Origin of the sequence: Pseudomonas sp. Eqa60, from assembly GCF_018326405.1 — a bacterium.
Classification (GTDB): Bacteria; Pseudomonadota; Gammaproteobacteria; order Pseudomonadales; family Pseudomonadaceae; genus Aquipseudomonas; species Aquipseudomonas protegens.
Genome location: NZ_AP024342.1, coordinates 6,371,703 through 6,426,275, shown reverse-complemented (window position 1 = coordinate 6,426,275; position 54,573 = coordinate 6,371,703). Strand labels below are relative to the sequence as shown.

General features: G+C 64.5%; 54 protein-coding genes and 3 pseudogenes (2 of these 57 running past the window's edge). 32 read left to right on the top strand and 25 right to left on the bottom strand.

Annotated features, from left to right (window positions below):
- The 5 genes from KI242_RS29185 to KI242_RS29165 form a co-directional block, all read right to left on the bottom strand.
- Nucleotides 1–116, bottom strand: partial view of a gamma-butyrobetaine dioxygenase gene (locus KI242_RS29185; protein WP_065365102.1) — the beginning only. Its footprint begins 1,045 nt before the window's first position; 116 of the gene's 1,161 nt are visible here — the first part of the coding sequence; the start codon lies at nt 114–116; its stop codon lies beyond the left edge, outside the window.
- A 24-nt stretch (nt 117–140) separates the two neighbouring features.
- Nucleotides 141–617: a thioesterase family protein gene (locus tag KI242_RS29180; protein ID WP_041120182.1), complete on the bottom strand. Its 477-nt coding sequence runs from the start codon at nt 615–617 to the stop codon at nt 141–143.
- A gap of 108 nt (nt 618–725) precedes the next feature.
- Nucleotides 726–1,691: an L-carnitine dehydrogenase gene (locus KI242_RS29175; RefSeq protein ID WP_019095258.1), complete on the bottom strand. Its 966-nt coding sequence runs from the start codon at nt 1,689–1,691 to the stop codon at nt 726–728.
- Between the two features lie 159 nt (nt 1,692–1,850).
- Complete coding sequence (locus KI242_RS29170; RefSeq protein WP_019095257.1) at nt 1,851–2,738, bottom strand: 3-keto-5-aminohexanoate cleavage protein; 888 nt, start codon at nt 2,736–2,738, stop codon at nt 1,851–1,853.
- An 88-nt stretch (nt 2,739–2,826) separates the two neighbouring features.
- A complete protein-coding gene (locus tag KI242_RS29165; RefSeq protein WP_011063927.1) occupies nt 2,827–3,771 on the bottom strand; it encodes a choline ABC transporter substrate-binding protein in 945 nt (314 codons plus the stop codon).
- Between the two features lie 194 nt (nt 3,772–3,965).
- Here KI242_RS29165 and KI242_RS29160 point away from each other — a divergent pair, with 194 nt between their 5' ends.
- Nucleotides 3,966–4,925, top strand: a complete 960-nt coding sequence (locus KI242_RS29160) for a GlxA family transcriptional regulator (protein ID WP_125062325.1) — start codon at nt 3,966–3,968, stop codon at nt 4,923–4,925.
- 37 nt (nt 4,926–4,962) lie between these two features.
- Here the strand turns inward: KI242_RS29160 and KI242_RS29155 are convergent, their stop codons facing one another.
- The 4 genes from KI242_RS29155 to KI242_RS29140 form a co-directional block, all read right to left on the bottom strand.
- Nucleotides 4,963–5,379: a DUF3010 family protein gene (locus tag KI242_RS29155; RefSeq protein WP_011063925.1), complete on the bottom strand. Its 417-nt coding sequence runs from the start codon at nt 5,377–5,379 to the stop codon at nt 4,963–4,965.
- Nucleotides 5,380–5,413: 34 nt separating this feature from the next.
- Nucleotides 5,414–5,737, bottom strand: a complete 324-nt coding sequence (locus KI242_RS29150; RefSeq protein ID WP_015637312.1) for a helix-turn-helix transcriptional regulator — start codon at nt 5,735–5,737, stop codon at nt 5,414–5,416.
- Entirely contained in the window at nt 5,721–5,975 is a 255-nt protein-coding gene (locus KI242_RS29145; protein ID WP_011063923.1) for a type II toxin-antitoxin system RelE/ParE family toxin, read from the bottom strand. The genes KI242_RS29150 and KI242_RS29145 overlap by 17 nt, the downstream gene beginning before the upstream one ends.
- A gap of 99 nt (nt 5,976–6,074) precedes the next feature.
- The gene (locus KI242_RS29140; protein ID WP_011063922.1) at nt 6,075–6,989 is read right to left on the bottom strand and encodes a LysR family transcriptional regulator; all 915 of its coding nucleotides are present in this window, start codon (nt 6,987–6,989) and stop codon (nt 6,075–6,077) included.
- A 181-nt stretch (nt 6,990–7,170) separates the two neighbouring features.
- On the opposite strand from KI242_RS29140, the gene KI242_RS29135 reads away from it, so the two are divergent.
- Nucleotides 7,171–8,508 carry a nucleobase:cation symporter-2 family protein gene (locus KI242_RS29135; RefSeq protein WP_011063921.1) on the top strand — a complete coding sequence of 446 codons (1,338 nt, stop codon included), beginning with the start codon at nt 7,171–7,173 and terminating at the stop codon, nt 8,506–8,508.
- On the opposite strand, the gene KI242_RS31935 is transcribed toward KI242_RS29135, so the two are convergent.
- Nucleotides 8,498–8,671, bottom strand: a complete 174-nt coding sequence (locus KI242_RS31935; RefSeq protein ID WP_244868225.1) for a hypothetical protein — start codon at nt 8,669–8,671, stop codon at nt 8,498–8,500. The two genes, KI242_RS29135 and KI242_RS31935, sit on opposite strands and share 11 nt — an antisense overlap.
- Here KI242_RS31935 and KI242_RS29130 point away from each other — a divergent pair.
- A pseudogene (locus KI242_RS29130) lies at nt 8,606–9,072 on the top strand (nucleoside deaminase). The gene KI242_RS31935 and the pseudogene KI242_RS29130 overlap by 66 nt on opposite strands.
- A complete protein-coding gene (locus KI242_RS29125; protein WP_019095254.1) occupies nt 9,069–9,419 on the top strand; it encodes a hydroxyisourate hydrolase in 351 nt (116 codons plus the stop codon). Before KI242_RS29130 ends, KI242_RS29125 begins: the two are co-directional and overlap by 4 nt.
- A 108-nt stretch (nt 9,420–9,527) precedes the next feature.
- Here the strand turns inward: KI242_RS29125 and KI242_RS29120 are convergent, their stop codons facing one another.
- Complete coding sequence (locus tag KI242_RS29120) at nt 9,528–9,929, bottom strand: lysozyme inhibitor LprI family protein (protein WP_015637309.1); 402 nt, start codon at nt 9,927–9,929, stop codon at nt 9,528–9,530.
- A gap of 235 nt (nt 9,930–10,164) precedes the next feature.
- Here KI242_RS29120 and KI242_RS29115 point away from each other — a divergent pair, with 235 nt between their 5' ends.
- The 7 genes and pseudogenes from KI242_RS29115 to KI242_RS29085 all read left to right on the top strand — a co-directional run.
- Nucleotides 10,165–11,142, top strand: a complete 978-nt coding sequence (locus KI242_RS29115) for a dipeptidase (protein WP_053160273.1) — start codon at nt 10,165–10,167, stop codon at nt 11,140–11,142.
- Nucleotides 11,143–11,303: 161 nt separating this feature from the next.
- Nucleotides 11,304–11,834, top strand: a complete 531-nt coding sequence (locus KI242_RS29110) for a 4-vinyl reductase (RefSeq protein WP_011063916.1) — start codon at nt 11,304–11,306, stop codon at nt 11,832–11,834.
- Between the two features lie 15 nt (nt 11,835–11,849).
- Nucleotides 11,850–13,910, top strand: a complete 2,061-nt coding sequence (dgcA, locus tag KI242_RS29105) for a dimethylglycine demethylation protein DgcA (RefSeq protein WP_212805758.1) — start codon at nt 11,850–11,852, stop codon at nt 13,908–13,910.
- 114 nt (nt 13,911–14,024) lie between these two features.
- Complete coding sequence (gene dgcB / locus KI242_RS29100; RefSeq protein ID WP_212805757.1) at nt 14,025–15,974, top strand: dimethylglycine demethylation protein DgcB; 1,950 nt, start codon at nt 14,025–14,027, stop codon at nt 15,972–15,974.
- Nucleotides 15,974–17,194, top strand: a complete 1,221-nt coding sequence (locus KI242_RS29095; RefSeq protein WP_015637306.1) for an electron transfer flavoprotein subunit alpha/FixB family protein — start codon at nt 15,974–15,976, stop codon at nt 17,192–17,194. The genes dgcB and KI242_RS29095 overlap by 1 nt, the downstream gene beginning before the upstream one ends.
- 9 nt (nt 17,195–17,203) lie before the next feature.
- Nucleotides 17,204–17,974 carry an electron transfer flavoprotein subunit beta gene (locus tag KI242_RS29090; RefSeq protein ID WP_011063912.1) on the top strand — a complete coding sequence of 257 codons (771 nt, stop codon included), beginning with the start codon at nt 17,204–17,206 and terminating at the stop codon, nt 17,972–17,974.
- Between the two features lie 1,060 nt (nt 17,975–19,034).
- A pseudogene (locus KI242_RS29085) lies at nt 19,035–19,339 on the top strand (hypothetical protein); the annotation flags it as partial.
- A 396-nt stretch (nt 19,340–19,735) separates the two neighbouring features.
- Here KI242_RS29085 and gbcA read toward each other — a convergent pair.
- Nucleotides 19,736–21,031, bottom strand: coding sequence for a glycine-betaine demethylase subunit GbcA (gbcA, locus tag KI242_RS29075; protein ID WP_011063910.1), 1,296 nt, complete (start codon nt 21,029–21,031; stop codon nt 19,736–19,738).
- A 291-nt stretch (nt 21,032–21,322) separates the two neighbouring features.
- Here gbcA and gbcB point away from each other — a divergent pair, with 291 nt between their 5' ends.
- The gene (gene gbcB / locus KI242_RS29070) at nt 21,323–22,423 is read left to right on the top strand and encodes a glycine-betaine demethylase subunit GbcB (RefSeq protein ID WP_011063909.1); all 1,101 of its coding nucleotides are present in this window, start codon (nt 21,323–21,325) and stop codon (nt 22,421–22,423) included.
- A 78-nt stretch (nt 22,424–22,501) separates the two neighbouring features.
- Here gbcB and KI242_RS29065 read toward each other — a convergent pair whose 3' ends face one another.
- From KI242_RS29065 to KI242_RS29055, 3 genes are all read right to left on the bottom strand, one after another.
- Nucleotides 22,502–23,329, bottom strand: coding sequence for a nitrilase-related carbon-nitrogen hydrolase (locus KI242_RS29065; protein ID WP_212805756.1), 828 nt, complete (start codon nt 23,327–23,329; stop codon nt 22,502–22,504).
- Nucleotides 23,326–24,771, bottom strand: a complete 1,446-nt coding sequence (locus tag KI242_RS29060; protein WP_077934895.1) for a cytosine permease — start codon at nt 24,769–24,771, stop codon at nt 23,326–23,328. Before KI242_RS29060 ends, KI242_RS29065 begins: the two co-directional genes overlap by 4 nt.
- Nucleotides 24,772–25,152: 381 nt before the next feature.
- Nucleotides 25,153–26,193, bottom strand: coding sequence for a low specificity L-threonine aldolase (locus tag KI242_RS29055; RefSeq protein ID WP_011063906.1), 1,041 nt, complete (start codon nt 26,191–26,193; stop codon nt 25,153–25,155).
- A gap of 100 nt (nt 26,194–26,293) precedes the next feature.
- On the opposite strand from KI242_RS29055, the gene KI242_RS29050 reads away from it, so the two are divergent.
- The 8 genes from KI242_RS29050 (at nt 26,294) to fdhA (ending at nt 36,355) form a co-directional block, all read left to right on the top strand.
- Entirely contained in the window at nt 26,294–27,034 is a 741-nt protein-coding gene (locus KI242_RS29050; RefSeq protein ID WP_053154277.1) for a TraX family protein, read from the top strand.
- A 312-nt stretch (nt 27,035–27,346) separates the two neighbouring features.
- A complete protein-coding gene (locus KI242_RS29045) occupies nt 27,347–28,600 on the top strand; it encodes a serine hydroxymethyltransferase (protein ID WP_011063904.1) in 1,254 nt (417 codons plus the stop codon).
- 23 nt (nt 28,601–28,623) lie between these two features.
- Entirely contained in the window at nt 28,624–29,874 is a 1,251-nt protein-coding gene (locus KI242_RS29040; protein ID WP_011063903.1) for a sarcosine oxidase subunit beta family protein, read from the top strand.
- A 14-nt stretch (nt 29,875–29,888) separates the two neighbouring features.
- On the top strand, nt 29,889–30,191 hold the full coding sequence (locus KI242_RS29035) for a sarcosine oxidase subunit delta (protein ID WP_011063902.1): 303 nt from the start codon (nt 29,889–29,891) through the stop codon (nt 30,189–30,191).
- Nucleotides 30,188–33,205: a sarcosine oxidase subunit alpha gene (locus tag KI242_RS29030; protein WP_015637299.1), complete on the top strand. Its 3,018-nt coding sequence runs from the start codon at nt 30,188–30,190 to the stop codon at nt 33,203–33,205. Before KI242_RS29035 ends, KI242_RS29030 begins: the two co-directional genes overlap by 4 nt.
- A gap of 133 nt (nt 33,206–33,338) precedes the next feature.
- Nucleotides 33,339–33,971: a sarcosine oxidase subunit gamma family protein gene (soxG, locus tag KI242_RS29025; protein ID WP_212805755.1), complete on the top strand. Its 633-nt coding sequence runs from the start codon at nt 33,339–33,341 to the stop codon at nt 33,969–33,971.
- A 156-nt stretch (nt 33,972–34,127) separates the two neighbouring features.
- A complete protein-coding gene (gene purU, locus KI242_RS29020) occupies nt 34,128–34,985 on the top strand; it encodes a formyltetrahydrofolate deformylase (RefSeq protein ID WP_011063899.1) in 858 nt (285 codons plus the stop codon).
- 170 nt (nt 34,986–35,155) lie between these two features.
- The gene (gene fdhA, locus KI242_RS29015) at nt 35,156–36,355 is read left to right on the top strand and encodes a formaldehyde dehydrogenase, glutathione-independent (protein ID WP_015637296.1); all 1,200 of its coding nucleotides are present in this window, start codon (nt 35,156–35,158) and stop codon (nt 36,353–36,355) included.
- Nucleotides 36,356–36,541: 186 nt separating this feature from the next.
- Here the strand turns inward: fdhA and KI242_RS29010 are convergent, their stop codons facing one another.
- A complete protein-coding gene (locus tag KI242_RS29010) occupies nt 36,542–36,814 on the bottom strand; it encodes a hypothetical protein (protein ID WP_047306413.1) in 273 nt (90 codons plus the stop codon).
- Between the two features lie 452 nt (nt 36,815–37,266).
- On the opposite strand from KI242_RS29010, the gene KI242_RS29005 reads away from it, so the two are divergent.
- Together KI242_RS29005 and KI242_RS29000 are read left to right on the top strand one after the other, a co-directional pair.
- Complete coding sequence (locus tag KI242_RS29005) at nt 37,267–37,557, top strand: type II toxin-antitoxin system RelB/DinJ family antitoxin (RefSeq protein WP_092309097.1); 291 nt, start codon at nt 37,267–37,269, stop codon at nt 37,555–37,557.
- Nucleotides 37,517–37,837 (top strand): type II toxin-antitoxin system YafQ family toxin, encoded by a 321-nt coding sequence (locus KI242_RS29000; RefSeq protein WP_306766516.1) that lies wholly within the window; start codon nt 37,517–37,519, stop codon nt 37,835–37,837. Before KI242_RS29005 ends, KI242_RS29000 begins: the two co-directional genes overlap by 41 nt.
- A 63-nt stretch (nt 37,838–37,900) precedes the next feature.
- Here KI242_RS29000 and KI242_RS28995 read toward each other — a convergent pair whose 3' ends face one another.
- The 3 genes from KI242_RS28995 to KI242_RS28985 form a co-directional block, all read right to left on the bottom strand.
- On the bottom strand, nt 37,901–38,464 hold the full coding sequence (locus tag KI242_RS28995; protein WP_015637292.1) for a hypothetical protein: 564 nt from the start codon (nt 38,462–38,464) through the stop codon (nt 37,901–37,903).
- A gap of 150 nt (nt 38,465–38,614) precedes the next feature.
- Entirely contained in the window at nt 38,615–39,289 is a 675-nt protein-coding gene (locus KI242_RS28990; RefSeq protein WP_015637291.1) for an anti-sigma factor, read from the bottom strand.
- Nucleotides 39,286–39,888 carry a sigma-70 family RNA polymerase sigma factor gene (locus KI242_RS28985; RefSeq protein ID WP_232643854.1) on the bottom strand — a complete coding sequence of 201 codons (603 nt, stop codon included), beginning with the start codon at nt 39,886–39,888 and terminating at the stop codon, nt 39,286–39,288. The genes KI242_RS28990 and KI242_RS28985 overlap by 4 nt, the downstream gene beginning before the upstream one ends.
- Before the next feature lie 265 nt (nt 39,889–40,153).
- On the opposite strand from KI242_RS28985, the gene KI242_RS28980 reads away from it, so the two are divergent.
- The 4 genes from KI242_RS28980 (at nt 40,154) to KI242_RS28965 (ending at nt 43,141) form a co-directional block, all read left to right on the top strand.
- A complete protein-coding gene (locus tag KI242_RS28980) occupies nt 40,154–40,720 on the top strand; it encodes a DUF2780 domain-containing protein (protein WP_011063894.1) in 567 nt (188 codons plus the stop codon).
- 138 nt (nt 40,721–40,858) lie between these two features.
- The gene (locus KI242_RS28975; RefSeq protein WP_212805754.1) at nt 40,859–41,287 is read left to right on the top strand and encodes a DUF350 domain-containing protein; all 429 of its coding nucleotides are present in this window, start codon (nt 40,859–40,861) and stop codon (nt 41,285–41,287) included.
- A 10-nt stretch (nt 41,288–41,297) separates the two neighbouring features.
- Complete coding sequence (locus tag KI242_RS28970) at nt 41,298–41,987, top strand: DUF1190 domain-containing protein (protein WP_212805753.1); 690 nt, start codon at nt 41,298–41,300, stop codon at nt 41,985–41,987.
- On the top strand, nt 41,984–43,141 hold the full coding sequence (locus KI242_RS28965) for a glutathionylspermidine synthase family protein (RefSeq protein ID WP_212805752.1): 1,158 nt from the start codon (nt 41,984–41,986) through the stop codon (nt 43,139–43,141). The genes KI242_RS28970 and KI242_RS28965 overlap by 4 nt, the downstream gene beginning before the upstream one ends.
- Here the strand turns inward: KI242_RS28965 and KI242_RS28960 are convergent, their stop codons facing one another.
- Nucleotides 43,142–44,029: an acyltransferase gene (locus KI242_RS28960; protein WP_011063890.1), complete on the bottom strand. Its 888-nt coding sequence runs from the start codon at nt 44,027–44,029 to the stop codon at nt 43,142–43,144.
- A 237-nt stretch (nt 44,030–44,266) separates the two neighbouring features.
- Between KI242_RS28960 and KI242_RS28955 the strand changes: the two genes are divergently transcribed.
- The 5 genes from KI242_RS28955 (at nt 44,267) to KI242_RS28935 (ending at nt 48,556) form a co-directional block, all read left to right on the top strand.
- Nucleotides 44,267–44,767, top strand: coding sequence for an ATP-dependent zinc protease (locus tag KI242_RS28955; protein WP_041752647.1), 501 nt, complete (start codon nt 44,267–44,269; stop codon nt 44,765–44,767).
- 59 nt (nt 44,768–44,826) lie between these two features.
- On the top strand, nt 44,827–45,507 hold the full coding sequence (gene creB, locus KI242_RS28950; RefSeq protein ID WP_123431170.1) for a two-component system response regulator CreB: 681 nt from the start codon (nt 44,827–44,829) through the stop codon (nt 45,505–45,507).
- Nucleotides 45,507–46,925 carry a two-component system sensor histidine kinase CreC gene (creC, locus tag KI242_RS28945; protein ID WP_019094051.1) on the top strand — a complete coding sequence of 473 codons (1,419 nt, stop codon included), beginning with the start codon at nt 45,507–45,509 and terminating at the stop codon, nt 46,923–46,925. Before creB ends, creC begins: the two co-directional genes overlap by 1 nt.
- Nucleotides 46,926–47,016: 91 nt before the next feature.
- Nucleotides 47,017–48,393 (top strand): cell envelope integrity protein CreD, encoded by a 1,377-nt coding sequence (gene creD / locus KI242_RS28940; RefSeq protein ID WP_041120144.1) that lies wholly within the window; start codon nt 47,017–47,019, stop codon nt 48,391–48,393.
- Complete coding sequence (locus tag KI242_RS28935; protein WP_158267418.1) at nt 48,386–48,556, top strand: hypothetical protein; 171 nt, start codon at nt 48,386–48,388, stop codon at nt 48,554–48,556. The genes creD and KI242_RS28935 overlap by 8 nt, the downstream gene beginning before the upstream one ends.
- On the opposite strand, the pseudogene KI242_RS28930 reads toward KI242_RS28935, so the two are convergent.
- A pseudogene (locus tag KI242_RS28930) lies at nt 48,553–49,181 on the bottom strand (glutathione S-transferase). The gene KI242_RS28935 and the pseudogene KI242_RS28930 sit on opposite strands and share 4 nt — an antisense overlap.
- A 100-nt stretch (nt 49,182–49,281) precedes the next feature.
- Here KI242_RS28930 and KI242_RS28925 point away from each other — a divergent pair.
- Nucleotides 49,282–49,734, top strand: a complete 453-nt coding sequence (locus KI242_RS28925; protein WP_212805751.1) for a hypothetical protein — start codon at nt 49,282–49,284, stop codon at nt 49,732–49,734.
- Here the strand turns inward: KI242_RS28925 and KI242_RS28920 are convergent.
- From KI242_RS28920 to KI242_RS28905, 4 genes are all read right to left on the bottom strand, one after another.
- Nucleotides 49,681–49,869: a hypothetical protein gene (locus KI242_RS28920; protein ID WP_212805750.1), complete on the bottom strand. Its 189-nt coding sequence runs from the start codon at nt 49,867–49,869 to the stop codon at nt 49,681–49,683. The genes KI242_RS28925 and KI242_RS28920 overlap by 54 nt on opposite strands.
- Entirely contained in the window at nt 49,866–50,987 is a 1,122-nt protein-coding gene (locus KI242_RS28915) for a PepSY-associated TM helix domain-containing protein (RefSeq protein WP_015637283.1), read from the bottom strand. Before KI242_RS28915 ends, KI242_RS28920 begins: the two co-directional genes overlap by 4 nt.
- Nucleotides 50,988–51,050: 63 nt before the next feature.
- Entirely contained in the window at nt 51,051–53,480 is a 2,430-nt protein-coding gene (locus KI242_RS28910) for a TonB-dependent siderophore receptor (RefSeq protein WP_212805749.1), read from the bottom strand.
- 178 nt (nt 53,481–53,658) lie between these two features.
- On the bottom strand, nt 53,659–54,573 hold the 3' portion of the coding sequence (locus tag KI242_RS28905; RefSeq protein WP_065365119.1) for a FecR family protein. It continues 63 nt past the right edge of the window; 915 of the gene's 978 nt are visible here — the last part of the coding sequence; its start codon lies off the right edge, out of view; the stop codon is at nt 53,659–53,661.

The following is a 54,573-nucleotide window of genomic DNA, read 5'->3' as shown; positions in this document are numbered from 1 at the left end:
GGGCTGAGACGGCCGTCGGCCCAGTGCACCTGGAGCCGGTCCGGCAGGACCTGGACAGTGGCCAGTGCGCTGATCAACGGGTAACTGCGGTAGTCGGCAAGGGCGGCGGTGTTCACGGCGATCTCCTTTTCTTCTGAGGGCTATTTTTCCGCGGGCAGGGCGATCACTCGGCCGAGGCAGGCCGGGCGCGGCAGGTCCGCCTGCTCGGCGGCCAGGGTTTGCAGGCGTTGCAGCACCGGCTCGCTGAACGGCGCCGAACGCGGCCCGGCCAGGTCGACGTGGAGCAGCATTTGCTCGTTGCCTGCCAGCTCCCGGGGATCATCGAGTCTGTGCAGGCTGTGGTAGAGGTGCAGGCGCTTGCGATCGTGGCCGATGACCTGGGTGCGCACTTCGACCTCGGTGTCGAGCTTCACCTCATGCAGGTAGTTCAGATGCAGTTCCAGGGTGAACAGCGAGTGGCCGCTGGCTTCGCGGTTGTCGCTGTCGAGCCCCAGGCGATCCATTAGGGCGTCAGTGGCATAGCTGAAGATCAGCAGGTAGAAGGCATCGCGCAGATGGCCGTTGTAATCGACCCAGTCGCTGATGATGCGGGTGCTGTAGGTGGTCAGGGCAGGCATAAGGTCACCGGATAACGGTAGGAGCCGGCTTGCCGGCGAAGGCGTCCGTTGGGTTTGCGCCTGGCTTGGCGGCCCGTTCGCCGGCAAGCCAGTTCCCACGGGGTTGGGTTAGTCGTGAAAGTGCATGCCGTGCTTGGCCTTGGTGGTTTTCACCGCCTCCAGCACCGCCAGCAGGCAGTCATCACGATAGCGCTCCAGGGCCGCAATGCTGTGGGTGCCCAGTTGCTCGGCGGTGCCTTCGACCACGTCGTCGATCAGCTTGTCGGTCAGCTCCGGGGCCGGCAGGTAGGTCCAGGGCAGTTGCAGCGCCGGGCCGAACTGGGCCATGAAGTGGCGCATGCCGGCGTCGCCGCCCGCCAGGGTGTAGGTGAGGAAGGTGCCCATGAACGACCAGCGCAGGCCGGCGCCAAAGCGGATCGCATCGTCGATTTCCCCGGTGGTCGCCACGCCGTCGTTGACCAGGTGCAGGGCCTCGCGCCACAGCGCTTCGAGAAGACGGTCGGCGATGAACCCCGGGACTTCCTTGCGCACGTGAAGGGCGCGCATCCCCAGGGATTCATAGACCTTGATCGCGGCCTGGACCGCTTCGGGCGCGGTGCGCTTGCCGCCCACCACCTCCACCAGTGGCAGCAGGTACACCGGGTTGAACGGGTGGCCCACCACGCAGCGTTCCGGGTGGGTCGAGCCCTCGTAGAATTCGCTGGGCAAAAGGCCCGAGGTGCTGGAGCCGATCAGCGCCTCAGGCTTGGCCGCGGCGCTGATTCTGCTGTGCAGTTCCAGCTTGAGCTCCAGGCGTTCGGGAGCGCTTTCCTGGATGAAGTCGGCATCCTTCACGCATTCCTCGATGGTGTCGACGAAGCGCAGGCGCTGTTGTGATGCTCCGGGGGCCAGCCCCTGTTTTTCCAGCGCGCCCCAGGCATTGGCGACGCGCTTGCGCAGGGCCGCTTCGGCGCCGGGCGCCGGGTCCCAGGCCACTACGTCGAGGCCGTGGGCCAGGGCTCGGGCCACCCAGCCGCTGCCGATCACGCCGCTGCCCAGGGCGGCGAAAGTTTTGATGTCGGTAATAAAAGTCATCGCGTCTTCCTGGATAAAGAGTTCGTAGGAGCTGGCTTGCCAGCGAAGCTATTGGCGGCCTTGCGGGCCCCTTCGCCGGCACGCCGGCTGCTACGAGCTCGGATGTGACGGCCTCTTCGCGAGCAAGCTCGCTCCTATGGGGGGAGAGGTGGATTGGGGTCAGCCGCGTTGCTTCAGGCCCATCTTCTGGCGGCCTTCGGCCGGGGTCAGGACCCGGGCGCCGAGGCGGCTGAGGATTTCCGTGGCCCGTTCCACCAGTTGGCCGTTGGTGGCGAGCACGCCGCGATCCAGCCACAGGTTGTCTTCCAGGCCGACCCGCACGTTGCCCCCCAGCAGCACCGCTTGCGCAGCCATGGGCATTTGCATGCGGCCAATCCCGAAGCCGGCCCAGACCGCGTCCGCCGGCAGGTTGTCGACCATGGCCTTCATGGTGGTAGTGTCCGCCGGGGCGCCCCAGGGAATGCCCAGGCACAGCTGGAACAGCGGGTTGTCCAGCAGGCCTTCCTTGATCATCTGCTTGGCGAACCACAGGTGCCCGGTGTCGAAGATTTCCAGCTCGGCCTTCACTCCCAGCTCCTGGATACGCTTGGCGCCGGCCCGCAGCTGGGCCGGGGTGGAGACGTAGATGGTGTCGCCGTCGCCGAAGTTCAGGGTGCCGCAGTCCAGGGTGCAGATCTCCGGCAGCAGTTCCTCGACGTGGGCCAGGCGGGTCAAGGGGCCGACCAGGTCGGTGTTGGGGCCGAACTCCATGGGGTTCTCGCCGCCGCCGATCTCCAGGTCGCCGCCCATGCCGGCGGTGAGGTTGACGATGATGTCGATGTCGGCCTCGCGGATCCGCTCCATCACTTCGCGGTACAGCGCCACATCGCGGCTGAACTTGCCGGTGGCGGGGTCGCGCACATGGCAGTGCACCACGGTGGCGCCGGCCTTGGCGGCTTCTACGGCGGCCGCGGCGATCTGTTTCGGGGTGACCGGCACGTGCGGGCTCTTGGCGGTCGTGTCGCCAGCACCGGTGAGTGCGCAGGTGATGATGACGTCGTGGTTCATGGTGCGGTTCCTTACAGGCGTGTTTGCTGAGGGCGTGAGGTGGCCGTGCGCAGCCCAGGGCGGGCTGCGGGGCGGCAGTGGCGGTGGCTTATTTGCTGGTCAGTTGCAGGTGCTCGGCGGCCGGCTTGCCATCGAAGGTGGTGACCCCTTCCAGCCAGCGCTGCTGGTCCTGCGGGTGGTCCTTGAGCCATTGCCGCGCGGATTCCAGGGCATCCTTGTGATCCAGCAGCGGCTGCATCATGCGGCTCTCGTCTTCGGCGCTGAAGGTCAGGTTGGTCAACAGCCGGTGCACGTTCGGGCACTGCTCGGCGTAGTTAGGCGCGGTGACGGTCCACACCGTGGCCTGGCCTTCGTTGGGCCCCAGGGCGTTTTCGCTGCCGCTGAGGTAGGTCATCTTGAAGTTGACGTTCATCGGGTGCGGCGCCCAGCCGAAGAACACGATGGCCTCGTTGCGTTTCACCGCCCGGGCCACCGCCGACAACATGCCCGCCTCACTGGACTCCACCAACTGGAACTTGCCCAGGCCGAACTGATTCTTGGCGATCATTTCCTTGATCTGGGTATTGGCTCCCGAACCCGGTTCGATGCCGTAGATCTTGCCCCCCAGTTCCTTCTGGAACCTGGCGATGTCGGCAAAGGTCTTCAGACCCTTGTCCGCCAGGTAGGCCGGCACGGCCAGGGTGGCGCGGGCGTCCTTGAGGCTCGGTTCGGCCAGGACCTTGACCTGGTTGGCGTCGACGAAGGGGGTGATGGTCTGGGTCATCAGCGGGTTCCAGTAGCCCAGGAACAGGTCCAGGCGCTGGTCACGGATGCCGGCGAAGATGATCTGCTGGGAGGCACTGGTCTGCTTGGTCTTGTAGCCGAGGCCGTCGAGCAGGACCTGGGTCAGGGCGCTGGTGGCGATCACGTCGGTCCAGTTGACCACGCCCAGGCGCACGTTCTGGCAACTGGCGGCATCGGCGGCCAGGGCCCCGCTGCTCAGAAAAACGCTACCACTAAGCGCAAGCACACAGCTGCTGATCAGTCGTTTCATGATGCTTTCCTCGGCAGGTCGTTATTGTCGGTCCCGGCGTCTTTGTGCGCAGGTGTTGCCAAGGTACGCAGGCGCTGCCGGTGGCAAGCGCACAGCGGCGACCGACTCTTGCACTGCAGCGACCTGCCCCCTTGTGGCACGGGGGCATTTGGCGTATCACAAGGCCCACGCTGGCCGTCACCGGAGTGCGTTGCATGTCCCAGGACTTCTATTTCCTGCTGATGCCGGGGTTTTCCGCCATCGGTTTCATCTCGGCCATCGAGCCGCTACGGGTGGCCAACCGCTTTCGTGGCGAGCTGTACCGCTGGCATGTGCTGAGCGCCGACGGCGGCGCGGTGCTGGCCAGCAATGGCATGTCGGTGAATGTCGATGCGGCCCTGGAGCCGCTGAAGAAAGGCGCGACCTTGTGGGTGGTGGCCGGTTTCGAGCCGCTGAAGTTTCTCACCCCGGCCCTGGAGCACTGGTTGCGGCGGCTGGAGGTGGAGGGCGTGACCCTGGGCGGGATCGACACAGGTAGCGTGATCCTTGCCGAGAGCGGTTTGCTGGAGGGGCACCGGGTGACCTTGCACTGGGAGGCCATCGAGGCCTTCAAGGAGTCCTACCCGCAACTGAGCGTGACCCAGGAGCTGTTCGAGATCGATCGACGGCGCATCACCTGTGCCGGCGGCACGGCGTCCATCGACATGATGCTCGACCTGATCGCCCAGGCCCACGGCCCGCAACTGGCGGTCCAGGTCAGCGAGCAGTTCGTGCTGGGGCGCATCCGCCCGCGCAAGGATCACCAGCGCATGGAAGTCGCCAGCCGCTACGGCATCAGCAACAAGAAGCTGGTGCAGGTGATCGGCGAAATGGAACAGCACAGCGAACCGCCCCTGAGCACCCTGGCCCTGGCCGAGTCGATCAAGGTCACTCGGCGCCAGCTGGAGCGCCTGTTCCGCCTGTACCTCAACGACACCCCGAGCAATTTCTACCTGGGCCTGCGCCTGGAGAAAGCCCGCAAACTGCTGCGCCAGACCGACATGAGCGTGCTGGAGGTGAGCATTGCCTGCGGGTTTGAATCGCCGTCCTACTTCACCCGCAGTTACCGCGCGCGTTTCGTGCGGTGCCCGCGGGAAGACCGGCGCCCGGCGGGCGGCGGCCGCGAGCTGGCTTGACTCGGGCTCCGTAGCGCCGGCCAGCCGGCTCCTACGGTTACTTTTTCAGCAGGGCGGCGCAGGCGGCTTTGTAGGCTTCGTGCTGGTATTTGTTGAGGCTCGCGGCCAGAGCGAAGCCGTGCTTCTTGTACTGGGCGTTGATGGTCTGGGGCGACAGCAGGGTCACCTCGCAATTCTCCAGCAACTGAAACACGCCTTCGATCTTGAAGGTGGTGGGGCCGCCGGCGAACTCGCCTTTCTTGCTGCGCTTCTTGATGGCGATGCGGGTGATCCCGTGTTCGCGCACGAAGGCCCCGACCTGGCTGGCGAAGGCCTTGACGTTGGCGGCCTCGTCATCGTCTTCCAGGGCGATTTTCTTGGTGGCCAGCGGCTGGTGTTGCACCGCGCCGTCTTGCAGGGTGGCGAGGGCGAAGATGGCTTCGCTGCCTTTGATCTCGATACCGCAGATGCTCATGGGGAACCCTTTCAATCAGTGAGTGAGGCGCAGCTTACAGCTCCAGCTGGTCGGCGCGTATGCCGAAGGCGGCGGCGATCTTTTCCCGGGTGGCCCGGCGCGGCCGGGCGACGCTTTCCTGCTGGGCAAAGGCCGGCTGGGAGATCCCCAGGCGCCTGGCGACTTCGTCCTGGGTGAGGTGCAGGTGCTCGCGCCAGGCGCGGATCGGCGTGGCGCCGTCGACCATGCGGCTGACCACGTCATGGGGTATCAGATCGGCTTCCTTGTACTGCGCCATGTACTGCGCGTAGGGAATCACCACGAATGCCGGGCTGCCGTCCGGGCCGTGGATGATCTGGATGTCAGTAGGTACGTTCATCACGTTTCTTGACCTCTTGAACACTGACGATGTGTATGGCTCCGTCCCAGTCGAACAGGACCCGGTACTGCCCGACCCGAAGACGATAGGCATAAGTGTGGCCGGACAGGGCTTTGACGTTGCCACTGGCGGGCATGTCGGCCAGCAGGGCAATCGCATCGCGAACCTGGACCTGATGCTCGTGGTGCAGTCGCATCAACTGCTTGACCGCTTTTCTACTCCAGAGGATCTCGTTCATGGCGGACTATATAAGTCTTTTATAAGCAATGCGAAACCTTGCTTATATTTCCTGCCCGGCCAAGTGCAGAACCTTGTCCCTTTGTTGCCCGCGCCAACGTTACCAGGTCGTGGACTGCCCGCGCCGGTCCACCTCGTACACCTTCTGGCGCAGCAGCCGCTCCTTGAGCCAGCGCTCGGCCTTGCCCATCACCCGTTGTCGGGCCCAGAGCAGGTCGACGCCGATCAGCCAGTCGGTATGGGGGTAGGCCCCCAGTTGCAGTTCCACCAGCTCGCCCTTGGCCAGTTCACGCTGGATCAGTTGCCGCGGCAGGGTGGCCCAGCCCAGGCCGGCGCGGACCATTTCCAGCAGCGCCAGGTAGTTTTCCGCCTGCCACAGCTGGGTGGAGCGCAGGTATTCGCTGCTGGGCAGCTTGTTGGCGTGGGCGCTGAAGGCCAGGCGCCGGTGCACATGCAGGTCGTCGAAGGTCACGCTGTCGAGCTGCGCCAGCGGGTGGTCCGGGTGGCAGACGTGCAACATGATCAGCTTGCCCAATTGCTGGAACTCCAGCTCCTGGGGGTAGCCCGGTTGCGAGAAGGCGATGCCCAGCACCGCCTCACCCCGGGCCACCAGCTCGCTGGCGTCCCCGGACAGCGGGTGGCGGATCAGCAGGTCGACATAGGGAAAGGCCTGTTCGAACTCCCGCAGGGCCGGCATCAGCGGGCCATAGGGGGTTTCGATGACGATCGACAGGTGTGGCTCCACCACCTGCGACAGGCAGTCGGCGTTGGCCTGCAGGGTCAGGCAGCGCTCCAGCACCGCCTCGGCCTGCAGCAGCATCTTCTGCCCGGTGGCCGTCAGCACCGGGCTGCGAGCGCTGCGGTCGAACAGCTCGACCCCCAGGTCCGCCTCCAGGTTGCCGATGGCCACGCTGACCGTGGACTGGGTCTTGCCCAGCTTGCGTGCGGCGGCCGAGAACGAGCCGCTTTGCGCGGCCTGTACGAACATCTGCAGTTGATCCAGCGAAAAGCGCATCGCGGCTCCCGGCCCTGGAAGAGGGCTGTCTGATCCATCGTTAAAAACGATGGCTGCTCATTTGTTTCATCGTATTCAAGCACAGATCATGGCCCCGACGTCCGTACTTCCTGCCGGCGGCGCTTGCCCCGGATGCCTGCCAAAACAAAAGCAAAAGCTGCACCTTCAGGAGACCTGCGACATGACAATTTCCCGCGTGCATCCCGTGGACGAGGTCCTGCCCGTCCGCCAGCTGTTCACCTTCGGCCTGCAGCATGTGCTGGTGATGTATGCCGGTGCGGTGGCGGTGCCGTTGATTCTAGGCAATGCCCTGGGCCTGACCCCGGCGCAGGTGGTGCTATTGATCAACGCCAACCTGCTGACCTCGGGCATCGCCACCCTGGTCCAGACCCTGGGGTTCTGGCGTTTTGGCGCGCGGCTGCCGTTGATCCAGGGCTGTTCGTTCATCGCCCTGGCACCGATGATCATGATCGGCAAGCAGTTCGGCCTGACCGAGGTGTTCGGCGCGGTGATCGCCGCAGGCGTCATCACCATTGCCCTGGCGCCGCTGTTCAGCCGTTTGCTGCGGTTTTTCCCGCCCGTAGTGATCGGCAGCCTGATCACCATCATCGGCATTTCCCTGATGCCGGCAGCGGCGATCTGGCTCGGCGGCGGCAACCCCGCGGCGGACGATTTCGGCGCGCCGGCCAACCTGCTGCTGGGGCTGGCCACGGTAGCGGTGACGCTGGTGATCTACGGCAAGTTCTCGGGCTTTATCGGCAACCTCAGCGTGCTCATCGGCTTGCTGGTGGGCAGCCTGATCGCCGCGGCGTTCGGCATGACCGACTTTGCCCAGGTGAGCCAGGCGGCCTGGTTCGAACTGAGCCGGCCCATGGCGTTTGGGGCTCCACAGTTTTCCCTGGTGCCGATCCTGATCATGACCCTGGCGATGCTGGTGATCATGGCCGAGACCACTGGCAACTGCCTGGCCATCGGCAAGCTCACCGGCAAGCCGACCACCCAGCGCACCCTGGGCGATGCGTTCCGCGCCGATGGCCTGTCGACCCTGCTCGGCGGGCTGTTCAACAGCTTTCCCTACAACGCCTTTACCCAGAACACCGGGCTGATCGCGCTGTCCAGGGTCAAGAGCCGCTTCGTGGTGGCTGCGGCCGGGGCAATCATGGTGCTCATGGGGCTGTTTCCCAAGCTGGGTGCCCTGGTGGCCGCGGTGCCGACCCCGGTGCTTGGCGGTTGCGCCATCGTGATGTTCGGCATGACTACAGTGGCCGGCATCCAGGAACTGTCGCGGGTGCCGTTCGAAGGTACGCGCAACGCCATCGTGGTGGCGGTGTCGGTCAGCGTCGGGGTGCTGCCGATGTCCTTCCCGGCGCTGTTCGCCCATCTGCACGGTCCCCTCAGGCTGGTGCTGGAAAGCGGCATCTTCCTTGGCGCCATCACCGCCATCGTTCTCAACCTGCTGCTCAACCCCCGTGAGGCCGCCGCCCAGGTGCTGGCAGCCCATGTCGAGCTCAATGACTGACGTTTTTCTCGCCGCCATTGCTGTGGCGGCTCCTGCCCATGAAAAGGAGGTCAAGATGACCCAGATTCTTTCTTCCATCCCTGCCGGCGTCACCGAACTGGACCTGCACCTGCTGCGCCAGAGCATCCAGCTCGCCGAAGAGGCCAAGGCCCGCGGCCGTCATCCGTTCGCCGCCCTGGTGGCCGATCGCGACGGCAAGGTCATCGCCAGCGCCGGCAACAACTCGATGCCCCCGAAGGCGACCCGACCCAGCACGCCGAACTGGCGGCAGCGGCGCTGGCGGCCAAGCGCCTCAGCCCCCAGGCCCTGGCCGAGTGCACCCTGTACACCAGCGCCGAGCCCTGCTGCATGTGCGCCGGGGCCATCTACTGGACCGGCATTGGTCGGGTGGTCTACGCCTTGTCCGAACATGAGCTGCTGGAGTTGACCGGCGACCACCCGGAAAACCCGACCTTTTCCCTGCCGTGCCGCGAAGTGTTCGCCCGTGGGCAGCGGCAGATCCCGGTGTTCGGGCCGATGCTTGAGAGCGAGGCCGCCCTGGCGCACAAGGGCTTCTGGAAATGAACGGCGGCCTATCCATCCATGTGGTGGACGTCGCCAGCGGCAAGGTGGCCGAAGGCATGGCGGTGCGGGTGCGCCGCCTGGGCGGCGAGCTGCTCTGCGCAGGGCGAATTGCCGGCAACGGCTTGCTGAGCGAGCTTGCCGAGCGCTCGGCGAGCTTCGGCCAGGGCGTCTACGAAGTGGAGCTGGAGGTGGCGGCGTTCTATCGCGAGCAAGGCCAGGCGCTGCCGCCGGTGCCCTTCCTCGAGGTGCTGGTGTACCGCTTCGGCCTGGATGATCCGCGCCAGCACTACCACCTGCCGTTCAAGCTCACCGCCTGGGGCGTCTCGTGCTTTCGCGGTGGCGCCTGACCCGGCGCTGACCTGTAGGAGCGAGCTTGCTCGCGAAACGCTCGCAGCCACCACAACCGGTTCGGCAGAGCGCTTTTCGCGGGCCGGCCCGCTCCTAGCGGTGGCGGGTCATTCCTGGGCGATGGATTCGATGAACTCCGAGCGTTCGTCGCTCATGCGCGCCAGGCAGTCATTGGTGGCGATGGTGTAGGCCTTGGTGCCGGGCTTGGCCGGAAAGGACTCCATCGCGCAGTCGGCGTCGCGCTGCTTCTGCCACAGTTGCTGGGCATTTTTGACCTTGGCGCTGATGTCGGCCAGTTGCCCTTTGTCGCTGCCATAGAGGGTGCCCAGGCGTTCCAGCAGGCTCTGCACGTTGTCGCCCAGCAACTGTTCGGCGGTGGTCCTGTTGTAGGTCGCGCATTCCAGGGTCTGCACGTTGTTTTCCACGCCGTCGCAGGGCGTGTTGTCGGCCTCTTCGGCCGCCTGTACGCCTGTCGTTATCAGTAACAAGGCCAGGAAGATCGGTTTCATTGCAGCGCTGCCCTCATCCAGTGACGCTTTCGTTGAAGCGGCGAATTCTGGCGCAAGCCCCGGGCAAAGAACAGAGGCCACCCATGCCCTCCGTCCGGCCCTTTGTCGGCGCTTGACGCTTTCGGCAATTCCCCTGTCGTTTTTGCACCCAGGCGCCCCGGCCCTCAAGCATATGCTGACCCCAAAGCGCCGGCAGACGATTCGGCGCAAGAATCGCCAATAAGGGGACAGCCTGATGAGCCCAGCCGAACTACACGCCGACAGCATCGTTATCGACGGGCTGATCATTGCCAAGTGGAACCGCGAGCTGTTCGAGGACATGCGCAAGGGCGGCCTGACCGCAGCCAACTGCACCGTGTCGGTTTGGGAAGGTTTCCAGGCCACGATCAACAACATTGCCTCCAGCCAGAAGCTGATACGCGAAAACAGCGACCTGGTGATGCCCGTGCGCACCACCGCGGACATTCGCAAGGCCAAGGAGCTGGGCAAGACCGGCATCCTCTTCGGCTTCCAGAATGCCCATGCCTTCGAAGACCAGATCGGCTACGTCGAGGTGTTCAAACAGCTGGGCGTGGGCATCGTGCAGATGTGCTACAACACCCAGAACCTGGTGGGCACCGGCTGCTACGAGCGTGATGGCGGGCTCTCCGGGTTCGGCCGCGAGATCGTCGCCGAGATGAACCGCGTCGGGGTCATGTGCGACCTGTCTCACGTTGGTTCCAAGACCAGCGAGGAAGTGATCCTCGAATCCAAGAAGCCGGTCTGCTACTCCCACTGCCTGCCGTCGGGGCTCAAGGAGCACCCGCGCAACAAGTCCGATGCCGAACTGAAATTCATCGCCGACCACGGCGGTTTCGTCGGCGTGACCATGTTCGCGCCGTTCCTGGCCAAGGGCATCGATTCGACCATCGACGACTACGCCGAAGCCATCGAATACACCATGAACATCGTCGGTGAAGATTCGATTGGCATCGGCACCGACTTCACCCAGGGCCATGGCCAGGACTTCTTCGAATACCTGACCCACGACAAGGGCTACGCCCGGCGCCTGACCAACTTCGGCAAGATCATCAATCCCCTGGGCATCCGCACCGTGGGCGAGTTCCCCAACCTCACCGAGACCCTACTCAAGCGCGGCCACAGCGAGCGCGTGGTGCGCAAGATCATGGGCGAGAACTGGGTCAGCGTCCTGAAGGACGTCTGGGGCGAATAAGGCCACCCCCCACAGCACATTCCTGTAGCCGCTGCCGCAGGCTGCGATCGGCTCCGAAGGAGACGCGCTCTTGCGGCCCTCGGAAGGCTCTTCGAGCCTTTTCGCAGCCTGCGGCAGCGGCTACAGACGTACTTATCCACAGAATTCCGGAGTTTTGAAACATGGCCAAGATCGCCCCGCAATTGCCTATCGAAGTCGACAGCGAAACCGGTGTCTGGACCTCCGACGCCCTGCCGATGCTCTACGTGCCACGGCATTTCTTCGTCAACAACCACATGGGCATCGAGGAGGTGTTGGGCGCCGATGCCTACGCCGAGATCCTCTACAAGGCCGGCTACAAGTCCGCCTGGCACTGGTGTGAAAAAGAAGCCGAATGCCACGGCCTGGAAGGCGTGGCGGTGTTCGAGCACTACATGAAGCGCCTGTCCCAGCGCGGCTGGGGCCTGTTCAAGATCCAGGACATCGACCTGGATAAAGGCACCGCCAGCGTCAAGCTCGAACACTCGGCCTTCGTCTACGTGTACGGCAAGGTCGGGCGCAAGGTGGACTACATGTTCACCGGCTGGTTCGCCGGTGCCATGGACCAGATCCTGGCGGCCCGTGGCAGCAAGATCCGCACCGTGGCAGAGCAGGTTTACGGTGGTTCCGAAGAAGGCCACGACGATGGCCTGTTCGTCGTCAAACCGTTGTAAGCGGAGTTAAGAAAAATGGCTTTCGAAGCGATGTTCCAGCCGATCCAGATCGGCAAACTGACCATCCGCAACCGTGTGCTGAGCACTGCGCACGCCGAGGTCTACGCCACCGACGGCGGCATGACGACTGAACGGTATGTGAAGTACTACGAGGAAAAGGCCAAGGGCGGCATCGGCCTGGCGATCTGTGGTGGTTCCTCGGTGGTGGCCATCGACAGCCCCCAGGAGTGGTGGAGCTCGGTGAACCTGTCCACCGACCGGATCATCCCGCATTTCCAGAACCTGGCCGACGCCATGCACAAGCACGGCGCCAAGATCATGATCCAGATTACCCACATGGGCCGGCGCTCGCGCTGGGACGGTTTCAACTGGCCGACCCTGATGTCGCCGTCCGGGGTGCGCGAGCCAGTGCACCGCGCCACCTGCAAGACCATCGAGCCGGAGGAGATCTGGCGGGTGATCGGCAACTACGCCCAGGCCGCGCGCCGGGCCAAGGCCGGTGGCCTGGACGGTGTCGAGCTGTCGGCGGTGCACCAGCACATGATCGACCAGTTCTGGAGCCCACGGGTCAACAAGCGCACCGACGAATGGGGCGGCACCTTCGAGAAACGCATGCGTTTCGGCCTGGAAGTGCTCAAGGCGGTACGCGCTGAAGTGGGCGACGAGTTCTGCGTGGGCATGCGCCTGTGCGGCGACGAGTTCCACCCGGACGGCCTATCCCATGAGGACATGAAGCAGATCGCCAAGTACTACGACGACACCGGCATGCTGGACTTCATCGGCGTGGTGGGTTCGGGCTGCGACACCCACAACACCCTGGCCAACGTGATCCCCAACATGAGCTTCCCGCCGGAGCCGTTCCTGCACCTGGCGGCGGGCATCAAGGAAGTGGTCAAGGTGCCGGTGCTGCACGCACAGAACATCAAGGACCCGAACCAGGCCACGCGGATTCTCGAAGGCGGTTACGTCGACATGGTCGGCATGACCCGCGCGCACATGGCCGACCCGCACCTGATCGCCAAGATCAAGATGGGCCAGATCGACCAGATCAAACAGTGCGTCGGCGCCAACTACTGCATCGACCGCCAGTACCAGGGCCTGGACGTGCTGTGCATCCAGAACGCCGCCACGTCCCGTGAATACATGGGCGTGCCGCACATCATCGAGAAAACCACCGGCATCAAGCGCAAGGTGGTGGTGGTCGGTGCCGGTCCTGCCGGTATGGAAGCCGCTCGCGTCGCCGCCGAACGCGGCCACGACGTGACCCTGTTCGAGAAGAAGGAAGCCATTGGCGGGCAGATCACCACCGCTTCCAAGGCCCCGCAACGGGACCAGATCGCCGGTATCACCCGCTGGTACCAGCTGGAACTGGCGCGCCTGAAGGTCGACCTGCGCCTGGGCACCGCGGCGGACACCGCGACCATTCTCGACCTGCGCCCCGACGTGGTGGTGCTGGCCGTGGGCGGCCATCCGTTCATCGAGCAGAACGAGCACTGGGGCGCCGCCGAAGGGTTGGTGGTCAGCAGTTGGGACATCCTCGACGGCAAGGTGGCGCCGGGCAAGAACGTGCTGGTGTACGACACCATCTGCGAGTTCACCGGCATGTCGGTCACCGACTTCATCGCCGACAAGGGTTCACAAGTGGAAATCGTCACCGACGACATCAAGCCGGGCATCGCCGTGGGCGGCACCTCGTTCCCTACCTACTACCGCAGCCTGTACCCCAAGGAAGTGATCATGACCGGGGACCTGACCCTGGAGAAGGTCTACCGCGAGGGCGACAAGCTGGTGGCGGTGCTGGAAAACGAATACACCGGCGCCCGGGAAGAACGGGTGGTGGACCAGGTGGTGGTGGAAAACGGCGTGCGTCCCGACGAAGAGCTCTACTACGGGCTCAAGGAAGGTTCGCGCAACAAGGGCCAGATGGACGTCGAGGCGCTGTTCGCGATCAAGCCGCAGCCGTGCCTGAGCGAGACGGGGGAGGGCTACCTGTTGTTCCGCATCGGCGACTGCGTATCCCAGCGCAACACCCATGCCGCGATCTACGACGCACTGCGCCTGTGCAAGGATTTCTAAGCCACTTCCTGTAGGAGCCGGCTTGCCGGCGATCGGCACTGGCGAGATACCGCGTGCTGCCTGATCGCTGGCAAGCCAGCTCCTACAAGGCCCCAGGTCTTTGGGAGCTCCACCATGTTGAACACCCTTCTTCCCATTCTGTTGTTCGCCGCCATCGGCCTTGCGGTCCTTGGCGCGCTGCGACGCGTGGCCATGTGGCGCCGGGGGCGAGCCTCCAAGGTCGATCTGATTGGCGGCCTGCTGGCCATGCCCAAGCGCTACATGGTGGATCTGCACCACGTGGTGGCCCGGGACAAATACATGGCCAACACCCACGTGGCCACGGCGGGGGGCTTTGTCCTGGCCGCCGTGCTGGCGATCCTGGTGCACGGTTTCGGCCTGCACAACCGCATCCTGGGTTATGCCTTGCTGCTGGCCGCCACGCTGATGTTCGTCGGCGCGCTGTTCGTCGCCAAGCGTCGGCGCAACCCGCCGGCGCGGCTGTCCAAAGGGCCGTGGATGCGCCTGCCCAAAAGCCTGCTGGCATTCTCCGTGAGCTTCTTCGTGGCGACCCTGCCGGTGGCCGGGATCCTTCCGGAAAACTTCGGTGGCTGGCTGCTGGCGGCGCTGCTTGCGCTGGGTGTGCTCTGGGGCGTGTCCGAGCTGTTCTTCGGCATGACCTGGGGCGGGCCGATGAAGCACGCCTTCGCTGGTGCCCTGCACCTGGCCTGGCACCGGCGCGCCGAGCGCTTTGGTGGCGGGCGCTCCACCGGCCTCAAACCGTTGGACCTGGAAGACCCGAACGCGCCTTTGGGGGTGGAAAAGCCCAAGGACTTCACCTGGAACCAGTTGCTGGGCTTCGACGCCTGCGTGCAGTGCGGCAAGTGCGAGGCGGCATGCCCGGCCTTCGCCGCCGGCCAGCCGCTGAACCCGAAGAAACTGATCCAGGACATGGTGGTCGGCCTGGCCGGCGGTACCGACGCGCAGTTCGCTGGCAGCCCGTACCCTGGCAAGGCCATCGGCGAACACGGCGGCAACCCGCACCAGCCCATCGTCAACGGCCTGGTGGATGCCGAGACCCTGTGGTCCTGCACCACCTGCCGGGCCTGTGTCGAGGAATGCCCGATGATGATCGAACACGTCGATGCCATCGTCGACATGCGTCGCCACCTGACCCTGGAGAAGGGCGCCACGCCGAACAAGGGCGCCGAGGTCCTGGAAAACCTCATTGCCACCGACAACCCCGGCGGCTTCAACCCCGGCGGGCGGATGAACTGGGCGGCGGACCTGAACCTGTCCCTGCTCAGCGACAAACAAAGCACCGACGTGCTGTTCTGGGTCGGCGACGGCGCCTTCGACATGCGCAACCAGCGCACCCTGCGGGCCTTCGTCAAAGTGCTCAAGGCGGCCAAGGTGGACTTCGCCGTGCTCGGCCTGGAAGAGCGCGACAGCGGTGACGTGGCCCGGCGCCTGGGCGACGAAGCGACTTTCCAGCTGCTGGCCAAGCGCAACATCCAGACCCTGGCCAAGTACCGCTTCAAGCGCATCGTCACCTGCGATCCCCACAGTTTCCATGTGCTGAAGAACGAGTACGGCGCCTTCGATGGCAACTACCTGGTGCAGCACCACAGCACCTACCTGGCCGAGTTGATTGGTGCCGGTACCCTCAATCTGGGCCAGCACAAAGGCAATAGCGTGACCTACCACGACCCCTGCTACCTGGGCCGTTACAACGGGGAATACGAAGCGCCGCGCGAGGTACTGCGGGCCCTGGGCATCGAGATCAAGGAAATGCAGCGCTCGGGCTTCCGTTCCCGTTGCTGCGGCGGTGGCGGCGGCGCGCCGATCACCGACATTCCGGGCAAGCAACGGATTCCCGACATGCGCATGCAGGACATCCGCGAAACCGGCGCCGAGCTGGTGGCCGTGGGTTGTCCACAGTGCACGGCGATGCTCGAAGGGGTGGTGGAGCCGCGGCCGATGATCAAGGACATCGCCGAACTGGTAGCCGATGCCTTGCTCGAAGACGCCGCCCCGAGCAAAGCGCCGGCGTCGGTGAAACCTGAACCTGCGGAGGTGCACTGATGAGCGACATTATCCGCCGCGATCCCCGGGCCGAGTGGATCGCCCGCAACCGCCTGCACCCGCTGCACGCGGCCATGCAGCCGGCGCAACACAGCTGGATGGGGCCCAATGGCCTGATCCGCAAGAACCCCCACGGCATCGGTTTCATCGGCCCCAACGGCCTCAAGCGCATCGACCGCAGTGGCGCCCAGCAGGGCGGCAGCGCCAAGCGCACGGCAGCGGCCGAGGTGCAGTTGCCGCTGCATCAAGTGGCGCAGCCGGCGTTCTACATCAGCGTGGTGCCGGACATGGTCGGTGGCCGCCTGAGCAGCCACGACCGCGACCTTCTGGGCCTGGCCCATCAGCTGGCGGGCCAGGACGGCGCGGTGCTGGCGGTGGTGTTCGGCGAGCACAAGGAATCGGCCTTCGCCACCGCGGGTGTCGACCGCCTGCTGGTGCTGCAAGGCAGCGAGTTCGAAGGTTATGCACCGGAGCAACGGGTGCAGGGCCTGCGGGCTGTGGATAACCAGTTCAGCCCGCGTCACTGGCTGCTGCCCGACAGCCGCACCGGCGGCGGCGAACTGGGCCGGCGCTTTGCCGCGGCCCTGGGCGAACGCCCGGCGACCCGGGTCTGGCAGGTCAAGGACGGGCAGTGCATCGGCCGTGCCGGCGCCGGCCTGCAGGACCTGGCGCGGCCGGTGGCGCGCTTGATCCTGGCCGCCGCCGAATGCGCGGAGCCGGTCAGCGAAACCCGCCACGAAGCCTTGCCGGTGGAGTTATCCACAAGCGTGGCCCGCAGCCTGGCGCGGATCGAAGACCTGGGCGCAGTGGCGGTGGACCCGGCGGCGATTCCCATGGCCGAGGCCGAATTCATCTTTTCCGGGGGCAACGGGGTCAAGGACTGGCCGCTGTTTCACCAGACCGCCGCCGCCCTGGGGGCCACCGAAGGCGCTTCGCGGGTGGCGGTGGACGACGGCTTCATGGCCCGCGACCGGCAAGTGGGGGCCAGTGGTATCTGGGTCACCGCGCGGGTCTATGTGGCGGTGGGGATTTCCGGAGCGATCCAGCACCTGCAAGGCATTGGTGCCTGCGATAAGGTGGTGGCGATCAACCTCGACCCGGGTTGCGACATGATCAAGCGTGCCGACCTGTCGGTGATTGGCGACAGCGCGGAGATTCTCAAGGCCTTGATCGCGGCGGTAGCGGCCTACCGCAACGACGCCAAGCGCGATGCGGCTTAAGGGGATGTTATGCACAGCAATGTAATCAGCCTGATTTCGATTGGCGCCCACCCCACCTCCGGCCGCCCGCGGCGTGCCGAACAGGATGCCCGGGCAGTGGAACTGGGCCTGCAACTGGCCGGTGCGCAGTTGCAGGTGCTGCATGCCGGCGATGTAGCCGAACCGGCCCTGCGCGCCTACCTGGGCATGGGCCTGGAACAGCTGCATGTGCTGGAGCAGCCGGCGGGCGCCGATGCCCTGCCGGCACTGACCCAGTACCTGCGTCATGCCGGCGCCCAGGTGGTGCTCACCGGCAGCCAGGCGGAAACCGGCGAGGGCTCGGGGATGCTGCCATTCCTGCTGGCGGAAAACCTCGGCTGGCCGCTGGTGGTGGGGCTGGCCCAGGTCGAGTCCCTGGGCGATGGCGTGGCCCATGTCCTGCAAGCCTTGCCTCGCGGCCAGCGACGCCGGCTCAAGGTGCGCCTGCCATTCCTCGCCACTGTGGATAACGCCGCACCCAAGCCGCGCCAGAGCGCCTACGGCCCGGCGCGCCGGGGCGTGCTCGAAACCGACCAGGTGCTGGTGGTGGAGGACGAGTTGTTCACAGGCTCCAGCCTGCAACCGGCCAAGCCGCGCCCCAAGCGCCTGAAAGTGATCAAGGCCAAGAGCGGCGCCGACCGCATGAAAGCCGCTACCGCCAAGGCCAGCGGCGGCACCGGCCAGGTACTCAAGGGCGTCAGCCCTGAGGCGGGTGCCGAAGCCATTCTCAAATTGCTCATCGAAGAAGGCGTAGTGCGCTGACCTCAGGGTTATGCACAACCCCTGGCACCGCTGTTCGCTGGCAAGCCAGCTCCTACGGGAGGGAAATGTACCCATGCCTTGTAGGAGCCGGCTTGCCGGCGAAGAGGCCGGCGCGGTTTTGCACAATTCCCGGCCGTCTTTCGCGACAGGGGGGTAGGGTTACTCACAATCCCTGTGTGCGGACCTGTGGATAAGGTGTTCGCGCCTCGCTCCAGCCCTTGTGCAGCGGGCCCTGGCGCCGCCTGTACGATTTTTGATCAGGCTAAGTCGGCGTTTTTTATGGCGTTTTTTCCATGATGGGAAAACCCTCGGGTAGACTTTTGCACAGCAGTTGCCCCCAAAGTCTGTTGGCGCTTCTGTGGATAAGATGTTCGCTTAGCGCTGTATCCCTTGCAGAACGGGGCTTTCAAGATTTTGTTCAAAAAACGACCAAATGCTGGTTTTTCCGCAGAATATCCTGGCGTGGCCCTGATAATGCGCGGCGTTTGGCGGTTTTCCACAGTGCATGACTCGTGCACCCGAGTTGCCCCCAAAGTCTGTTGGCCGTTCTGTGGATAAGGTGTTCGCCTTCCTCTGTAGCCTTCTGAATACATGGCTTTGATGGATGTGTTCAAAAAATGATCAATGTCTTGTAAAACAGCACTTTCTACATAAGTTACGGATTTTATTGCCATTGCCCGGCGAAATATCCCCAAGCCAGAGGAACTTGCCCACAGTTGCTGTGGGCCAAGGTGTGGATAAGGTGTTCGTCGAAGGCTGCACCCCTTGTAATCCATGGCTTGCACGGCAATAGATCAAATTTCATACAGTTCTAATGGCTGCCTTGACACTGGCAAGTGGCCTGTCTTCACTGATGCCACAAGGACCTGGCAGTTACTTATCCACATCCGGTTCCCGGGAGCTCAGGCAATGGACTGTCGTTCATCACAGGCTTCCGCGATCCGCGCCTTTCTCCCTCGACGCACCCGCCGCCGCGCCACCAACCAGCGTGCCCGCCTATAGCTGCACCCCCGGGCTGCCGCCGGTTGGCACTTTTTCCACAGTTTGTGTTTCCCTGGCCAAGCTCCAGGCCAACCAGAAGTCCGCGGACTTTCTCAAGCAGGAGGCGCATTTCTACAAGCCGCCGATCAACGTGACCTTCGCCAAGTTACCCAACAACCTCAACCACGTCGGGGTCGAGCAACTGCCGTGCAACCACTGTGGCGACTGCGTCTGGGGCTGTAACAACAAGGCCAAGAACACCACCGCAATCACGGTGCGCAGATTTTCTGCCAGGCCCAGGTGCGCCATCTGGAGCGTGACGGCGACGGCTGGATCGTGCGCTTCCAGTACCTGGACAGCGCCCAGGGACGGCATGTATGGGCGCTGCATCGGCCATGGGGCGATTCCCTATGGCGTTACCAGCGAACTGAAGGGCAACACCCAGGTGCAATGGTCGGAAACCCTTTCGGCAGACGACCCGAACTACCCGCTACGGGTGCGCAATGGCTATGTGAAGGTGAGGCTGGACGGCCCGCAGATCAGCGAGACCTTCATCGGCGAGACCGGCGCGGTCAGCTGGTCGCGGCCCCGAAGGCCCTGTAGCCGCTGCCGAGCCCGCGAGGCTGCGACAAGGTCCGCAGGACCTTGCTTGACGGTTTTCCGCCGGACCTCAGGCGCTCTCAAGATCGCTGCGCCTGCTGCGTCGGAATGCCGCCCAAACCGTTCGCAGCCTGCGGTAGCGGCTACACAAGCCTTGTAGCCGCTGCGGTGCTTGCAGTGTCAGCCGGTGACCGGAACACCCTTGAGGTAAGGCGCCGGTTCCGCCCCCAGGTTGCTCAGCATGCGCTCGCTGTACCAGTCGACGAAGTTGACCACGCCGAACTCGTAGGTCTTGGAGTACGGGCCGGGCTGGTAGGCGGTGGAGTTGATGCCGCGCTGGTTCTCTTCCGCCAGGCGCCGGTCCTGGGCGTTGGTGGCGTCCCACACCTGGCGCATGCGTTCGACGTCGTAGTCCACGCCTTCCACGGCGTCCTTGTGCACGATCCACTTGGTGGTGACGATGGTTTCCTGCGCGCTGATGGGCCACACGGTGAACACGATGATGTGGTCGCCCATGCAGTGGTTCCACGAGTGGGGCAGGTGAAGGATGCGCATCGAGCCCAGGTCCGGGTTCTTGATCCGGCCCATGAGTTTGGCGCAGCCCTGTTTGCCGTCCAGGGTCATGGACACGGTGCCCTTGAGCAGCGGCATGCGCACGATGCGGTTGCGCAGGCCAAAGCTGGCGTGGGCGTAAGGGATCTTCTCGGCTTCCCAGGCGGCAGCGGAGGCGGCCACGTGGTCCTTGAACGCCTGGTCGGCCCGCGGGTCGGTGACGTCGTCCCATTCCAGCAGGGTTTTCAGCAATTCGGGGTGCGAGCCGCCGCAGTGGTAGCACTCGCGGTTGTTCTCCAGCACCAGCTTCCAGTTGGCCTTTTCATGCAAGGTGGTCTGCACCGCCACCTTGGTGTTCTCCATGTCGTAGGGCTCCATGTAATGGGCCAGGGTCGCGAGGAAGTCGTCGATGGCCGGCGGGTTCTCGGCCAGGGAGATGAAGATGTAGCCGCCGGCGGTCTTCACGTTCACCGGTTTCAGGCCGTATTGCTTCATGTCGAAGTCGGCGCCCATCTCGGTGCCGGCGAACAGCAGGCGGCCGTCCAGTTCGTAGGTCCACTGGTGGTAGTGGCAGACCAGCTTGGCGACCTTGCCCTTGTCGCTGGTGCACAGCCGTGAGCCGCGGTGGCGGCAGACGTTGTGGAAGGCGTGGACCACGCCGTCGGCGCCGCGGATGACGATGATCGGGTTCTTGCCGATCTGCAGGGTGATGTAGTTGCCCTTGGTAGGGATCTCGCAGGTCATGCCGGCGATCAGCCATTCCTTCTGGAAGATCTCCTGCATGTCGATATCGAACAGCCTTTCATCGCAGTAGAACGGCTGCGGCAGGGAAAAGGTCCGCTCACGTTCCTGCAGCATCTGTGCAGTGGCCTTGCGTGCAGGTTCCAGCGGATCGCCCAAGCTCAGGGTTGCGGTGACGTCCATCGTTCAAGTCCTCATGGCCGTTCAGTGCGGCCGGCGAATTAATTAGTGGCTACGGTGGGTGCTACGCAAGTCACGAAAAAAACGGCTGTTGTCGTTGAGGCGAGTGTGGGTCCGCAGGCGCCAAGAACCTTATCCATGGGCGACATGGCCCAATCTGTTCCCGACGCGCCAGCCCCGGCAGCTGGGGGCTGGTCGCGATAAGCATGTGAATGTCGCAGATAGGTAAATGGGCGCGAGAAGCCTTACGCAGAATCGCTGACAAGACGCCGACCGTCGGCCGTGGAGAACAGCATGTCCAACACCTTCCTCAACCCGGTAACCACCCAGACCTGGGCCAATGGCCGTCACATCGTCCGTTGCGTCAAAGTCATCCAGGAAACCTGGGACGTGCGGACCTTCTGCTTCATGGCCGACCAGCCGATCATGTTCTTCTTCAAGCCTGGGCAGTTCGTCACCCTGGAGCTGGAGATCGAGGGCCAGCCGGTGATGCGTTCCTACACCATCTCCAGCTCGCCCTCGGTGCCCTACAGCTTCTCGGTGACCATCAAGCGCGTGCCCGGCGGCAAGGTCTCCAACTGGCTGCACGACACCCTGCACGAAGGCCAGGAACTGGCGGTGCACGGGCCGGTGGGGCTGTTCAACGCCATCGACTTTCCGGCGCCGAAGATCCTCTACCTCAGCGGTGGCGTCGGCATTACCCCGGTGATGTCCATGGCGCGCTGGTTCTACGACACCAACGCCAACGTCGACATGGTGTTCATCCACAGCGCCCGTTCCCCCAAGGACATCATTTACCACCGCGAGCTGGAGCACATGGCCTCGCGGATCGACAACTTCAGCCTGCACCTGATCTGCGAAAAGCACGGCCTGGGCGAGCCCTGGGCCGGTTATCGCGGTTACCTGAACCACAAGATGCTGGAGTTGATGGCCCCGGATTTCCTGGAGCGGGAAGTGTTCTGCTGCGGCCCCACGCCCTATATGAGCGCGGTCAAGCGGCTGCTGGAGGCCGCCGGTTTCGACATGGCGCGCTACCACGAGGAATCCTTCGGCGCGACCCCGGCCGAAGCCCGGGCCGATGCGGTGGAACACGCCGAACAGGCGGCCGAGGCGCCGGAGCCGGACCTGGCGGACCTGCATCAGGTGGAGTTCACCGCTTCGGGCAAGAGCATCCGCGTGGCCCCCGGGGAAACCGTGCACGCGGCGGCCGCCAAGCTTGGCCTGATGATTCCCAAGGCCTGCGGCATGGGCATCTGCGGCACCTGCAAGGTGCTCAAGCTGGGGGGCGAGGTGGAGATGGAGCACAACGGCGGGATCACCGAGGAAGACGAAGCCGAAGGCTACATCCTGTCCTGCTGCAGCGTGCCCAAGGGCGACGTGCGCGTGGAGTTCTGATCGCCGGCAAACCGGCCCCTGCATCCGTTTGCTGTAGGAGCCGGCTTGCCAGCGAACAGGTGCAAGCTGATCCTTCGGTTACTGATACAACGCCGGGCGCCGATCCAGGTGCACATGGTTATGTTCACTGATGGACTTGTGCCAGGCCTGGGTCAGGTCCAGCTCCGCCAACAGCAACTGCTCGGCGCTTTCCCGATCCCTGCCCGCCAGTGGATAACCGTCGGCATCGACAAGGGTCGAGCCGCCCACCCAGTTCACTCCACGTTCCTCGCCGCAGCGGTCGCAGGCGGCGATGAACATCCGGTTGACCGCCGCATTGGCCTGCACCCGGACCATCTCCGCCGGCCGCTCGCCCAGCGGGCGCGGGCCATCCGGCCAGTTCACCGGGGCGCACAGCAGGGCCGCGCCGGCCAGGGCTGGCAGGCGCACCCACTCGGGAAACTCCAGGTCGTAGCAGATCATCATGGCGATCGGCCCGAAGCGGGTCGCCACCACCGGCGGCGGTTCGTCGCCCGGGGTGAAGATCAGGTTTTCCCGATCCCACAGGTGGGCCTTGCGGTACAGCGTCAGCCTGCCTTCGGGTTCGACCAGCGCCGCGCTGTTGGCCACGTGCTCCTGGTCCAGGCGCTCGCAGAAGCCGCCGACGATCACCACCTGCAGCTCTTCGGCCAGGGTTTTCCACAGGCTCAGGGTCGGCCCGTCGAGGCTTTCCGAGAGTGCCAGGGCTTCATTGCGGTCGCTGAACACATAGCCGCTCTGCACCAGTTCCGGCAGCACCACCACCTGGGCGCCGCGGGCGGCGGCTTGGCGTATCGCCTCGGCGCCCAGGGCGCGGTTGTACTTAAGGTCGCCGATGCGCGGGGCCACTTGCTGGCAGGCCACCTTGAGGGATGCCTGAGGAATCATTGCGCGCCTCCTTCCAGTTGCTGCTCGCTGGCCTGGATGGCCAGGCGCTCCGCGTCCAGGTCCAGGTTGCGGGTCAGCGCCCAGTAGACCAGCGCGGCCACGGCAAGGCCAACCACGAAGGCAATGTCGGCGCCGCCCAGGGCCTGGGACAGCGGGCCCTGGAAGAAGCTCAGGGACATGAACGGCACCATCGCCAGCAGGCCGAGGAAATACGCCAGCAGCCCGGCGCTGGACCAGCGGCCATAGATCCCGGTGTGATTGAAGATGTCGCTGATGGCATAGCGACCTTTGCGCACCAGGTAGAAGTCCGCCAGGTTGACTGCGGTCCAGGGCACCAGGAAATACAGCATCAGCAGCACGAAAGTGTTGAAGCTGCCCAGGTAGCTCTCGGGAATGTTCATGGCGATGAGAAAGATCACCACCGCCACCAGCACGATTCCGCAGACCCGGCTCTTGAGGTTGGGCTTGATCGACTTGAAGCCGTCGATGGCGCTGATGCCGGTGAGCATGGCGCCGTAGCAGTTGACCGCCATGATGCCCACCAGCGCCGGCACTGCGATCAGCACGGTGAAGGTGCCGAAGCCGGGGATCACCCGGTTGCCCACTTCGCGCACGCTGGCGATGGCATCGGGGGAGGGCAGGGCCGAAGCCAGGAACGCCCCCAGGGACATCAGCCACAGGGCCGAACCGGCGGCGCCCAGGTAGGTCCAGAAGATCACCTGGCGCGACGGCGTCTGGTGCGGCAGGTAGCGTGAGTAGTCGGAGACGTACACCGAATAGCTGATCTGGTAGCCGGCGGCGGCCGACAGCTGGATCAGGAACGCCGACCAGGAGAACTGCGGGTCGGCCAGGGCCGAGTCGGCCTGCAGGGTCAGCAGGGCACTGACGGTGAGCACCGCGAACACGCTGATCATCACGTAGGTCAGCCAGCGCTGCACGGTGTGCAGCAGGTCATGGCCGATCACCGCGATCAGCACCGCCACGGCGATCATCAGGGTGTACCAGGGCGCCCGGGCGCCGGGAATCACGGTGTTGATGGCATCGGTGGCGAGAATCACGTTGAACACGTTGAAGCCGATGTAGACGAACACCACGGCGGTGAACGGCACGATGGCGCCACGCAGGCCGAACTGGGCGCGGGACTGGATCATCTGCGGCAGCCCCATGCGCGGGCCCTGGTTGGCGTGGAAGGCCATGCAGAAGGTGCCCAGGCAGACGCCGATGACGATCGCCAGGATGGCGTATTGCAGGGCGAGGCCCAGGGCTGCGCCGGTGAAACCGGTGACCATGGTGGTGAGCACGAAGTTGCCGGTGAACCAGAAGGGGCCCTGGTGCCAGACCTTGCCGTGGCGCTCGTTGCGCGGCACGTAGTCGATGGAACGGGTTTCGATCGCAAGGCCGGGAGGCTGGGCTTTCTCGGTGACGCAAGAAGAAGTCGTCATGGGGTACAGCCTTATTTTTATAGGTCGACCCCGGAGTCTCGGACAAACGCTGCGGTTGTTGAATCAGTGGGGGCAAATAATCAGTTCAGGAATTTGTGAACTGATGAAGGGGGCGTGCTTGACGGGCCTCTTCGCTGGCAGGCCAGCTCCTACGGGGTGGGAGGTGCGCTGGCCGTTGCAGGAGCCGGCTTGCCGGCGAAGGCGTCCATGAGCGCGGCGCTTGGGTTGCGGGCCTGTTCGCTGGCAAGCCAGCTCCTACGGGGTGGGAGGTGCGCTGGCCATTGTAGGAGCCGGCTTGCCGGCGAAGGCGTCGGTGAGCGCGGCGCCCGGGTTGCGGGCCTCTTCGCTGGCAAGCCAGCTCCTACAGGCGGGGGTGGTGGGTCAGGCGCTCATGACGGTGCGGATGTCGGCTGCCAGTTCGCGCACGCGGTCTTCCTCGGTGTCCCAGGAGCACATGAAGCGTGCGCCACCCTTGCCGATGAAGGTATAGAAGCGCCAGCCCTTGGCCGTCAGTGCGGCAATGGCCGGTTCCGAAAGTTGCAGGAACACGCCGTTGGCCTGCACCGGGAACATCAATTCCACGCCAGGAATGTCGGCCACCAGTTGGGCCAGCAGCTGCGCGCAGTGGTTGGCGTGGCGGGCGTGCTTGAGCCAGGCGTCGTTTTCCAGGAGGCCGACCCAGGGCGCGGAGAGAAAGCGCATTTTCGAGGCCAGCTGGCCAGCCTGCTTGCAGCGGTAGTCGAAGTCTTCCGCCAGCTTGTGGTTGAAGAACAGGATCGCTTCACCCACCGCCATGCCGTTTTTCGTGCCGCCAAAGCACAGCACGTCCACGCCGGCCTTCCAGGTCAGCTCCGCCGGGGTACAGCCGAGGAAGGCGCAGGCGTTGGAGAAGCGCGCGCCGTCCATGTGCAGGTTCAGCCCCAGTTCCTTGCAGGTGGCACTGATGGCGCGAACTTCTTCCGGGGTGTAGACACTGCCCACCTCGGTGGCCTGGGTCAGGGTTACCACCCGCGGCTTGGGATAGTGGATGTCCTGGCGCTTGAGGGCGATCTCGCGGATCGATTCCGGGGTCAGCTTGCCGTTCTGGGTGCCGGCGATCAGCAGCTTGGAGCCGTTGGAGAAGAACTCCGGGGCGCCGCACTCGTCGGTTTCGACGTGGGCGGTTTCCGAGCAGATCACGCTGTGGTAACTCTGGCACAGCGACGACAGGGCCAGGGAGTTGGCGGCGGTGCCGTTGAAGGCGAAGAACACTTCGCAATCGGTTTCGAACAGTTTGCGGAAATGATCCGAGGCGCGAGCGGTCCACTGGTCGTCGCCGTAAGCGCGCTCGTGGCCGTGGTTGGCCTGCTCCATGGCGGCCCAGGCTTCGGGGCAGATGCCGGAGTAGTTGTCGCTGGCGAATTGTTGGCTCTTGTCGGTCATGGCCGGCTCCGTGGTCGATGATGGTGCGCACTTTAACCAAGAATAATGGCCCAGCACACGCTCTGTTTATGCCGGAATAATGCATGGCCCATAAGGATTTATGCGTGACGCGATGCTGAAACCCGACACTGCTCGGCGCGACGGGGCGCTGGATGCGCTGAAATGGCTGGCGCTGCTGAGCATGGTCCTCGATCACCTGCGTTATGTGGGCCTGAGCCTGGACTGGCTTTACGTACCCGGGCGCCTGGCGTTTCCCTGGTTCTGCCTGGCCATGGCGGTGAACCTGACCCGGGCCAGGGATGAAATCGACCGCCGGCCCGGCCCATGGCGCTACCTGGGCTGGTTGCTGCTGTTCAGCCTGCTGAGCGAGATTCCCTATCGTCTGTTCATTCCCGACCCCGATACCTTGAATGTGTTGCCCACCCTGGCCCTGGGCCTGCTGGTGGCTCGCGGCTGGCAGCGGCGCAGAGACCTGGACCTGGGGCTTGGCCTGCTGGCCTTGCTGCTGGCGGTGGTTTTCAGCGAGCGGCTGATGTTCGGCGCCTTCGGGGTGTTGCTGCCGCTGGCCCTGGTACTGGTGTTGCGCCGGCCCTGGTATTTCAGCCTGCTGCCTGGGGCGCTGTGCCTGGCGGCCAATCAATGGGAAACCTTGTTCCCGGCGGCGCGCCTGGGCAATCAGGTGGCGACCTGCGGTATTGCCGCTTGTCTGCTGGCGCCGTGGCTGGGGCTGATGCTGCTGCGGGGGCTGCGTGGCAGGTCGGTGCCGGCCATGCGCCGCTGGGCCTACCTGCTGTACCCGGCGCACTTTCTCCTGCTGCTGGCCCTGCGCGCAGCCCTGTAGGAGCCGGCTTGCCGGCGAAGGCGCCCGTGAGGATTTGCGCCCGGCTTGCGGGCCTCTTCGCTGGCAAGCCAGCTCCTACGGCAGAGGGCGTTGCGTTGCGGGGGAAGGACAGGCCCGATCCAGAGCCGTTGGCGGGTGGTGCGGGCAGGCATTTATCTCCGCACGCCAGGGCATGTCGTAAACGCACCTTTGCGTGGCGTCCATAGGCATTTGAGTTCCCCTTCCCGGTCATACCATCGCATCCAAAGGGCGTAGCTGTAAGGCTCGCCTCACCGAGACGAAAGGCGCACCGCCGCCGCTGGGAGAGACGTGATGTTCAGCAAGCAAGACCAGATCCAGGGTTACGACGATGCACTGCTGGCGGCCATCAATGCCGAGGAACAACGCCAGGAAGATCACATCGAGCTGATCGCGTCGGAAAACTACACCAGCAAGCGGGTGATGCAGGCGCAAGGCAGCGGGCTGACCAACAAGTACGCCGAAGGCTATCCGGGCAAGCGCTACTACGGTGGCTGCGAGCACGTGGACAAGGTCGAGGCCCTGGCCATCGAGCGCGCCAAGCAACTGTTCGGTGCCGACTACGCCAACGTCCAGCCGCACTCCGGTTCTTCGGCCAACAGCGAGGTGTACCTGGCCCTGCTGCAGGCCGGCGATACCATCCTCGGCATGAGCCTGGCCCATGGCGGCCACCTGACCCACGGGGCCAAGGTGTCGTCCTCGGGCAAGCTGTACAACGCGGTGCAGTACGGCATCGACACCCGCACCGGGTTGATCGACTACGACGAAGTCGAGCGCCTGGCCGTGGAACACAAGCCGAAGATGATCGTCGCCGGCTTCTCGGCCTACTCCAAGACCCTGGACTTCCCGCGCTTCCGGCAGATCGCCGACAAGGTCGGGGCGCTGCTGTTCGTCGACATGGCCCACGTCGCCGGGCTGGTGGCCGCCGGTCTGTATCCCAACCCGCTGCCCTATGCCGACGTGGTCACTACCACCACCCACAAGACCCTGCGCGGTCCCCGTGGCGGGCTGATCCTGGCCAAGGCCAACGAAGAGATCGAGAAGAAACTCAACGCTGCCGTTTTCCCGGGTGCCCAGGGCGGTCCGCTGATGCATGTGATTGCGGCCAAGGCGGTGTGCTTCAAGGAAGCGCTGGAACCTGGCTTCAAGGCTTATCAGCAGCAAGTGATCGACAACGCCCAGGCCATGGCCGGCGTGTTTATCAAACGCGGCTACGATGTAGTGTCCGGCGGCACCGACAACCACCTGTTCCTGGTCAGCCTGATTCGCCAGGGCCTGACCGGCAAGGATGCCGATGCCGCCCTGGGCCGCGCCCACATCACCGTGAACAAGAACGCCGTGCCCAACGACCCGCAGTCGCCGTTTGTCACGTCCGGCCTGCGCATCGGCACCCCTGCGGTCACCACCCGCGGTTTCAAGGTCACCCAGTGCACCGAACTGGCGGGCTGGATCTGCGACATTCTCGACCATCTCGGCGATGCCGACGTCGAGGCCAATGTCGCCCGTCAGGTGGCGGCCCTGTGTGCTGATTTCCCGGTTTACCGCTGAGAGCCGCAACTGGAGCAATGACTATGCAACGCTATTCGGGCTTCGGCCTCTTCAAGCACTCTCTCAGCCACCATGAAAACTGGCAGCGCATGTGGCGCACCCCGACCCCGAAGAAAGTCTATGACGTGGTCATAGTCGGCGGCGGCGGGCATGGCCTGGCAACCGCCTACTACCTGGCCAAGGAACACGGCATCACCAATGTCGCGGTGGTGGAAAAGGGCTGGCTGGGCGGCGGCAACACCGCGCGCAACACCACCATCGTGCGTTCCAACTACCTGTGGGACGAGTCGGCGCAGCTCTACGAGCATGCGATGAAGTTGTGGGAAGGCCTGTCCCAGGACCTCAACTACAACGTGATGTTCTCCCAGCGCGGGGTCTACAACCTGTGCCATACCCTGCAGGACATCCGTGACTCCGAGCGCCGGGTCAGCGCCAACCGGCTCAACGGCATCGACGGCGAACTGCTCAACACCCAGCAGGTGGCGGACGAGATCCCCTACCTGGACTGCTCGAAGAACACTCGCTACCCGGTGCTCGGCGCCACGGTCCAGCGCCGCGGCGGTGTGGCCCGTCACGACGCCGTGGCCTGGGGCTTTGCCCGGGCCGCCGACGCCCTGGGCGTGGACCTGATCCAGCAGACCGAAGTCATTGGTTTTCGCAAGGAAAACGGCGTGTGCATCGGCGTCGAGACCAACAAGGGCTTTATCGGTGCCAAGCGCGTCGGGGTGGTCACCGCCGGCAACTCCGGGCACATGGCCAAGCTCGCGGGCTTCCGCCTGCCTATCGAATCCCACCCGCTGCAGGCGCTGGTGTCGGAGCCGATCAAACCGATCATCGACAGCGTGATCATGTCCAACGCGGTGCACGGCTACATCAGCCAGTCGGACAAGGGCGACCTGGTGATCGGCGCCGGTATCGACGGCTGGGTCGGCTACGGCCAGCGCGGTTCCTACCCGGTGATCGAGCACACCATCCAGGCCATCGTCGAGATGTTCCCGGTCCTCTCCCGTGTGCGCATGAACCGCCAGTGGGGCGGCATCGTCGACACCAGCCCGGACGCCTGCCCGATCATTTCCAAGACCCCGGTGCCGAACATGTTCTTCAACTGCGGGTGGGGCACCGGCGGCTTCAAGGCCACCCCGGGCTCGGGCAACGTGTTTGCCGCAAGCCTGGCCAAGGGCGAGATGCATCCTCTGGCCGCCCCTTTCTCCATCGACCGTTTCCACAACGGCGCGCTGATCGACGAACACGGCGCTGCTGCGGTCGCCCACTAAAAGGACAACTACCTATGTTGCATATCTTCTGTCCTCACTGCGGCGAGCTGCGCTCCGAAGAGGAATTCCATTCGTCCGGCCAGGCGCATATTCCACGGCCCCTGGACCCCAACGCCTGCACCGACGAGGAGTGGGGCGACTACATGTTCTTCCGCGACAACCCTCGCGGCCTGCACCACGAGTTGTGGATCCACGCCGCCGGTTGCCGCCAGTACTTCAACGCTACCCGCGACACCGTCACCTACGAAATTCTTGAGACCTACAAGATCGGCACCAAGCCGCAATTCACCGCCAAGGCTGCTGGAGAGAAGGTATGAGCCAGACCAATCGCCTGTCCAACGGCGGACGCATCGACCGCAACAAGGTCCTGACCTTCACCTTCAACGGCCAGAGCTACAAGGGTTTTGAGGGCGACACCCTGGCCTCGGCCCTGCTGGCCAACGGCGTGGACATCATCGGCCGCAGCTTCAAGTACTCCCGGCCCCGGGGCATCTTCGCCGCAGGCTGCGAGGAGCCCAACGCGGTGCTGCAGATCGGCGCCACCGAAGCCACCCAGATCCCCAACGTGCGCGCCACCCAGCAGGCGCTGTACCAGGGCCTGGTCGCCACCAGCACCAACGGCTGGCCCAGCGTCAACAACGACATGATGGGGATTCTCGGCAAGGTCGGCGGCAAGCTGATGCCACCGGGCTTCTACTACAAGACCTTCATGTACCCGCAATCGTTCTGGATGACCTACGAGAAGTACATCCGCAAGGCCGCGGGCCTGGGCCGTTCGCCCACCGAGAACGATCCGGACACCTACGACAACATGAACCAGCACTGCGACGTGCTGATCGTCGGCGCCGGCCCCGCGGGCCTTGCCGCCGCCCTGGCAGCGGCCCGCAGTGGCGCCCGGGTGATCCTGGCCGACGAGCAGGAAGAGTTCGGCGGTACCCTGCTGGACAGCCGCGAGAGCCTGGACGGCAAGCCGGCGGCGGAGTGGGTGGCCAGTGTGGTTGCCGAACTCCAGTCGCTGCCGGATGTGTTGCTGCTGCCGCGGGCCACGGTCAACGGCTACCACGACCACAACTTCCTGACCATTCACGAGCGCCTCACCGATCACCTCGGCGACCGCGCGCCCATCGGCCAGGTACGCCAGCGCATCCACCGGGTACGCGCCAAGCGCGTGGTGCTGGCCACCGGCGCCCATGAGCGGCCGCTGGTCTACGGCAACAACGACGTGCCGGGCAACATGCTGGCTGGCGCGGTCTCCACCTATGTGCGCCGCTACGGCGTGGCCCCGGGCAAGAAACTGGTGCTGTCCACCAATAACGACCACGCCTACCGTGTGGCCCTGGACTGGCTCGACGCCAGCCTGCAAGTGGTGGCCATCGCCGATGCGCGGCACAACCCGCGCGGCGCCCTGGTGGAAGAAGCCCGGGCCAAGGGCATTCGCATCCTCACCTCCAGCGCGGTGATCGAGGCCCGTGGCAGCAAGCATGTGACCGGCGCGCGTGTAGCGGCCATCGACGTCAAGGCACACAAGGTCACCAGCCCCGGCGAATGGCTCGACTGCGACCTGATCGCCAGCTCCGGCGGCTACAGCCCGGTGGTGCACCTGGCCTCGCACCTGGGCGGCAAGCCGGTGTGGCGCGAAGACATCCTCGGTTTCGTGCCCGGTGAAGCGCCGCAGAAACGTGTGTGCGTCGGTGGCATCAACGGCGTCTACAGCCTCGGCGATACCCTGGCCGACGGTTTCGAAGGCGGTGTGCGCGCCGCCAGCGAAGCCGGTTTCCAGGCCGTGGAGGGCGTTCTGCCCAAGGCCCTGGCCCGTCTTGAGGAACCGACCCTGGCGCTGTTCCAGGTGCCCCACGAAAAAGGCACGGCGCGTGCGCCGAAGCAATTCGTCGACCTGCAGAACGACGTCACCGCCGCCGCCATCGAACTGGCGACCCGCGAGGGCTTCGAGTCGGTGGAACACGTCAAGCGCTACACCGCCCTGGGCTTCGGCACCGACCAGGGCAAGCTGGGCAACGTCAACGGCCTGGCCATTGCAGCTCGCTCGCTGAACGTCAGCATTCCGCAGATGGGCACCACCATGTTCCGTCCGAACTACACGCCGATCACCTTCGGCGCCGTGGCTGGCCGGCACTGCGGGCACATCTTCGAGCCGGTGCGCTTCACCGCGCTGCATGCCTGGCATGTGAAGAATGGCGCCGAGTTCGAAGACGTCGGCCAGTGGAAACGCCCCTGGTACTTCCCGAAAAACGGCGAAGACCTGCATGCCGCGGTCAAGCGCGAATGCCAGGCCGTGCGCGACAGCGTCGGCCTGCTGGACGCCTCGACCCTGGGCAAGATCGACATCCAGGGCCCGGACGCCCGGGAGTTTCTCAACCGCATCTACACCAACGCCTGGACCAAGCTCGACGTGGGCAAGGCCCGCTACGGCCTGATGTGCAAGGAAGACGGCATGGTCTTCGACGACGGCGTCACCGCCTGTCTGGCCGACAACCACTTCCTGATGACCACCACCACCGGCGGCGCGGCTCGCGTGCTGCAGTGGCTGGAGATCTACCAGCAGACCGAATGGCCGGACCTCAAGGTGTACTTCACCTCTGTCACCGACCACTGGGCCACCATGACCCTGTCCGGGCCCAACAGCCGCAAGCTGCTGAGCGAAGTCACCGACATCGACCTGGACAAGGACGGCTTCCCGTTCATGACCTGGAAGGAAGGCCTGGTGGGTGGCGTACCGGCGCGGGTGTTCCGTATCTCGTTCACCGGCGAGCTGTCCTACGAGGTCAACGTCCAGGCCGACTACGCCATGGGCGTGCTGGAGCAGATCGTCGAGGCCGGCAAGAAGTACAACCTGACCCCCTATGGCACCGAGACCATGCACGTGCTGCGGGCCGAGAAGGGCTTCATCATCGTCGGCCAGGACACCGACGGTTCCATGACCCCGGACGACCTGAACATGGGCTGGTGCGTGGGCCGGACCAAGCCCTTCTCCTGGATCGGCTGGCGCGGCATGAACCGTGAAGACTGCGTGCGCGAGCAGCGCAAGCAACTGGTGGGCCTCAAGCCGATCGACCCGACCCAGTGGCTGCCGGAAGGTGCGCAACTGGTGTTCAACCCCAAGCAGGCGATCCCGATGAGCATGGTGGGCCACGTGACCTCCAGCTATGCCCACAACTCCCTGGGTTATTCCTTCGCCCTGGGTGTGGTCAAGGGGGGGCTCAAGCGCCTGGGCGAGCGGGTCTTCGCACCGCTGGCCGATGGCCGGGTGATCGAGGCGGAAATCGTTTCCTCGGTGTTCTTCGACCCCAAAGGCGACCGCCAGAACATCTAAGGCACAACACGCTCATGTAGGAGCTGGCTTGCCAGCGAAGGCGGCCTCAAGGCTGCCACAAGGCCCAAGGGCCTCTTCGCCGGCAAGCCGGCTCCTACAGGGTGTTATCAACAGAATTCAGGACAGGTGCTCTATGACCGTAGTCAACGTTTACCAACAGCGCCCGACCACCGGGGCCAAGGCCGAGTCGTCGTTGCACCACGCCGACCTGCCGAGCCTGGTGGGCAAGGGCCGCAAGAACGCCGGGGTGACCCTGCGCGAGAAAAAACTCCTCGGCCACCTGACGATCCGTGGCGACGGCCACGATCCGGCCTTCGCCGCCGGCGTGCACAAGGCCCTGGGCATCGAACTGCCGGGCGCCCTGAGCGTAGTGGTCAAGGGCGAGACCAGCCTGCAATGGCTGGGCCCGGATGAGTGGTTGCTGATCGTGCCCAGCGGTGAAGAATTCGCCGCCGAGCAGAACCTGCGCGCAGCCCTGGGCGACCTGCATATCCAGATCGTCAACGTCAGCGGCGGCCAGCAGATTCTCGAATTGTCCGGGCCCAACGTGCGCCAGGTGCTGATGAAGTCCACCAGCTACGACGTGCACCCCAACAACTTCCCGGTGGGCAAGGCCGTGGGCACGGTGTTCGCCAAGTCGCAACTGGTGATCCGCCGTACCGCCGAAGACACCTGGGAGCTGCTGGTGCGCCGCAGCTTTTCCGATTACTGGTGGATGTGGCTGCAGGATGCCGCGGCCGAATATGGCCTGAGCGTCCAGGCCTGAACCCAGCTTGGCTTGGTAGGAGCGAGCTGGCTCGCGAACTCGCGAAGGATGGATTTTCCGGAAGACCACAGCGCCCTTGGATTTTTCGCGAGCAAGCTCGCTCCTACAGAGAACCGACCGCGCTGCGGTTGCCCTAACGAACAGGAGTTATCCCGCATGAGCCGCGCCCCCGACACATGGATTCTCACCGCCGACTGCCCCAGCGTGCTCGGCACGGTGGACGCGGTGACCCGCTTTCTGTTCGAGCAGGGCTGCTACGTCACCGAGCACCATTCCTTCGATGACCGGCTCTCGGGCCGTTTCTTCATTCGCGTGGAGTTCCGCCAGCCCGATGGCCTGAACGAGCAGGGTTTTCGCGAGGGCCTGGCACAGCGGGCCAAGGCCTTCGAGATGAACTTCGAACTGACCGCGCCGCACTACCGGCCGAAGGTGGTGATCATGGTCTCCAAGGCCGACCACTGCCTCAACGACCTGCTCTACCGCCAGCGCATCGGCCAGTTGCCCATGGACGTGGTGGCGGTGGTGTCCAACCACCCGGACCTCAAGCCCCTGGCCGACTGGCACCAGATTCCCTACCACCACTTCCCCCTAGACCCCAACGACAAGCCGTCCCAGGAGCGCCAGGTGTGGCAGGTGATCGAGGACTCCGGCGCCGAACTGGTGATCCTTGCCCGCTACATGCAAGTGCTGTCGCCGGAGCTGTGCCGCAAGCTCGATGGCAAGGCCATCAACATCCACCACTCGCTGCTGCCGGGGTTCAAGGGCGCCAAGCCTTATCACCAGGCCTACAACAAGGGGGTGAAACTGGTGGGGGCCACGGCGCACTACATCAACAACGACCTGGACGAAGGCCCGATCATCGCCCAGGGCGTGGAGGTGGTGGACCACAGCTATTACCCCGAGGACCTGATCGCCAAGGGCCGGGATATCGAGGGCCTGACCCTGGCCCGGGCGGTGGGTTATCACATCGAACGGCGGGTGTTCCTGAACGGCAACCGCACGGTGGTGCTCTGATGATTCCCGGGGCTGCTGCGCAGCCCTTCGCGAGCAAGCTCGCTCCTACAGGCGTTGCGCCTGTTCGCGCGAAAGCGATTTTGAAAACGAAACAGCATCTGTACCCGAGCAATCCACGTGTTTCCCCTTTGGGTTACGCGGTTCCATAACAACAACAGCGAGGTGAAAGCATGTCTGGTAATCGTGGTGTCGTGTATCTCGGCAGCGGCAAGGTCGAAGTACGGAAAATCGACTATCCAAAAATGCAGGACCCGCGTGGCAGGAAGATTGAGCACGGCGTCATCCTGCGCGTGGTCTCCACCAACATCTGCGGTTCGGACCAACACATGGTCCGTGGCCGTACCACCGCCCAGGTCGGCCTGGTCCTGGGCCACGAAATCACCGGCGAAGTCATCGAGAAGGGCAGCGACGTCGAGAACCTGAAGATCGGTGACCTGGTGTCGGTGCCGTTCAACGTCGCGTGCGGGCGCTGCCGCTCCTGCAAGGAACAGCACACCGGGGTCTGCCTGACCGTCAACCCGGCTCGCGCCGGTGGTGCCTACGGCTACGTCGACATGGGCGACTGGACCGGTGGCCAGGCCGAGTACGTGCTGGTGCCTTACGCCGACTTCAACTTGCTGAAACTGCCGAATCGCGACAAGGCCATGGAGAAGATCCGCGACTTGACTTGCCTCTCCGACATCCTACCCACCGGTTATCACGGCGCCGTCACTGCTGGCGTTGGCCCGGGCAGCACCGTTTATGTGGCCGGTGCCGGTCCGGTCGGTCTGGCGGCCGCCGCTTCTGCGCGCTTGCTGGGGGCGGCGGTGGTGATTGTCGGCGACGTCAACCCGGTGCGCCTGGCCCACGCCAAGGCCCAGGGTTTTGAAATTGCCGACCTGTCCAAGGACACCCCGCTGCACGAACAGATCGCCGATTTGCTTGGTGAGCCGGAAGTCGACTGCGCAGTGGACGCCGTGGGCTTCGAAGCCCGTGGCCACGGCCATGCCGGTGCTCAGCACGAAGCCCCGGCCACCGTGCTCAACTCGCTGATGGGCGTGGTGCGGGTGGCGGGCAAGATCGGCATTCCCGGCCTGTACGTCACCGAAGACCCGGGCGCGGTGGACGCCGCGGCGAAGATGGGCAGCCTGAGCATCCGCTTCGGCCTGGGCTGGGCCAAGTCCCACAGCTTCCACACCGGCCAGACCCCGGTGATGAAATACAACCGCCAACTGATGCAGGCCATCATGTGGGACCGCATCAACATCGCCGACGTGGTGGGGGTTGAAGTCATCAGCCTCGACGACGCCCCGCGCGGCTATGGCGAGTTCGACGCCGGCGTGCCGAAGAAATTCGTCATCGACCCGCACAAGCTGTTCAGCGCTGCCTGAGGACCGTCAGTAACGAAAAACGCCGCCTTCTCTAGCCGAGAAGGCGGCGTTTTTTTCTTCTGTAGCGAGGGAGCTTGCTCCCGATGGTTGCGACACGGTTGTGCCAGTCGAGTCGCGGATTCAGGTTTTACGACCGCTGCGCGGCCGAGCGGGAGCAAGCTCCCTCGCCACAGCGGCCGCTTTCAATCAGGCGATCAGCGTGGCGCGCAGGCGCCGTCCCAGCACATCCATCAGGTCGCAGCCATCGCGCAGGGGAATAGCGCAGAGCTGGGCCAGCTCCTGGGCCAGTACCGGGTCCTTGCCCAGGGCATCGCTCAAGGCCAGTTGCTCCAGCACCTGGGTCACGGCGCGGATACGGAAGGCGGCGGCTTCATGGAGCACATCCAGCGGCGCCTGAGTGTCGATCAGTAGGGAGGGGATATTGCAGTCGTGGCCGGTGATCGGCATGTAACGGTTCATTCGATAACACTCCTGTGTCGTCTTCCTGAATGCCGCCACTCATCTGTCGCCAAGCATTGGGTGGCAGCTGTACGCAGGTTGGCGAACCGGAGACACAAGAACCCGGCAGACCCGAAGGTCTCCCGCGCACAGCTGCCATAAAGCAACGGATGCGCTTGCGCTCACGTTTTCCACTGTGTGCGGAAACCGTGTACGCCTTGTATCTAACGGGTCGCCAAACCCGGTCGCCATCTGGGCGACCGGCGGACTATAAGCCGCCGGCGCAGGGGCGGCAAGGCGTCGGGTGGTTGATGTCTTGCAGAAGGTTTCGTCCGCTGTGGCGTCGCTGAACGTGCATGAGGTCCTGTTTACGAGTCCGGTCCACTGAAATCGGTTGACCGCAAAGAGTCGACCTCGCAGAATGGAAAAACGTAGCCACAATGTAGCTACAAATAACCAGTAGAGGTGATACCTTGGCTGCATTACTGAAAACCACTGACGTGCGTTGCCGCATAGACGAGGACTTGAAGGTGAGTGCTACTGCTGTGCTGGAAGCCTGCGGGCTGAGCCTGAGCGAGGCCATGCGTCTTTTCCTGCGTCAGGTTGTGGCCGTGCAGGGGCTGCCTTTCGAAGTGCGTGTCCCATCGGAGAAAACCGCTCGAGCCATGGCGCAGGCGCGTGAGATTCGTCGTCAGTACGACTCGATTGACGACATGTTGAGGGATGCTGATGGCGAAGCCGGAGAGGAACCCAAAGCGCGCTGACCTGCCCAGGCAATGCGCACAAACGCCGGAGTTTAAAAAGTCCTGGGAGCGCTATCGGCGTGCAGGGCGTCGTGACATGCACGAAGTGCGCAAGGTCATGGTGCTGCTGTTCCTGGGGGAGCCGCTACCGGCGCAGTATCTCGATCATGCGCTGAAGGGGGAGTGGGACGGTTTCAGGGAGTGTCATATCGGTGGCGATTTTCTGCTGATTTATGACGTGGCCCGAGCCGGTCTTGTGACCTTTGTCGACCTTGGCAGCCATGCCGAATTGTTCAGATAGCCTAATGCAGATTGCACAAACCCGCCTATTGGCGGGTTTGTGTTGCCCGCCAATCAAGCCTGATCAATAGCCTCTACCCGGGTAGTCGAACCAGTGTTCGCCACTCAGGATTTCCTTTATGTCGGTCTCGGCCAGGATGCCTGGCGCATCCCGCTGGAAGCGCGAGCGCCACTGGGGCAGCCACCAGTAGTTCAGCGCCGTGCCTCTTGGTATCAGCACCAGGGTCAGGACGGGGCGGTCCATGGCGCCGCGTTGGTACAGCTGGTGGCTGCGGTCCATGAGGTCCAGGTAGTAGTCGAGGGGCAGGGACAGCATCAGGGCCGTGGTATGCACCTTTTCCGTCTGGGTTCGCTCTGGGTCCTGCAGCAGGTTCAGGGCTTCGCAGTAGTAACGCTCGGGTTGGCGGGCGAACGCCTGGGCCTCGGCAACGCCAAGAATGCCCAAGGCACTGCCGTCGTCGCGCCAGTCGGCTCCCTGGCGATCGCTGAAGTGCTGGCGGATGAAGCCGGTCAGGGGGCCCGGGGGCGTGTCGGCGCATTGGCTGCTATCGACCGGGGTGCCGATTCGCCAGAGCAAGACGGCGATTGCCAGGGCCAGCAGGAGACCGCTGTAGAGCGCAGCTTTCATAAGAGTCCGTTCGATGGATGGCGCCAGGCGAGGCGGGGGCTTGCATGGCAGGCAAGGGCCTGCCTGCAAGGACGCGGCGGGGGGCCTGGGCGCGGAGTTTACCCTGACGGCGTTCGCGGGCAAGCCCGTTCCTGCGGCAGCAGGTGCCTGTTACAGCGCCGCCAATTGCCCCTGGTACAACACCGGCCCGGTGGGTTGCCCGGTAGGCGAGCCGCCGTGGGGCTCCAGGCTCACGGCCAGGGCGATCGGGGTGCCCAGCAGTTCGCGTTGGGCCGGGCTCAGGTTGATCTTGCCTTGGCCGCCTACCGGCACCACGCCGAGGGAAATCGGTTTGCCATCGGCAGGAATCGCCCAGAGTTCCAGGCTGCGGTCCAGGCCGATGGCAGCCAGGGTCAGGGGTTCCACTTGCAGGTACTGGGCGTGGGCCTTGATCTGCAAGGCCGGTTGCTGGTCGGCGCTGAGCAGGGTGGCGCTGTAGCGCACCTGGTCGTCCTGCCGGATAAAGCCGATGTACAGGGTGGCCAGCACGGCGCAGGCGGCGATCGCCAGGCGCAGGCGCATCCACAGCGGGTTTTTCTGCGGCATGTGCAGGACCTGGGGCTGGATACGCGCCTGGATGCCTTTCCACACATGCTCCGACACTTCCTGCTCGGGCAGGCCTGCAGTCAGGCTGGCGAGGCTCTCCTGCCACTGCGCCAGTTCCTCACGCAGGGCCGGGTCGTCCAGCAGGAGCATGTCGAAGCGCCGGCGCGCGGCGCCCTGCATCAGGCCGATGGCGTAGTCGGCGGCGAGGGCGCGGCGCCGTTCGGGGGTTCGATAATTCATGATTCAAGGCACCTGCGCAGGCGTTCCATGCCGCGGCGGATCCAGGACTTGACCGAGCCCAGGGGTGCGGCCAGCTGCTCGGCCAGTTCCGAGCAGGACAGGCCCTGGAAGTAGGCCACGGTGATGGATTGGCGTTGCATGCCCTCCAGGCTTTCCAGGCAGCGGTTCAGGGCCCGGGCCTGGCGGGCGCTGTCCAGTTGTTCGTGGGCCGAGGGGGCGTCGTCCATCAGTTGCTGTTGCTCCCCCTCGCCCAGGGGCCGCTCGCGCTGTTTGCGCAACTGGTCGATGGCCTGGTTGCGGGTGATGTTGATCATCCAGGTCAGGGGGGCGGACAGGTGCGGCTGGTAGCGCACGGCGTTGTTCCAGATGCGCACGAAGCTTTCCTGCAGCACCTCCTCGGCCAGGTCGCGGCGGCCCATGAAGCGCAGGGCCACCCCATTCAGGCACGGGGCAACGCTGCGGTACAGGGTTTCGAAGGCGCGGCGATCGCCCAGTGAACACTGGGCCAGCAAGTGCCGCAGTTGATCGGGGTCGAGAGCGGAAATGGCGGTTCTCCAGGCAGGTGGCAAATGAATGGACCACGGCTGGCAACGGTCGATCCAGCCAGAGGGTAGTCCAGGGTGGGCGGTTGTTCCATTCACGGGTTGCGACCTCCTGCTACGGCCGGTGCCGATGTGCCTGCGCCGGTCGTCGTTGCTGCATATACGCAGAGCGGCGAGCCGTGGATGCGTGATTCTCGACTAAAATCCCCAGGGTGCGGGCGCCGCTGCGTCACTTTCGGAACATTCGCCCGATGCTTCAGTCAAAAGGCTGTTTTCCAGCCATCCGAACACGGGTGGTTTCCTGCCCCATGAGGTTGTTTCGATGAATATTCCACGCGGTTTCGCCTTGGCTACCCTGATGACCCTGGCAGCCGGTTCGGCCCTGGCCGGCGGTTTCAGCCTGAACGACGCGGCCAATGCCATTTCCGGCATGCAGGGCGGCGACAAGGCTGCCGCCGCGGCCCCCACTTCCCAGACCGCCGGCCTGCTCGGAGCCCTGGGTTCGCAACTGAATGTCACTCCCCAGCAAGCCATCGGCGGTACGGGCGCCATGCTTGGCCTGGCGAAGAACCAGTTGAGCAGCACCGACTATTCCCAGTTGAGCAAAAGTGTCCCGGGCCTGGACAAGCTCTCGGGCAGCAACGCCCTGGGCAGCCTGGGTGCCCTGAGCGGCCTGCTGGGCCAGTCGTCCGGGCAGACCAAGGGCCTGGACAGCGCCCTGGGCGACGTCAAGGACACCAATGACCTGAACAACGCCTTCGGCGCCCTGGGCATGGACAGCGGCATGATCGGCCAGTTTGCGCCGGTGATCCTGCAGTACCTGGGCCAGCAGGGCGTTGGCGGCTCCCTGCTGCAAAGCCTGAGCGGCATCTGGGGCGTGGCCAAGTAGCGCGCTCCGGCCCCGGCGCCTGGCGCGCCGGGGCCCTCCCAGTTTCCTGCAATCCCGGTCTTTACCTTTCCCGGAGTTTTCGCCGAATCGGGCCTGTGCTATATCTCGCGCCCCGTTTTCCAAGGAAGCTTGAACGCGATGTTCATGGATGCACTGAAGATGTCTCTGCCCGCCGATGCGGTGCTCGGTTTCATGCTCTACATGCTGGGCGCGGCCCTGGTCTTTGCCCTCTATGCGTTCATCTATACGCGCCTGACCCCCTATAACGAATTCGCCCTGATCCGCGAGGGCAACAGCGCGGCTTCCATCGCCCTGTCCGGTGCCTTGCTGGGCTTTGCCATTCCGGTGGCCAGCGCTATTTCCCATTCCATCTCGATCATCGACTTCCTGCTCTGGGCCGGCATCGCCGCGGTGGTGCAGTTGCTGGCGTTCTTTGTGGTCAGCCTGATCCTCAAGGGGCTGTCCCAGCGCATCGCCAACCAGGAAAACGCCGCAGCGATCCTGGTGGCATCGGTTTCTGTCGGTGTCGGCCTGCTGAACGCGGCCTGCATGACCCCTTCGGTCTGAGGGCGCGGCCATGAAACGCAGCAAGAGCGTGCGCCTGGTGCTGCTGGGCAGCGTACCGTTTGCCCTGGCCGCCTGTGACGGCCAGCCCCAGGCGACCCGGGAAGTGCGCCAGACCCAGAATTTCAGCAACGTCAGTGAATGCGAACGGGCACAGATTCCGTCCGCCATTTGCCAGGCCGCCCGCGATGACGCCCGCGAACGTGGGGAGCGTGTGGCCCCGCGTTACCTGGACCTGCAACGTTGCGAGGAGGATTTCTTCACCGCCAACTGCATGGTCTCGCGCGATAACCGAGCCTATGTGCCGATTTCCAGCGGTTTTGCCCTGACCTCCCAGCGCACGGTGCCGGACAAGCCCGAAGAAGAACAACAGACCAGCTCCAGTGGTGGTGGTGGTGGTGGTGGCTCCAGCTCAGGCTCGCGCTTCTGGCGCTGGATCGGCCTGGATTCGACCCCTGAACCGCGCTATTTCAGCGAGGCCCTGTACAAGCAGCGCGATGGTCGTGGCGCTACCCAGCTGAGTACCCTCAGCCAGCAGGTGGAGGCCGGCAAGACCTTCTCCGGCGCCAGTGGCGGGCGCTTCGGGATATCCAGCCCGGAACACTTCACCAGCGCCGGCAACCCGCTGGCCGGCGCCCATGAAGTGGTCAGCCGCAGCGGCTTCGGTTCCTCCAGCCGCAGCAGTTGGAGCTTCGGTTCTTGAAGCGCATCCCCAGCACCCCGCGTGCGGACTGGCAAGCCACGGCGGAGCAACTGGGTTTTGCCTTCCACACCTTCGACGGTGAGCCTTACTGGGACGAGTCGGCCTACTACCGCTTCAGCCTGCGGCAGATCGAGGACGACCTGGAAGACCCGACCCAGGAACTGCACGAGCTGTGCATGGCCCTGGTGGCCGAGGTGGTGGACAGCGAGGAACTGCTGGAGCGCCTGGCTATCCCTGCGACCTTTCATGAGTTGATCCGCCAGTCATGGAAGCAGGGCGACCCCCACCTCTATGGGCGCATGGACTTGTGCTACGACGGCACCGGCCCGGCCAAGCTCCTGGAAACCAACTACGACACGCCGACCTCGCTGTACGAGGCGAGCTTCTTCCAGTACGTCTGGCTCGAACAGCAGATGCAGCGCGGGCAATTGCCGGCCGGCTGCGACCAGTTCAACAGCATCGAGGACAAGCTGCTCCAGGCCTTCGTCCAGGGCGGCTTCAAGTCGCCGATGCACTTTGCCTCGGTCAGGGATTCGCTCGAAGACCGCGGCACGGTCGAATACCTGCGCGACATTGCCCGTCAGGCTGGCCTGGGGACGCGGTTGCTCGACATCGAGGACATCGGTCTGAATGCCGGCGGGCGTTTCGTCGACCTGCTGGGCACCCCCATCGACAGCCTGTTCAAGCTCTACCCCTGGGAGCACCTGTTCAACGAAGCCTTTGGCCCGGCCATTGCCGGCAGCCGCACGCAGTTTGTCGAGCCGCCGTGGAAAGCCATTCTCTCCAACAAGGGCGCGCTGGCCCTGCTCTGGGAACGGCATGCGGGGCACCCGAACCTGCTGCCGGCGTTTATCGACGACGACCCCGCCGCCAGCCTGGGCCCGGGGTGGGTGCGCAAGCCGTTCTTTTCCCGAGAGGGCGCCAATGTGGAAATCTGCACCGAAGGCGGCGAGCATTTGATCGAGGCCGGGCCCTACGGCGGCGGGCCCTGCATCCGCCAGCAGTTCCACCCCTTGCCGGTGTTTGCCGGCAACCACACGGTGATCGGCAGTTGGGTGATCGGGGACCAGCCGGCGGGTATCGGCATTCGTGAGGACAACTCGCCGATCACCAAGGACAGCAGCCGCTTCCTGCCCCACGTGATCAGCGATTGATCAGCGGCTTTCGCCCAGCAACTCGCTGATGCGCTGGTCCTTGTCGGTCCACAGCCGGTTGACCCAGTCCTGCACCTGCTGGCGGAACGCCGGGTCGTTTTCGTAATCGCCCTGCCACAGCGCGGGGTCCAGTTCGCGGGTGCGGATGTCGATGATCACCTTGGGCACGCTGCCGCAGATCAGGTCCCAGAAACCGGGAATGCGCTCCTGGGGATAGACCACGGTGACATCCAGCATGGCGTCCAGCTGTTCGCCCATGGCCGCGAGGACAAAGGCCACGCCGCCAGCCTTGGGCTTGAGCAGATGCTGGAAGGGCGAGCCCTGCTGCTGGCGCTTGGCCGGGGTGAAGCGGGTGCCCTCCAGGTAGTTGACCACGGTCACCGGCTGGCGCTTGAACAGCTCGCAGGCAGCCTTGGTGATTTCCAGGTCCTTGCCTTGCAGTTCCGGGTGCTTGGCCAGGAAGGCCTTGCTGTAGCGCTTCATGAAGGGGTAGTCCAGGGCCCACCAGGCCAGCCCCAGGAACGGCACCCAGATAAGTTCCTTCTTGAGGAAGAACTTGAAGAACGGCGTGCGCCGGTTGAGGGTCTGGATCAGGGCCGGGATGTCGACCCAGGATTGGTGGTTGCTCACCACCAGGTAGGAGGTGTCAACCCGCAGGCCCTCGCCGCCGCGTATGTCCCAGCGGGTGGGGATGCACAGGGCGAAGATCAGCTTGTCGATCTCGGCCCAGGTCTCGGCGATCCACATCACCGCGGCCGAGGCGTAGTCACGCAGGCGCCCAGGCAGGACCAGCTTGAGCAGGGCGAACACCATCAACGGGCCGAACAGCACCAGGGTGTTGAGCAGCAGGAGCAGGGTGACGAAACAGCCGGTGAGCAGGCGGCGCATAAGGCACTCTTTGCAATCTTTTGGGCGCGCCATGATAAGCAGCTTCGGCGGGCAGGCCAAATTCTAGTGTGCTGACGAATGTTTCACCTGGGGGCGGGTACGGTGGGTGGCAATTGGCTGGGGTGTCTATCGGGGCCCTTTCGCCGGCAAGCCGACTCCTACGGGGCTCGGGTAGAACCAATTCGTTGGCAGCGGTCTAAAATCCCGCTGCCCACTTTCTTCAAGGAATCCACCGTCGTGAAATCTGTCCTTGCTCTTGTGTCTCTGTTGGCGCTGCCGGTGATGGCTGCCGAGCCGACCCTGTATGGCCGTTACGAATACATCCGCCTGCCGGAAATCGGCGAAACCCTGCAAGCCAAGATGGACACCGGGGCCCTGACCGCTTCGCTGTCGGCCAAGGATATCCAGACCTTCACCCGCGATAGCGAGGACTGGGTGCGCTTCCGCCTGGCCACCAAGGACGCTGGCAGCAAGGTCTACGAACACAAGGTGGCGCGCATCAGCAAAATCAAGAGCCGTTCCGACGAGGACGATGACCGGGAAGAACCGCAGGCGGCCAAGCGCCCGGTGGTGGAACTGGAAATGTGCCTGGGCAACGTCAAGCGCACGGTGGAGGTCAACCTCACCGACCGCAGCAGCTTCAACTACCCGCTGCTGATTGGCGCCAAGGCCCTGCGCGAATTCGGTGCGGCGGTGAACCCGGCGCGGCGTTATACCGCCGATAAACCCGACTGCTGATTGACGACTTACCAGGCATCCGGCACCGTTCGCCCACTGAATTTGCGTGCTTGGATGCCATGCCCCATATCCTGATTGTCGAAGACGAAGCGGCGATTGCCGACACCCTGATCTTTGCCCTGCAAGGCGAAGGCTTCACTACCACCTGGCTGAGCCTGGGCCGTGCGGCCCTGGAGCATCAACAGGCGAGCCCGGCGGACCTGATCATCCTCGACATCGGCCTGCCGGATATCAGCGGCTTCGAAACCTGCAAGCAACTGCGGCGCTTCAGCGAGGTGCCGGTGATGTTCCTCAGTGCCCGGGACGGCGAGATCGACCGGGTGGTGGGCCTGGAAATCGGTGCCGACGATTATGTGGTCAAGCCCTTCAGCCCGCGGGAAGTGGCGGCGCGGGTCAAGGCGATCCTCAAGCGCATGGTCCCGCGGGCGGCTCCCGAGGCGGTCGCGGCGTTGTTCGTGATTGACCCTGAGCGGGTGCAGATCAGTTACCGTGGCCAGCCCCTGAGCCTGACCCGGCATGAGTTCCGCCTGCTGCAATGCCTGCTGGAACAGCCCGAGCGGGTGTTCAGCCGCGAGCAGTTGCTGGACGCCCTGGGGGTAATGGCGGATGTGGGCTATGAGCGCAACATCGACAGCCATATCAAAAGCCTGCGGGCCAAGCTGCGCCTGGTGGCGGCCCAGGCCGAACCGATCCAGACCCATCGCGGCCTGGGCTACAGCTACAGCCCGAGCCACGCCTGATGACCTTGGGGCTGCGGATCTTCCTGGTCTATTTGCTGTTCATCAGCCTGACCGGCTATTTCGTGCTGAGCACGGTGATGAAGGAGATTCGTCCCGGGGTCCGCCAGTCCACCGAGGAAACCCTGGTGGACACCGCCAACCTGCTGGCGGAGATCCTGCGGGATGACTTCAAGGCCGGCACCCTCAGCGAGAACCGCTGGCCGCAGCTGTTGCGTGCCTATGGCGAGCGGCAACCGGCGGCGACCATCTGGGGCCTGCCGAAGAATCAGGTCAACCACCGCATCTACGTGACCGACGCCAAGGGCATCGTGGTCCTGGATTCCAGCGGCCTGGCGGTGGGCCAGGACTATTCGCGCTGGAACGACGTGTACCTGACCCTGCGCGGCCAGTACGGCGCGCGCTCGTCGCGCTCGCTGGCCGACGATCCCAATTCCTCGGTGATGCACGTGGGTGCGCCGATCCGCGACAACGGCCAGATCATCGGCGTGGTCACTGTGGCCAAGCCCAACAGTTCCCTGCAGCCCTATGTCGACCGCACCGAACGCCGCCTGCTGTGGTACGGCGCCGGGCTGATCGCCATGGGCCTGCTGTTCGGTGCCTTGCTGTCCTGGTGGCTGAGCGCCGCGCTGCGGCGCATGACCGCCTATGCCCTGGCGGTCAGCGAAGGGCGCCGGGCCGAGTTGCCGCACTATCGCGGCGGTGAAATGGAGCAGTTGGCCACGGCGGTGGAACACATGCGCACCCAGCTCGAAGGCAAGGCCTACGTCGAGCGCTACGTGCATACCCTGACCCACGAACTGAAAAGCCCCCTGGCGGCGATTCGCGGGGCGGCGGAGCTGCTGCAGGGCGAAATGCCCCTGGAACAGCGCCAGCGTTTCGTCGGCAATATCGACAGCGAAAGCGCGCGCATGCAGCAGTTGATCGAGCGCCTGCTGAACCTGGCGCAGGTGGAGCAGCGCCAGGGCCTGGAAGAGCGGGTGAATGTGCCCCTGGCGCCGTTGTGCAAGGAGCTGCTGAACAGCCAGCACGGGCGTATCGAAGGCAAGCAACTGCAGGTGGAACTTCGGGTGCCGGCGGACCTGGCCTGGTCCGGCGAGCCGTTCCTGCTGCGCCAGGCCCTGGGCAACCTGCTGACCAATGCCCTGGACTTCAGCCCCGTGGGCGGCCTGTTGCGTTGCAGCGCGCAACCTGTGGAGGAGGGCGTGGAGCTGGTGCTGTTCAACCAGGGCGAGCCGATTCCGGACTATGCCCTGCCGCGCCTGTGCGAGCGGTTCTATTCCCTGCCGCGCCCGGACAGCGGACGCAAGAGCACCGGCCTGGGGCTGAACTTCGTCGAGGAAGTGGTGCAGTTGCATGGCGGCCAGATGCGTATCGACAACGTTCCCGGCGGGGTGCAGGTGACCTTGCGCCTGCCCTGAGCGGGGATTCTCCACAGACTCTCCACATTGCTTCCATAAAACCCCCATAGCCGCGTTCCAGACTCTCCTCCATTCGAACCGGGAGAGCCTCATGAACCGCAACCTGACCTTCAAACTCGGGGCCATTGGCCTGTTGATCCTGCTGTTGCTGATACCGCTGCTGATGATCAGCGGCCTGATCAGCGAGCGCCAGAGCCTGCGCGACGGCGTGCTCGACGATATTGCCCGCAGCTCCAGCACCCAGCAGCAGATCCGCGGCCCGGTGATGGTGGTGGATTACCGCAAGACCGTGCGCACCTGGAAGACCGACGAAAAGACCAAGAAGCGCTATCAGGAAATCGGCGAGGAGCAAGGGCGCATGTTCTTCCTGCCGGAACACTTCGAGCTGGACGGCAAGGCCCAGACCGAGCTGCGTGCCCGGGGCATCTACGAGGCTCGGCTGTTCCACGCCGACAACCACATCAGCGGCCATTTCGCCGTGCCCGAGCAATACGGGATCAAGGAAGATTTTGCCGACTACCAGTTCGACCAGCCCTTCCTGGCGGTGGGCATCAGCGATATCCGCGGCATCGAGAACGCCCTGCAACTGCAACTCAACGGCCAGACCCTGGACTTCGCCCCGGGCACCTTTGTCAGTTGGCTGGATGAAGGCGTGCATGTGCTGCTGCCGCCCCTGGACCTGAAAAAGAACACCCGCCTGGATTTCGCCTTCGACCTGCGCCTGCAGGGCACCGGCCAGTTGCAGGTGCTGCCGGTGGGCAAGACCAGCAAGGTCCTGCTGACGGCCAACTGGCCGCACCCGAGCTTTATCGGCAACTACCTGCCGGTGCAGCGTGAAGTGACCGAGCAGGGCTTTTCAGCCATCTGGCAGACCTCGTTTTTCTCCACCAACCTGGAACAGGCCATGGAGCGTTGCGCATTCGGCACGCAATGCCAGGACTTCAACGGCCGCAGCTTCGGCGTGAGTTTCATCGACCCGGTGGACCAGTACCTGAAGAGCGACCGGGCCATCAAATACGCCTTGCTGTTCATCGGCCTGACCTTCGCCGGCTTCTTTCTCTTCGAGGTACTCAAGAGCCTGTCGGTGCACCCGATCCAGTACGGGTTGGTGGGCGTGGCCCTGGCGTTCTTCTACCTGTTGCTGCTGTCGCTATCGGAGCACCTGGGCTTTGCGCTGGCCTATGGCGTGTCGGCGGCAGCCTGTGTGGGGCTGATCGGCTTCTATGTCAGCCATGTGCTGCACAGCTGGCGTAACGGCGCGCTGTTCGCGATCGCGCTGGCGGCCTTGTACGGCCTGCTCTATGGCCTGCTCAGCGCCGAGGATTACGCGCTGCTGATGGGCTCGCTGCTGCTGTTCGGGCTGTTGGGCGTGTTCATGGTGCTGACCCGCAAGCTGGACTGGTATGGCATTGGCCAGCGCAAGGCAGCGCAGCCTTTGCAGTTCGATCTGGAGGCCGTCCATGAGTAGGTCATTGGGTTTGCGTGAGGATCAGCGCCAGCGGGAGCATCTGGCGCAGCGCATCGGCCAGTTGTTTCCGCTCGATGCCTGGTGGCTGGTACGCCAGCAAGCCATGCCCCGTGCTGCAGGAGCCGGCTTGCCGGCGAAGAGGCCCGATCGCCTGACCGATTAGACCGGCGGCCGGGTCGCCAGCATCGACGGGCGCTGGCTGATCTCGAAGTACCAGGCGGCCAGCTGGGGATGGTCCTGGCGCCATTCCAGGTCGGGGTGGCGGAAATCCAGGTAGCCCAGGGCGCAGGCAACGCTGATGGCGGCAATATCGAAGTGGCTGGCCAGTTCGGCAATCGCTTCGGCTTCCAGCACCGCCAGGGCTCGGCGGATCTTGTCGCGCTGGCCGTCGAGCCACTGTTCCCAGTGTTTTTCCGGGGCACGCAGGGCCAGCTCGTAGCGCACCAGTACCGAGGCGTCCATGATCCCGTCGGCCAGGGCCGCGAGCGTCAGGCGCCGCCAGCGGGCCGAGCCGTCCCGGGGATCAGCGGGTTGCCGACGTGCTGCTGGTCCAGGTAGTCGAGGATTACCCGGCTGTCGTACAGCACCTGGCCGTTGTCCAGGCGCAGGGCGGGGATCTTGCCCAGGGGGTTGTCCTGGTTCAGCGCGGCGTCCGGAGCTACCGGGCTCAACTGGCTGGCTTGCAGGGCGACCCGGTTCAACTGCCCGGTTTCATGCAGCAGCACCATGACTTTGCGAACGTAAGGTGATGCCGGGTTGTGGAACAGCGTCATGCTTGGGGTGGACATGAATATTCCTCGCGGGTGGAAGTCTCGCAGCCCGGGGATCTTAGCGCAGCCTGTGGCATTGGCCACAGGGGCGATTGGCGGTACAGACGAGGAGTGATGAGTGCGCAGGTCCTATCTTCTACACGGGTTGTACAGCCTGGCCCTGACCCTGTTGGGCGCGCTGGCGGTGTATCTGGCCTTGCAATACGAGTTCCGCCGCAAGGGTGAAGGGGAGCCGGAGCTGGTCATGGCGTTCGCCTACATGGCCTGGTACTGGGCCCTGCCGGCACTGGCCCTGCCGGGCCTGGGCTGCGCACTGCTGGCCTGGCGCGGGCCCGACCCGGTGACCCAGCCCTGGCGCTGGAGCCTGGCGGCCAGCTATGTGCCGCTGCTGGGGCTGGCGTTGTTCAGCGTGCTGGTGGCCATCGAGGCGCTGCTGGAAAATCGCCTGTTCATCCCGGTGATGCTGATCGGCCTCGGGCTCTCGATGTACCTGTGGCGTGGTTTCCCGGCGCCAGGTTCAGGCCACCGGCTTGCGCCGCAACAGGCCGCGCAGGGCGATCAGCGTCGGTAGGCCCAGGCCCAGCCAGCTCAAGCTGTCCCAGGCCCCGTCTCCCAGTAGCGCCGCGAACAACCCGGCGGCGCAGAGCAGGCCAATGCCCAGGGGCGCGGCGAAGACCTTCCAGAAGTTCGATTGCCGGGGTTTCATGGGCGCACCTGCGGTATCGACTTGCCGGCTCGCCGGCGGACTAGCCACAGGTACAGGCCGCTGCCCAGGACAATGATGGTCAGCACGTCCATCGCCGCCCACAGCACCTTCATCGGCATGCCGCCGTAGTCGCCGAAATGCAGCGGCTGGGACATGCCCATGGCGTCCATGTACCAGGGCCGCCCGGCCACGGCGGTGACCTGCAGGCTACTGGCGTCGATCAGCACCGGGGTCAGCAGGTGCGAAGTCAGGTGGCTGCTGCCCTTGAGGAACACCGCGTAGTGATGCTCGCTGGAAAAGCGTGTGCCGGGGAAGGCGATGAAGTCCGGCTGCATGCCCGGGGCGGCTTCCCTGGCGATATCCAGCAGGCGGCTGGCCGGCGCCAGTGAGGTCAGTGGCGGCGCGTCGCGGTAGGGCGCGACCATGGCGCTGAGGCTGTCGTTGCGCCAGGCGGCGATGATCAGGTCGGCACAAGCGCTGATCACGCCGGTAACGCCCACCACTAGGGCCCAGGTCAGGGTTACCACGCCGATCAGGTTGTGCAGGTCGAGCCAGCGCAGGCGGCTGGACTTGTCCTGGCGCACCGTGGCGAACTTCAGGCGGCGCATGAACGGCAGGTAGAGCACCGTGCCGGAGATGATCGCCAGCACGAAGAGGATGCCCATGAAGGCCAGCAGCAGCTTGCCCGGCAGCCCGGCGAACATGTCCACATGCAGGCGCAGCATGACCATCATCAACCCGCCATTGGCCGAGGGCATGGCCACGGCCTCGCCGGTGCGGGCGTCGAGCATGAAGGTGTGGGAGGAGTTGGGCTCGGTGCCGGCGGTCCTGGCCATGATGGTCATCACGCCATTGGGTTCGTCCTCGTCCCAGCCGAAGTACTGCATGACCTCACCCGGGCGATGAGCCTCGGCGGCCTTGACCAGCTGTTGCAGGTCCAGGTGCGGGGTGTCGGCAGGCATCTCCCGCAGTTCGGGGGAATCCCCCAGCAGGTGGTCGATCTCGTGGTGGAAGATCAGCGGCAGGCCGGTGAGCGCCAGCATCAGCAGGAACACCGTGCAGATCAGGCTGGTCCAGGTGTGGATAAAGGACCAGCGGCGGATTGTCTTGCTTTTCATTTCTTAGCCTTCAGACACACCAAGGCCGCCCTTGTCGGACGGCCTGGTTGTTAACTCAGCTGGTTACCATTGATAGGTGGCGCTGGCGACCACGCTACGCTGATCGCCGAAATAGCAGTAGGAACCATCGCAAGTGGAAAGGTAATCCTTGTCGAACAGGTTCGTGGCGTTGAGTTTCAGCGACGCTCCTTTGAGGCTGTTGTCCAGGCGGCCGAGGTCGTAATGCACGGCGGCATCGAACACCGTGTAGGCGTCGGCCTTGCCCAGCCAGGTGTTGGCTTGGTCGCCATAGGTATTGCCGGTGTAGCGGGCGCCCGCACCGATGCCGAAACCATCGAGTACGCCGGAATGCCAGGTGTAGTCAGTCCACAGGGAGGCTTGCTGGTTTGGCATCAGTTGCAAGCGGTTGCCTTTGTAGATGCCTTTTTGCACCTCAGACTTGGCCAGGGTATACGCGGCGATGACCTTGAGGTTTTCGGTTACGTCAGACACCGCCTCCAGTTCCAGGCCTTTGACCTTCACTTCGCCGGTCTGGTTGGTGATCGATTCGCCACCGGCGCCAATGCTGGTCACCAGGACATTTTTCTGTGTCAGGTCGTAGACCGCCGCGCTCAGCAGAGTATTCGAACCTGGTGGCTGATATTTGACCCCCAGCTCCCATTGTTTGCCTTCCGTGGGTTTATACGATTCGGTCGGTGAAACGCTGGCGTTGCTCGCTGGCTGGAACGATTCGGCGTAGGAGATGTACGGCACAACACCCGAGTCGAACACATAGCTCAGCGCCGCATTGCCACTGAAGTTCTTGCTGCGATCAGTGTTGGTCACGCCTTTCTTGTTGAGGTAGGTGGTGCCTTGGTGCACCCAGTCCTCACGGCCACCCAGGGTCAGGCGCCAGTTGTCCAGGGCCATCTGGTCCTGGACGTAGAGGCCGGTCTGAATGGTCTTCTGGTCGTAGTCGTAATAGGCGTCGGCGCGCGACGGACGAACAATCGACTGTCCATAGACCGGGTTGAAGATGTTGGTGGTGCCCCCGTTACCGTAGATCGACAGGTAGGAGGTGTCGGTACGTTGGTGATCCAGGCCAAGCAGCACGGTGTGGCTGATGTCGCCAGTGGTGAAGTCCGCTTGGAAATTGTTGTCGACCGCGAACTGGCCGATGTCTTCGTCGACGTTGGTCGAGGTACGGCTGATGTTGCCCGCTGCATCAGCCGGGGAGTAGGCGTAAGAACCAACGGTCAACTGTTGGAAGGACAGCTCCGATTTGGTGTAGCGCAGGTTCTGACGGAACTGCCAGACATCGTTGAGGCGGTGCTCGAAGGCGTAGCCTAGCGCGTAGTAGGTCCGATCGTAGAACTCGTAGTTCGGGTCACCCAGGTTCTTGTGATGGGAAACGTCGCCCAGTGGCGACTTGATCTTGGTGCCCTGGATCGGCATGAACTGGCTGGTGGCACCGGTATCGTCGCGGGTGAACTGCGTGAGCAGGGTCAGCTTGGTATCGGTATCGATGTTCCAGGTCAGGCTGGGAGCGATGTTGTAACGCTTGTTGTCGATGTGGTCGACCTGGGTGCCAGCGTCGCGAACGACGCCGCTGAGCCCATAAAGGAACTGGCCTTCATCGTCGATCTTGCCGGTGCTGGCGAAGTTGATCTGGCGGTAGTTGTCACTGCCGTACTGAATCTGGACGGCATGGCTGGTGTCTGCGCTTGGGCGCCGGCTGACCATATCCAGCAGGCCGCCCGGTGGGGTCTGCCCATACACCGAGGAAGCCGGGCCGCGCAGCAGGGCAAGGCGGTCGAGGTTCCAGGTTTCCGCTTTCGGGTTGGCATACACGCCGCGGGGCAGGGGCAGGCCGTCGAGGAACTGGGTGGGCTCGAAGCCACGGACCCGCATCCAGTCATAGCGGGTGTCGCTGCCGTAGCTGGCAGAGACGATACCGGGCATGTAACGCACGGCATCGTCGAGGTTCTGCACGTTGCGGTCTTCCATCTGCTGGCGGGTAGCGACGGAAATCGAGCGCGGCGCTTCAACCAGCGCAGTGTCGGTCTTGGTGCCGGCGGCGGTACGTGTGGCGAGGTAACCGTCGACCGGGCCCCAGGCACTTTCGCCAGCCTGCTGGCCGGTGATGCTGGTGGGCGCCAGAGTCACTACGTCGTCGGCAATCGCCACCAGGCTGTAGCTGCCGGCAGGGCTGCGTTGCAGCTGCAGGCCGCTGCCACGCAGGGCCTCACGCAGGGCGCCCGGTGCATCGAACTGGCCCTTGACCGGGGCCGAGCTCTTGCCCGCCGCCAGGGACGGATCGAGGCTCAGGGCCAGGCCGGCCTGGCTGGCGATCTGGTTCAGGGTGCTGGCCAGGGGCGCGGCGGGCAGGTCGTAGGCGCGCACGCTGGACGCTTGCTCGGCGGCCATCAGTCCCTGGCTGGCCAGCGGGGCGCAGAGGGCGATGGCAACGGCCAGGAGACTGGGGCGCAACAGGGTGTCTAGGGGGCGGGACATACGGCGGCTCCTGAATGGAAATGTTTCGCAATTGCCTAGGTGCCGGACGAGATTGGAAAAGTGATAGGGGCGGATTGAAAATAATTTAGATTTAGGTCGGTCGGGGGGGCGCTGGCAAACCAGCTCCTACAGGACCGGTGTAGGAGCCAGCTTGCCGGCGAAGGCTGCGACACCGACCTCAGTGCTTGGCGTCGGCCTTGGCCACCACCGTCACCCACCAGGGGGTGTGCCGTTCGATCTTCACCGGCAGGGTCGGCAGCAGGGCATTGAGCGCGAGGTCCGTGTCCTGCAATGGGAAACTGCCGGTGATCCGCAGGTCGGCCAGTTCCGGTGCGACGCCCAGGTGACCACGGCGGTAACGGCCCAGCTCATCGATCAGGTCACCGAGCCGGGCGTTGTCCACCACCAGCATGCCCCGGGTCCAGGCGTCGGCCCCCAGGTTCAGGGCCTGCAGCGGGCCGAGGCCATCGCGGCGCATCAGCACTTGCTGGCCTTCCTTGAACACGTGCTCGTCCTGACCGGCTTGCGGCCGCGCCGCCACCGCCGATTGCAGCACCCCGAGGCGGGTGCCCTGGTCCTCGCGCTTGACCAGGAACCGTGTGCCCAGGGCGCGCATTCGGCCGTCGCGGGTTTCGACGATGAACGGCCGACTGTCGTTGTGCCCGGTCTCGATCAGGATCTCGCCTTCCTGAAGCACGATCCGCCGCTGCTTCTCATCGAAGCGCACATCCAGCGCACTGTGGGTATTGAGGTTGATCACCGTGCCGTCGGCCAGGCGCAGGGTGCGCTGCTCACCGGTGGCGGTGCGCTGGTCTGCCAGCCAGTAGTCCATCGGCAGGTAGCGTTCCCCGGCAAACAGCGCCAGGCCGCCGAACAGCACGACGCTGGCGACCCCGCGACCCAGCTTGCGTACCCGCCGGCGCAAGCCTTCGCGCGATTGCAGCAAGGCGTTGCGGGCCGGGCCGGTGGCCACGCCAAAGCGCTGGTCGAGCATGCCCAACTGGCGCCAGGCGCGGGCGTGTTCTTCATGGGCAGCGTGCCACTTGGCAAACTCTTCGCGCTCCACGGCACTTGCGCCGCCATCCAGCGACAG

What these genes read in the sequence shown, in the direction of transcription:
- KI242_RS29180 (WP_041120182.1), bottom strand. Translation starts at nt 617, where the DNA reads ATGCCTGCCCTGACCACCTACAGCACCCGCATCATCAGCGACTGGGTC.
- KI242_RS29175 (WP_019095258.1), bottom strand. Translation starts at nt 1,691, where the DNA reads ATGACTTTTATTACCGACATCAAAACTTTCGCCGCCCTGGGCAGCGGC.
- KI242_RS29170 (WP_019095257.1), bottom strand. Translation starts at nt 2,738, where the DNA reads ATGAACCACGACGTCATCATCACCTGCGCACTCACCGGTGCTGGCGAC.
- KI242_RS29165 (WP_011063927.1), bottom strand. Translation starts at nt 3,771, where the DNA reads ATGAAACGACTGATCAGCAGCTGTGTGCTTGCGCTTAGTGGTAGCGTT.
- KI242_RS29160 (WP_125062325.1), top strand. Translation starts at nt 3,966, where the DNA reads ATGTCCCAGGACTTCTATTTCCTGCTGATGCCGGGGTTTTCCGCCATC.
- KI242_RS29155 (WP_011063925.1), bottom strand. Translation starts at nt 5,379, where the DNA reads ATGAGCATCTGCGGTATCGAGATCAAAGGCAGCGAAGCCATCTTCGCC.
- KI242_RS29150 (WP_015637312.1), bottom strand. Translation starts at nt 5,737, where the DNA reads ATGAACGTACCTACTGACATCCAGATCATCCACGGCCCGGACGGCAGC.
- KI242_RS29145 (WP_011063923.1), bottom strand. Translation starts at nt 5,975, where the DNA reads ATGAACGAGATCCTCTGGAGTAGAAAAGCGGTCAAGCAGTTGATGCGA.
- KI242_RS29140 (WP_011063922.1), bottom strand. Translation starts at nt 6,989, where the DNA reads ATGCGCTTTTCGCTGGATCAACTGCAGATGTTCGTACAGGCCGCGCAA.
- KI242_RS29135 (WP_011063921.1), top strand. Translation starts at nt 7,171, where the DNA reads ATGACAATTTCCCGCGTGCATCCCGTGGACGAGGTCCTGCCCGTCCGC.
- KI242_RS31935 (WP_244868225.1), bottom strand. Translation starts at nt 8,671, where the DNA reads ATGACGGCCGCGGGCCTTGGCCTCTTCGGCGAGCTGGATGCTCTGGCG.
- KI242_RS29125 (WP_019095254.1), top strand. Translation starts at nt 9,069, where the DNA reads ATGAACGGCGGCCTATCCATCCATGTGGTGGACGTCGCCAGCGGCAAG.
- KI242_RS29120 (WP_015637309.1), bottom strand. Translation starts at nt 9,929, where the DNA reads ATGAAACCGATCTTCCTGGCCTTGTTACTGATAACGACAGGCGTACAG.
- KI242_RS29115 (WP_053160273.1), top strand. Translation starts at nt 10,165, where the DNA reads ATGAGCCCAGCCGAACTACACGCCGACAGCATCGTTATCGACGGGCTG.
- KI242_RS29110 (WP_011063916.1), top strand. Translation starts at nt 11,304, where the DNA reads ATGGCCAAGATCGCCCCGCAATTGCCTATCGAAGTCGACAGCGAAACC.
- dgcA (WP_212805758.1), top strand. Translation starts at nt 11,850, where the DNA reads ATGGCTTTCGAAGCGATGTTCCAGCCGATCCAGATCGGCAAACTGACC.
- dgcB (WP_212805757.1), top strand. Translation starts at nt 14,025, where the DNA reads ATGTTGAACACCCTTCTTCCCATTCTGTTGTTCGCCGCCATCGGCCTT.
- KI242_RS29095 (WP_015637306.1), top strand. Translation starts at nt 15,974, where the DNA reads ATGAGCGACATTATCCGCCGCGATCCCCGGGCCGAGTGGATCGCCCGC.
- KI242_RS29090 (WP_011063912.1), top strand. Translation starts at nt 17,204, where the DNA reads ATGCACAGCAATGTAATCAGCCTGATTTCGATTGGCGCCCACCCCACC.
- gbcA (WP_011063910.1), bottom strand. Translation starts at nt 21,031, where the DNA reads ATGGACGTCACCGCAACCCTGAGCTTGGGCGATCCGCTGGAACCTGCA.
- gbcB (WP_011063909.1), top strand. Translation starts at nt 21,323, where the DNA reads ATGTCCAACACCTTCCTCAACCCGGTAACCACCCAGACCTGGGCCAAT.
- KI242_RS29065 (WP_212805756.1), bottom strand. Translation starts at nt 23,329, where the DNA reads ATGATTCCTCAGGCATCCCTCAAGGTGGCCTGCCAGCAAGTGGCCCCG.
- KI242_RS29060 (WP_077934895.1), bottom strand. Translation starts at nt 24,771, where the DNA reads ATGACGACTTCTTCTTGCGTCACCGAGAAAGCCCAGCCTCCCGGCCTT.
- KI242_RS29055 (WP_011063906.1), bottom strand. Translation starts at nt 26,193, where the DNA reads ATGACCGACAAGAGCCAACAATTCGCCAGCGACAACTACTCCGGCATC.
- KI242_RS29050 (WP_053154277.1), top strand. Translation starts at nt 26,294, where the DNA reads ATGCGTGACGCGATGCTGAAACCCGACACTGCTCGGCGCGACGGGGCG.
- KI242_RS29045 (WP_011063904.1), top strand. Translation starts at nt 27,347, where the DNA reads ATGTTCAGCAAGCAAGACCAGATCCAGGGTTACGACGATGCACTGCTG.
- KI242_RS29040 (WP_011063903.1), top strand. Translation starts at nt 28,624, where the DNA reads ATGCAACGCTATTCGGGCTTCGGCCTCTTCAAGCACTCTCTCAGCCAC.
- KI242_RS29035 (WP_011063902.1), top strand. Translation starts at nt 29,889, where the DNA reads ATGTTGCATATCTTCTGTCCTCACTGCGGCGAGCTGCGCTCCGAAGAG.
- KI242_RS29030 (WP_015637299.1), top strand. Translation starts at nt 30,188, where the DNA reads ATGAGCCAGACCAATCGCCTGTCCAACGGCGGACGCATCGACCGCAAC.
- soxG (WP_212805755.1), top strand. Translation starts at nt 33,339, where the DNA reads ATGACCGTAGTCAACGTTTACCAACAGCGCCCGACCACCGGGGCCAAG.
- purU (WP_011063899.1), top strand. Translation starts at nt 34,128, where the DNA reads ATGAGCCGCGCCCCCGACACATGGATTCTCACCGCCGACTGCCCCAGC.
- fdhA (WP_015637296.1), top strand. Translation starts at nt 35,156, where the DNA reads ATGTCTGGTAATCGTGGTGTCGTGTATCTCGGCAGCGGCAAGGTCGAA.
- KI242_RS29010 (WP_047306413.1), bottom strand. Translation starts at nt 36,814, where the DNA reads ATGAACCGTTACATGCCGATCACCGGCCACGACTGCAATATCCCCTCC.
- KI242_RS29000 (WP_306766516.1), top strand. Translation starts at nt 37,517, where the DNA reads ATGCTGATGGCGAAGCCGGAGAGGAACCCAAAGCGCGCTGACCTGCCC.
- KI242_RS28995 (WP_015637292.1), bottom strand. Translation starts at nt 38,464, where the DNA reads ATGAAAGCTGCGCTCTACAGCGGTCTCCTGCTGGCCCTGGCAATCGCC.
- KI242_RS28990 (WP_015637291.1), bottom strand. Translation starts at nt 39,289, where the DNA reads ATGAATTATCGAACCCCCGAACGGCGCCGCGCCCTCGCCGCCGACTAC.
- KI242_RS28980 (WP_011063894.1), top strand. Translation starts at nt 40,154, where the DNA reads ATGAATATTCCACGCGGTTTCGCCTTGGCTACCCTGATGACCCTGGCA.
- KI242_RS28975 (WP_212805754.1), top strand. Translation starts at nt 40,859, where the DNA reads ATGTTCATGGATGCACTGAAGATGTCTCTGCCCGCCGATGCGGTGCTC.
- KI242_RS28970 (WP_212805753.1), top strand. Translation starts at nt 41,298, where the DNA reads ATGAAACGCAGCAAGAGCGTGCGCCTGGTGCTGCTGGGCAGCGTACCG.
- KI242_RS28960 (WP_011063890.1), bottom strand. Translation starts at nt 44,029, where the DNA reads ATGCGCCGCCTGCTCACCGGCTGTTTCGTCACCCTGCTCCTGCTGCTC.
- creB (WP_123431170.1), top strand. Translation starts at nt 44,827, where the DNA reads ATGCCCCATATCCTGATTGTCGAAGACGAAGCGGCGATTGCCGACACC.
- creC (WP_019094051.1), top strand. Translation starts at nt 45,507, where the DNA reads ATGACCTTGGGGCTGCGGATCTTCCTGGTCTATTTGCTGTTCATCAGC.
- creD (WP_041120144.1), top strand. Translation starts at nt 47,017, where the DNA reads ATGAACCGCAACCTGACCTTCAAACTCGGGGCCATTGGCCTGTTGATC.
- KI242_RS28935 (WP_158267418.1), top strand. Translation starts at nt 48,386, where the DNA reads ATGAGTAGGTCATTGGGTTTGCGTGAGGATCAGCGCCAGCGGGAGCAT.
- KI242_RS28920 (WP_212805750.1), bottom strand. Translation starts at nt 49,869, where the DNA reads ATGAAACCCCGGCAATCGAACTTCTGGAAGGTCTTCGCCGCGCCCCTG.
- KI242_RS28915 (WP_015637283.1), bottom strand. Translation starts at nt 50,987, where the DNA reads ATGAAAAGCAAGACAATCCGCCGCTGGTCCTTTATCCACACCTGGACC.
- KI242_RS28910 (WP_212805749.1), bottom strand. Translation starts at nt 53,480, where the DNA reads ATGTCCCGCCCCCTAGACACCCTGTTGCGCCCCAGTCTCCTGGCCGTT.